This window comes from Allobosea minatitlanensis, assembly GCF_964020775.1.
This window is the reverse complement of sequence record NZ_OZ224509.1, coordinates 3,124,049-3,173,882: the sequence shown is the minus strand read 5'-3', so window position 1 is coordinate 3,173,882 and position 49,834 is coordinate 3,124,049. Positions and strand designations below refer to the sequence as shown.

Below are 49,834 nucleotides of genomic sequence, written 5' to 3'. Positions count from 1 at the left end.
GGATTCAACTGCCGGGACTGAGACTTTTGGCTAAATCCGGCTGCAATGCCCGACATAGCGGCGGGTTTGCCCTCCGCCCCGGCGGCTCCGGCCGCCGCCGGCGGTGCCGTGGGCGGGATGGGGAAGGGGGCGGCCGGCGAAGCGGGGTACACAGCCTTCGGTTCCGCCTGCTATCAGGATTCGACGGCGGCCAGGCCCGGGCGCCAGGCTGGAGAGGCGGCCGGAAGCGGCGCATCCCGAGGGAGAGGCGGATGGATCAGGACAAGCTCGACAGGCTGCGTGCCCGCTATGCCGGCGCCGGCGGCGGCGATATCCACGACCCGCGCTTCGCCAAGGTCGCGGCCGGCCAGTTCCAGGGCGACAGGCGCAAATGGCCCTTCGCCAACGTCGCGACCTTCATCGGCGCGCCCTATCGGCCCGACGCCCTGGCGAAGGCCGATCTCGGCGGGCTCGACGTGGCGATCATCGGCCTGCCGATGGATCTGGGCGTGACCAACCGCGCCGGCACGCGGCTCGGGCCGCGCGCCGTGCGGCAGGTCGAGCGCATCGGGCCGATGGACCATGTCCTCGGCACCGCCCCCTTCGGCCTGGTCGAGGCCGCCGATATCGGCGACGTGCCCTTCCGCTCGCGCTATTCGCTGGAAAGCTGCCATGAGGATATCGAGGCGACCTTCCGCGCCATCGTCGAGGCCGGCGTCTCGACGCTCGCAGTCGGCGGCGACCATTCGATCACCTATCCGATCCTGAAGGCGGTCGGGGCGAAGCGCCCGGTCGGCATGGTCCATATCGACGCCCATTGCGACACCTCCGGCCCCTATGAGGGCTCGAAGTTCCACCATGGCGGCCCGTTCCGGCAGGCCGTGCTCGACGGCGTGCTCGACCCCGAGCGCGTGATCCAGATCGGCATCCGCGGCGGCGCCGAATATCTCTGGGAGTTCTCCACCGAATCCGGCATGACCGTGATCCACGCGAACGAGGTCGACGATCTCGGCCTCGACGCCGTGATCGCCAGGGCGCTTTCGGTGATCGGGGACGGGCCGACCTATGTCTCCTTCGACGTCGATTCGCTCGACCCGGCCTATGCCCCCGGCACCGGCACGCCGGAGGTCGGCGGGCTGACGCCGCGCGAGGCGCTGGCGATCCTGCGCGGGCTGAAGGGGCGGAACATCGTCGCGGCCGATGTCGTCGAGGTTGCGCCGCAATACGATGCCACGAGCAATACGGCGCATTGCGCGGCACAGGTGCTCTTCACCGAGCTCTGCCTGATCGCCGAGGCCCGCGCCGCAGGAAAAGGAAGACCATGATGATGCGACGTTCGATGGCCCGGCTCGCCGTGCTCGGGGGGGCGTGCCTGCTGGGCCTGGCGGCGCGGGCCGAGGTGCCCGCCAACGGCTCGGCCTATATCGACGCCTCGGTCGCGGCGGTCGAGAGCATGATCAGCGTCCAGCGCGGCCAGGCCAGGCTGCCGCGCCTGGCCGACCCGGTCGAGGGCAAGGTGCTGGAGGACGTCTGGAACGAGCCCGCGATCCTCGGCGCGGCGCCCTATTCGGCCGACGACATCCCGGCGCTCCTCAACATCGTGCAGAAGCAGACCCGCATCCTCCAGATCTACACGCTCTATTCGCCCGATGGCGGCAAGACGCCGCCCGACACCGCCCGCAACACGGCGGAATACCAGGACGAGCTCGCCCGGTCGCACGCCTTTCTGCTCAAGGTCGTGGCGGCCTCGCTGGTGGCGATCAACGATTTCGGCGCCCATCTCTCGAAGGACGAGAAGACGGAGACCCGCTTCGACGGCATTCGCCAGATGCGGCTCGGCCTCCAGGAGATCGTCACCGGCGTGGCGCTGGCTCTGCGCAACCCGGCCCTGCGCGAGGCCAACCAGACCCTGCTCGCCCGCGGGCTTGCGGAGAACGCCGCCGCGATCGTGGCGGGCATCGCCCCGGCCGACCGCGCGGCCCTGGCCGCGGCGTTGCGGGCGGCGCAGCCGGCGCTGAAGCCGGAGGCCAAAAAGGCGGTCGAGCAGTTCGTCGGCGTCGCCGAGAAGGCTCCCTGCGACGGGCTTTGCCGTTTGCCGTGAAAGGGCCGCGGCGCGCCTCAGCGCGTCGCGAGCCAGATCACATGGCGGGCGCCGCGGCCGCCGCTTCTGGCCCGCACCGTGGTCTCCTCGGCCGCGAAGCCGGCATCGCGCAGGCGGCGGGTGAAGCCGCGGTCCGGCCCCGACGACCAGACCGCCAGCACGCCGCCGGGCCGGAGCGCCGTCCGGGCCGCGCCGAGCCCGGCCGGGCCGTAGAGGCGGTCATTGGCCGCGACGGTGAGCCCCTCCGGGCCGTTGTCGACGTCGAGCAGGATGCCGTCATAGCGCGCCGTCCCGGCGGCGATCACGGCGCCGACATCGCCGAGCCTGAGCCGGACCCGGGGATCGTCGAGACAGCCTGAGAAGACCGGCGCCATCGGCCCCCGCGCCCAGGCGGCGACCGCCGGGATCAATTCGGCGACCTCGACCGTCGCCTCGCCCGGCAATGCGGCCAGCGCCGCGCGCAGGGTGAAGCCCATGCCGAGGCCGCCGATGAGCAGGGCCGGGCGCGGGCGCTGCCCCAGCCGCGCGCAGGTCAATCGCGCCAGCGCCTCTTCCGACCCGCTGAGGCGGCTGTTCATCAGCTCGTTGCTGCCGAGCATGATCGAGAATTCGCCGCCGCGCTGCTTCAGGCGCAAGGTGCCGCTGCCATCGGGCAGGTCGGCGGTGTCGAGCACGGTCCAGGGCAGCATCGGGGTCTCGCGTCGGCTGGGCGCGGGCGGGCGGCGATCCGCACGCGCCGAAGGGGAGGCTGAGGAGGTTTCGGCCAAGGCCTTATACTGCGCCTGGTGCGGCAAGCGAGCCGTTGAATGCGATATGCGCTGGAATCATGGCTCCCGGCGGCATCCGCAGTTGCTGTAGCGCTATCGTCATGCGTATCTGATGTTGCAGCGCAGCATCGCGCGCATCTTCTGCCGAAAGCCGCCTTCCATGTCCCTCGCCGCGAATGATCGCAGCCTGAACGCGTCCGTGCCTGCCGCCGGGACCGCCCCGGTCGGGCTGGTGCTGTTCGCGCTCGCCATGGGTGGCTTCGCCATCGGCACCACCGAATTCGCCTCGATGAGCCTGCTGCCCTATTTCGCGGCCGGGCTCGGCATCGACGAGCCGACGGCCGGGCACGTCATCAGCATCTACGCGCTCGGCGTGGTGGTGGGCGCGCCGCTGATCGCCGTGCTGGCGGCCCGGGTGCCGCGCCGCACGCTGCTGATCGGGCTGATGAGTGTCTTTGCGCTCGGCAATCTCCTGAGCGCGCTGGCGCCGAGCTATCCCTGGATGCTGGCCTTCCGCTTCCTCAGCGGCCTGCCGCATGGCGCCTATTTCGGCGTCGCGGCGCTGGTCGCGGCCTCGCTCTCGGCGCCCAATCGTCGGGCGCAGTCGGTGGCGCGGGTCATGCTCGGCCTCACCGTCGCGACGATCTTCGGCGTGCCGGCGGCGAGTTGGATGGGGCAGGCGTTGGGCTGGCGCGCCGGCTTCGGCATCGTGGCGGCGCTCGCGCTTCTCACCGCGCTGCTGGTCGGGCTGTTCGCGCCGCGCGACGCGGTGCAGCCGGGCGCGAGCCCGCTGCGCGAGCTGGGCGCGCTGAAGCGCCGTCAGGTCTGGCTGACGCTTGCCACCGGGGCGATCGGTTTCGGCGGCCTGTTCGCGGTCTATGCCTATCTCGCCTCGACCCTGATGGAGGTGACCGGCGTCGCGCCGGCGGCGGTGCCGCTGGTGCTGGTCGCCTTCGGGCTCGGGCTGACCTTCGGCACACTCTTCGCCGGCTGGGCCGCCGACCGGGCGCTGATCCCGGCCACGGCCGGCCTGCTGCTCTGGAGCGCGTTCTGGCTCGCGGCCTTTCCCTTCGCGGCGGGCAATATCTGGGCGGTCTCGCTGGTGGTCTTCATGATCGGCAGCGGCGGCGGCCTCGGCGCCATGCTGCAGACGCGGCTGATGGACGTCGCCGAGGACGCGCAGACCCTGGCCGCGGCGCTCAACCACAGCGCCTTCAACACCGCCAATGCGCTCGGCCCCTGGCTTGGCGGCATGGCGATCGCCGCGGGCTTCGGCTGGACCTCGACGGGCTGGGTCGGCGCGGCGCTGGCGCTGGGCGGCCTCGCCGTCTGGATCGTCGCCGTTCTGGACGCCCGTTCGCGCCGGTCCCGACCCCGACTTTCGCCGTAGAGCCCGCGCCCGGCGACTTTTGGCCAATCGGATCAGCCGCTTACCCTGCAACCGATTTCAGCAGCTCCGCCTGGAAAAGCTGCGCATGCCCTCTTGCGGGCGGCGCGGAACTGCGCCCAATCTGTGCGCACAGGGCTTCGCCACGAAGATCAGAACAGCGTGGCGGCGCTTTCGACCCTGCGGGAGGCATCATGAAGAGTTTCGTTCGTTTCATCGCCGCGGCTGCGCTGACCGTCGCAGGCGCCACCGGCGCCCTGGCGCAGGCCAAGGAATGGAAGGAGATCCGGATCGGCACCGAGGGCGCCTATCCGCCCTACAACAACCTGAACGCCAAGAAGGAGCTGGAAGGCTTCGAGATCGACTACGCCAACCTGCTCTGCGAGAAGCTGAAGGTGAAGTGCACCTGGGTCGTGCAGGATTGGGACGGCATCATCCCGGCGCTTCAGGCCAACAAATACGACGTCATCTTCGCCGGCATGAACGCCACCGACGAGCGCAAGAAGCAGGTCGACTTCACCGATGTCTACAGCCTGACGCCGATCTGGATGATCGGCCCGAAGAGCACCAAGTCGGACGACATCTCGCCGGCGGCGCTCAAGGGCAAGGTCATCGGCGCGCAGGGCTCGACCATCCACGCCAACTATCTCGAGAAATACTACAAGGATTCCGAGGCGCGCCTCTACCCGACGCAGGAGGAAGCCAATCTCGACCTGCTCAACGGCCGGCTCGACTACATCGTCGCCGACGCGCTGGCGCTGGCGGACTTCCTCAAGGGGCAGGGCAAGGATTGCTGCCGCAAGATCGCCGATGTGACGCGCGACAACGCCATCCACGGGCCGGGCGTCGCCGGCGCGGTCCGCAAGTCGGACGTCGCGCTCAAGGAGATGCTGAACAAGGCCATCGCCGAGAGCAAGGCCGACGGCACGCACAAGAAGATCGAGGAGAAGTGGTTCAAGTTCGACTGACCGCGTCGATCCGAGCCTAGAGCATCGGACCGGGAAGTGGATTCCGCTTTTCGAAAAATCCGATGCACCAGCAATGAGATGGATCATCGTTACCGCGTCCGGAAGGACGCGCGACGATCCAGCCCGCCGTCCCGGCCGGGACGGCGGGGACCACGACCTCCCGCACCGGCACCGCCATGTTCGACAAATTCGCCCTGCTCGGCTTCGGCCCCGGCGGCTGGGGCTGGGCCCTGCTGCAGGGCGCCGGCGTCACCATCTCGATCGCGCTCGCCACGCTGCCCTTCGGCCTGGCGCTCGGGCTGCTGGTGGCGCTCGGCAAGCGCTCCGAGAGCGCGCTGCTGCGCGGCCTCGCCACGCTCTACACCACGATCTTCCGCGGCGTGCCCGAGCTGCTGACGCTCTACATCATCTATTTCGGCGTCCAGATCCTGCTCCAGCATCTGTGGGTCAAGCTCGACCTGCCGGGCTCCTTCAGCATGCCGCCCTTCGTCGCCGGCATGGTCGCGCTCGGCGTCGTGCTCTCGGCCTTCTCCAGCGAGGTCTGGGTCGGGGCGCTGAACTCCATCCAGAAGGGGCAGCGCGAGGCCGCCGCGGCGCTCGGATTGAGCAAGGCGCAGGCCTTCCGCCTGGTGGTGCTGCCGCAACTCCTCCGCGTCGCGCTGCCGGGGCTCGGCAACAACTGGATGGTGCTGCTCAAGGAGACCTCGCTGGTCTCGGTCATCACCCTGCCGGACATCATGTTCATCACCACCCGCGCCAATGTGGTGACCAAGGAGCCGTTCCTGTTCTTCGGCGCGGCGATGCTGATCTATCTGGTGTTCTCGCTGGTCTCGGCCAGGGCCATCGACCGGATGGAGCGGCGCGCCAATCGCGGCTTCGCCGCCTTCGGGGGCGCGACGCGATGAGCTGGTGCGAATATCCCGGCTGGGCGCTCGGCAGCGAGGTCTTGCAGAACTATGGCTGCCGCATGGCGTCCGGCTTCTGGGTCACCATCGAGCTGGTGCTGATCTCGGTGCTGATCGGCTTCGGGATGGCGCTCGGCCTCGCTGTCGCCCGGCTCTACGGGCCGCGCTGGGCGCGCGCCGCCGTCAACGGCTACACCACCTTCTTCCGCGGCACGCCGCTGCTCTGCCAGCTCTTCCTGGTCTATTACGGCCTCGGCCAGTTCCGCGTCTTCTGGCAGGATACGGGGCTGTGGTGGTTCTTCCGCGACCCGTTCTACTGCGCCGCCCTGACCTTCACGGTGAACACGGCCGCCTATCAGGCCGAGATCCTGCGCGGCGCCATCCAGGCGATCCCGCGCGGCCAGTTCGAGGGCGCCGCCTCGCTCGGCCTGCACCGCTGGGCGACCCTGCGCCTCGTCGTGCTGCCGCAGGCGATGATCCTGGCGCTGCGCCCGCTCGGCAACGAGCTGATCGTGATGATCAAGTCCAGCGCCATCGCCTCGCTGGTGACGCTGTTCGACCTGATGGGCGCGACGCGGCTCGCCTTCGCGCGTTCCTTCGACCTGTCGATCTATCTCTATGCGGCGCTGGTCTACCTGGTGCTGGTCGAGATCATCCGCCGCCTCTGGGACCGGATCGAGCTCCGGCTCAGCCGGCATCTGGCGTTGCGGTGAGCCGGCTGCGGGCCGGCCCCGGCCTCAGCCCGGCAGGGTCAGCACGACCGCGCCGCGCGGGGTGGCGACGACGGTGTGCTCGTACTGGACGGTGGGCGCGCAGGGTTCGCTGTAGAGCGTCCAGCGGTCGCTGTCGCCCTGCTCGGCCCAGTCGGCGCCCAGCGACAGGAACGGCTCGACGGTGAAGACGAGGCCGTTCGTCATGGTCCGCCGCTCGCGCTTGTCGGGCCAGGTCGCGATCTCGGTCGGCTCCTCGTGGAGCGAGCGGCCGACGCCGTGGCTCGCGAGATTGCGCACCAGCGTATAGCCGTTCTTGTCGGCGAAGCGTCCGACCGCCTGGCCGATGCCGGCGAGCGGCTTGCCGGCGCCGACCTGCCCGATCCCGGCCCAGAGCGCGCGCCGGCCGTCGCGGCACAGCCGTTCCAGCCGCGGCTTGACCGGCGGAACCGCGAAGGAGGCGCCGGTGTCGCCATAAAAGCCGTCCTTCTCCGCCGAGACGTCGATATTGACGAGGTCGCCGGCGAGGATGCGCCGCTCGCCGGGAATGCCGTGGGCGATCTCCTCGTTGACGCTGATGCAGGTCGCGCCCGGGAAGTCATAGGCGAGTTCCGGGGCGGGGCGGGCGCCGTGCCGCTCGAGATAGGCGCGGCCGATCCCGTCGAGCTCGGCGGTGGTGATGCCGGGCTCGAGCGCCTTGCCCATCGCGGCGAGCGCGCGGGCGACGATGGCGCCGATTTCCTTGAGCGCCTGAAGTTCGTCGTCGTTGGAGATGGTCATGGAGGTCGAGCTAAGCCGTCGGCGCCCGGGCCGCAACGGAAAACCGCATGGGCGGCGGGCGCGCATCCGCCTTTCCGCCCCGGCGGCGGCGGGCTACACCGGGTCGGTCTTCAAAAACGGGAGTTGTTCATGGCCAAAGTCGCGTTCATCGGTCTCGGCGTGATGGGGTATCCCATGGCCGGGCATCTCAAGGCCAAGGGCCATGAGGTCACGGTGTACAACCGCAACCCGCAGAAGGCGCAGGGCTGGGTATCCGAGCATGGCGGGCTTTCGGCGCCGACCCCGGCCGATGCGGCGAAAGGCCAGGAGATCGTCTTCGCCTGCGTCGGCAATGACGACGATCTGCGCTCGGTCACGACCGGCGAGAACGGCGCCTTCGCCAGCATGGCGAAGGGTGCGGTGTTCGTCGACCACACCACGGCCTCGGCCAATGTGGCGCGCGAGCTCGACGCGGCGGCGCGGCAGGGTGGCTTCGGCTTCGTCGACGCGCCGGTCTCGGGCGGCCAGGCCGGGGCGGAGAACGGCGTGCTGACCGTGATGTGCGGCGGCGAGGCGGAAACCTATGCCCGCGTCGAGCCGGTGATCGCGGCTTACGCGCGCATGTGCAAGCTGATGGGTCCGGCGGGCTCCGGCCAGCTCACCAAGATGGTCAACCAGATCTGCATCGCCGGCCTGGTCCAGGCGCTGTCCGAGGGCATCCACTTCGCCAAGCGGGCCGGGCTCGACGTCGAGGCCATGCTCGAGGTGATCGCCAAGGGCGCCGCCGGCTCCTGGCAGATGGAGAACCGCGGCAAGACGATGAACCAGGACAAGTTCGATTTCGGCTTCGCCGTCGACTGGATGCGCAAGGACCTCGGCATCGTCCTCGACGAGGGCCGGCGCAACGGCGCGCAGCTTCCCGTCACCGCGCTGGTCGACCAGTTCTACGCCGACGTCCAGAAGATGGGCGGCAATCGCTGGGACACCTCGAGCCTCATCGCGAGGCTGCAGCGCTGATCCGCTGCCCGGCCTGATGGCGCGCTGACGACGGGCCCTCGCGGGCCCGTCTTCACTTACGCGTCGAAGCGGGCGAGCGAGAAGGGCGTGAGGTCGAAGGGCGACTGCCCCACGGTCGAGAGGTCGGCCAGGATCTCGCCGATCGCGCTGGCGAATTTGAAGCCGTGCCCCGAGCAGGCCGAGGCGAAGACCGCCTGGGGCACGCCCGGCACCGCGTCGATGATGAAATCCTCGTCGGGCGAGACCGTGTAGACGCAGCCCTTGACCGTCAGCGGTTCGCCCGCGGCATCGGGAATGTAGCGCGCCAGGCATGCGCGGATCATCGCGACCTGGTTCGGGCTCGGCGTCCGGTCCGGCTCGCGCGGGTCCATCGGCTCGCGGCCGAAATGCGGCCCGCCGAGCTTGAAGCCGGGATGCTCGTAGAGCGGGAAGCCGTAGAAATTGCCCTCGTCGACATGCAGGATGAAGACCGGGAAGGCGCCTTCGCGGAAGAGTTCCGGCCGGCGCGTGGTGAACCAGCCGATCGCCTGCTTCACCGTGCTCACGCGCCGGTTCAGCGCCGGCACCGCGTCGGCGATCCAGCCGCCCGAGGTGATGACGAGGCGCCCGGCCGAATAGGTGCCGCGCTCGGTGCGGACCACCACGCCGCCCTGCGCCGTCGGCGTCCAGTCGAGCAGGGGTTCGTTGGTGCGGATCTCGGCGCCATGCGCCTGCGCCAGCCCGACATGGGCGTAGATCGCCTTTTCGGAGGCGACGAAGCCGCCATCCGGCTGCCACAGCCCGAGATGGCCGGCGGGGAGCTGGAAGCCGGGGAAGCGGCGCACCACCTCGGCGGCGTCGATCACCTCATGGGGCAGCCCGTGGTCGAGGCAGGATTGCAGCGAGGATTCGACCGGGCCGCCGCCTTCCGGCGCGAGGTCGAGCGAGCCGGTGACGTGCAGCAGCTTCAGCCCGGCCTGCTCGCCCGTCTCGCGCCAGAGCTCGTGGGCGCGGCGCACGATCGGCACATAGTGCGAGCCCTCGAAATAGGCGAGGCGGATGATCCGGGTGAGGCCGTGCGAGGAGCCCATCGCGTGGCCGAGGTCGAAGCGCTCGAGGCCGAGCACCTTCAGGCCGCGGCGGGCGAGGTGCCAGCATGCGGCCGAGCCCATGGCGCCGACGCCGGCGACGATGACGTCATAGCTGTGCTGGCTCATGACCCTGCTCTCGGAAGCGCGGAAAGCCAAGCCATACAGCGCCCTGCGGGGCGGGTCCAATGTGCCGCGGTCAGGGTCGCCTGACGGAAGCCTTTGTTAACGCAGCGCCGCAATAAGCTGGGGACATGACGTTGCGTGAGATCGAGGGGCGCATGACGGGCAGGTTTCGGCGCTGGTTCGGCCGCGGGAAAAGCGCCGGAGACGATGTGCCGGCCGCCGCGCCGCCGGAGGCCGTCCCGCAGCCCGGCGCGGAACGCCCGGCTCCCGACGGCGCATGCGTTTCCGCCGCCGTCGACGACATCGAGGCCGAGATCCTCGCGGCGATGCGCAAGCTCGCCCGCGAGCTCGACGAGGCCGGCGCGCTTTCCGCCGGTTTCGAGCGCGATTCCCGGACGATCAGCGAGAGCGCCGGGGGCATGCGCGTCGCCGTCGTCTCCGCCAACGAGAACGCCTCGGCCCTGGCCGCGGCGAGCCAGCAGGTCTCGGACGTCGCCGAGAAGGTCGACCTCTCGCTCGCCAGCCTGCGCGGCAAGCTCGACGCCGCCATCGCGCGCGCCGGCGAGGCGACGGCGATGCTCGACGGCCTGGCCGCCGCCACCGGCGAGATCCGCGGCATCGTCGATTCGATCGCCGATATCGCCCGGCAGACCAATCTGCTGGCGCTGAATGCCGCCATCGAGGCGGCGCGGGCGGGGGAGGCCGGGCGCGGTTTCGGCGTCGTCGCCCATGAGGTGAAGACCCTCTCGGTCGAGGTCCGCGAGGCGGCCGAGCATATCAGGGCCCGCGTCGACCGCCTGACCGTGGCGGCGCAGGGCTCGACCGAGATCGTCAATGACGCGCTCCAGATCGTGCGCGAGGTCAACCCGATCATGGGGCTGATCGGCAACGCCTCCCAGGAGCAGGCTGCCACCACCGCCGAACTCTCCCGCAACGCCCGCGAGACCGCGGATTTCGTCAGCGGCGTCGCCAGGCGGGCCGACGAGATCGACCGCATCGCCCAGGCGACGATGCTCGAGAGCGGCCAGGTGCGCCGCGCGACCGAGACGGGCGGGCGCCTGGTCGGCAACATGCTGCGGCGCTTCAAGCCGACGCTCAGGCACGCCCCTTTCGCCGACCGGCGCCGCTACGACCGCTTCCCGGCGGCGCGGCGCGCGCGGCTCTCGCTCGGCGATCTCGACATTGCGGGCGAGGTCATCGACCTCGGCCGGGGCGGAGCGCTCCTGGCCGATGCGCCCGAGGCGCGGCGCTGGTCCGGCGCGGACGGCCAGGTGACGATCGACGGCCTGCCGACCTTGCCCTGCCGGATGACGGCTGTGAGCGAGAGCGGCCTGCATATCGCCTTCGCGCCGGAGGCCGCGGCCGGCAGCGACGCGCTGGCGCGGGCGATCGAGGAGATCGAGCGGGCCTATCGGCCGCTGATCGAGCGCGCGCAGGATTTCGCCCGGCAGGTCGCGCTGGCGATGGAGGGGGCTCTCGACCGGGGCCTGACCAGCGAGAGCGAGTTGTTTCGCGTCAGCTATACAGCGATCGCGGAGAGCGAGCCGCGGCAATATCTGAGCCCGAGCCTGCCGGCCCTGGAGGCGGTGCTGCCGCCGGTCCTGGCCGAGATGCTCGCCAGCGATCCGCGGCTGGCCTTCGCCGTGGCCGGGGACCGCAACGGCTATGTGCCGGTCCACAATTGCGCTTTCTCGCTGCCCTCGCGCCGCGGCGAGCCGGACTGGAACGCGGCCCATGTCCGGAACCGGCGGATCTTCGACGATCGCGTCGGCATCGGCTTCGGCCGCTCGGTCCGCCCCTTCCTCGTCCAGCGCTCGCAGCAGGATCTCGGCCGCGGGCCGGAGGTCTTCAGCGAGATCGGCGCACCCGTCAGGGTTCGCGGCCGCCATTGGGGCGGGGTCAGGACGGCCTACCGGCTCTGAGCGCCGGCAGGCTTACAGCCTGTCCCAGCTCACCGAAACGTTCATCTTGCGGAAGGCCTGTTGCCAGAGCGTGGCCGCCTGTTCGAGGCGCTGCGGCTCGTAGAGGCCCTGCACCTGATGCACGCTGAGCGCCCAGCTCGCGGCGCCCGAGCTCTGCCAGACCTTCGCCAGCAATTGCCACAGCTTCTCGGGATCGCGCGCCCCGGCGCCGTTGCCGAAGACGGTGTACTGGCTCGAATTCTGCAGCATGTCGGAGACGAGCAGGAGCTTGCGGTCGCCGGTCTCGACCCGGTTCTCCCGCCGGGCCACGACATCGCCGATGGCCTCGACGATCGGCGACTGATTGCCCTTGCCCGGCTGGGTCAGAATCTTCAAGGCGTCGTCGAGCGGGCGGCCGAACTTCTCGACCCATTTGACGTATTCGCGGCGCGGGTTGCCGATGAACTCGCTCGCGGTCTTGCCGGGATTGCACAGCGAGATCAGCGCCGGGAAGCCGGGCTCGAACACGTCGTTGAAGACGTAGATCGAGAGCATCCGGTCGGCGGGCAAATCGTCGCCGATCTGCTTGACCAGCGCCTTGAGGCGCCCGGCCTGGACCTCGCTCCATGGGTCGCTCTTGTCGACCAGGATCAGCGTCTGCCCGACCGGGCCGGTCTTGGGGCAGAGCGTCTCCTGGTCGCGCGGCGGCCCGCGCAGCAGGGACGGGGCGACGAAGAAGCCGACGAGGGCGACGCCGGCGAGCAGGGAGGCGACGATCGCCCAGTTCTCGGTCTTCATGGGGTGAATCTAGCCTGCCTTGTGCGGACGCGGAACCACGGCCGTCATTCCGGGGCATTGCGCAGCAATGAGCCCGGAACCCATGAACATCGTCGTGGCAGAAGGATAAAAGCCGCATCCATGCGTCGCCTCCTTCGGAGGCCTCGTGTTCATGGGTTCCGGGCGCGGCCCTGCGGGCCGCCCCGGAATGACGGCCGTGGTTCCAGCGAGAGGTGCAAAACTTAGCGCGGCGCGGCGGCGAATTCCTCCGCCGCCTGCTTCTGCGCCGCCTCGTCGCGCTCGAAGGCCTCGCGCCCGGCCTGCGCCGCGCGCAGCTTGACCTGCTCGACCTCGCCGGCGAGGTCGATGCCGCGCAAGAGCACGAGCCGGTCTTTCAGCGTCGCCTCGACCAGTGCCGGCATGGTGCCGAGCTGCTGCTCGAAATCCTCGATCTGCCGGCGCGCGGCGACATATTCGGGCAGTTCGCCGGGCTGGTCGATCTCGGCGAGGTTGAGCGACTGGGCGAAATAGGCCGGCGGCAGATCGGTGCGGACGCGCAGATTGGCCTCGCGATACTGCATCATCGCCGCATCCTTGGCGGCGCGAAGCTGCCCGAGGCGGGAAAAATAGAGGTCGCGCGCCTTCTCGGCCCTGGCCTTCAGCCCCTGCAGCCTGCCGAGTTCGTCGCGGCAATCCTCGCGAAAGCCGTCGATCTGCGTCCTGAGCGCCTCCAGCTCCGGCAGCAATTCGCCGTCGAGCCGGCGCCGCTCCTCTTCGACCGCGCCCCAGCGCTGGCGCCAGCGCTTATAGGCGGCGGCGTGGCCGGGATAGCTGCCGAAGGCCGAATAGCCCTTGGTCGCCGAGACGAAGGCGACGATGCAGCCGATGATGACGAGCGCGACCGATTTCAGGTCGTAGATCGCGAAGGGGTTCTCCAGCATGCGCGGCATCACCTGGAAGGAGCGCGCATCGGGATTGGCGATCAGCATCTCGCGGTAATGGCCGACGGCGAGGTTGAACAGCACGACGAGCGCGATCATCCCGGCATAGGCCGGCAGCGCCCAGAACAGATGCGAGCTCTTCACATGCTGGCAGTAGCGCGCCGGCCCGACCCCCATGAAGAAGCCGAGCGAGATGTTGAGCGCCGAGATGATGACGGCCGTCGCCGCGCCGCCGACCAGGCCGAAATCGCTGGCCTCGGCGAAGAAATTGCCGTTGAGCAGGCTCTCGATCACCAGCGGCACGACCAGGAAGAACAGGATGAACTGCCATTTGTCGAGCTTGGGGTCGGCCCGGCGCCTGTTCTCGTAGTTGAAGAAGGCATATTCGCGCTTGGCCCGCAGCGCATCGTAGACGCGCTGCTCCAGCTCTCCGCCATGCTTGTTGAGCGCGGCCCGCATCGTCGCTTCGACGCCGCGCACGCGCCCCTCGAAGCGCTGCTGCGTGAACAATTCGCGCCGGCCGGCGATTTCGGCCTGGAGGGCGTTGAGGCTCGCCGCCGCCTCCTGCCGGATCGCGGCGAAATGCTCGCGGGCCCGCGCGATCAGCGTCTGCTCGGTCTGGGAAAGCATCGTCGCATGGGCGGCCGGCTGGTTCTCGAGCGCGTCGCCGGCGCCGTGATGCCCGGCCTTCACCGATTCGGCGAGATGATGCGCCGTGACGGCGGCGGTGGCGCCGCGCCGCTGCGGCTCGGCGCTGCCGTTCTCATTCGCCATGGGCGGACCGCATCAGGAAGTGGCGGGCGTCGACGACGTCGACCCAGAAATCGCGGAAGCCGGGATAGGCCGGCCGCAGATAGGCGCGCTCGAACCAGGCCGTCAGCATGACGAGTCCGGCCGTCCCCAGCACGGGCAGGGCCGCGCCGGCGAGCGCCGCGGGGCCCGTTTCCCAGAGCCGCCACCCCGTCCCGAGCAGGGCCAGGACACTGGCGATGACGAGCAAGGCGAGCACGCGATGCCGCCCGGTGTCGTAGGCGAGCCTGAGGCCGGCCGTCATCAGCGTCACGGCGAAGGCGGCGGCGAGCTCGAGCACCGCGACCCCCGCGATCAGCCCGGCGATCGTCGCACCGATCCCGGTCGGCGACGCCGGCAGCAGCGCACCATGCACGCCGCGGCCGGCCGACCAGGCGAGAGACAGGCAGGCGATCAGGGTCGCGGCGACGAGGATCGCGACGAGCGGCGTCCCGGAGCGAAGCCGTGCCGCGACGATGGCGAGCCGGGCGGCATGGGTCTGCCGCGCGGCTTCATAGAGCGCGCTGCCGGCCTCCCGCAGCCGGCGTGCCGCAACCTGAACCGTGGAACGCAACCGACCCGCCATGGCGGCGACGGTTACCGCTTTCGCGCGGCCGGTCAAGGGAAGGCGGGGAGGCGTCGCGCTCAGCCGCCGGTGACGCTCATATGCCGGCCGACGGCGGGACGGGAATGGCGGCGGTCGATGACGAAGTCGTGGCCCTTGGGCTTGCGCGCGATGGCCTCATCCATGGCGCGGAAGAGCAGGGCGTCGTCCTTCGAGGCGCGCACGGCGGCGCGCAGATCGGCGGCGTCCTCCTGCCCGAGGCACATATAGAGCGTGCCGGTGCAGGTCAGGCGCACGCGGTTGCAGCTCTCGCAGAAATTATGGGTCAGCGGCGTGATGAAGCCCAAAAGCCCGCCGGTCTCCTTGACGCGGACATAGCGCGCCGGCCCGCCCGTCCGGTACGGGTCGTCGACCAGCGAATACTTCTCCGCCAGATTTCCGCGCACCACCGAGAGCGGCAGGTACTGGTCGATGCGCCCGACCTCGATCTCGCCCATCGGCATGACCTCGATCAGGGTGAGGTCCATGCCGAGGCCGTGCGACCAGAGCATCAGTTGCTCGATCTCGTCGTCGTTGACGCCCTTCAGCGCCACGGCGTTGATCTTGACCCGGATGCCGGCCTTGCGCGCCGCCTCGATGCCGCCGAGCACGACGCCGAGGTCGCCGCGGCGGGTGATCTCGCGGAACTTGCCGGGGTCGAGCGTGTCGAGCGAGACGTTGACGCGGCGCACGCCGTAGCCGGCGAGCTCGGCGGCATAGCGGGAGAGCAGCGAGCCGTTGGTGGTCAGCGTCAGTTCGTCGAGCGCCCCGGAGGTGAGGTGGCGCGAGAGCGAGCGGAACAGGCTCATGATGTCGCGCCGCACCAGCGGCTCGCCGCCGGTGAGGCGCAGCTTGCGCGTGCCGCGCGCGACGAAGGCGCTGGCGATGCGGTCCAGCTCCTCCAGCGTCAGCAATTCCTTCCGCGGCAGGAACTGCATGGTCTCGGCCATGCAGTAGACGCAGCGGAAATCGCAGCGATCCGTCACCGAGATGCGCAGATAGGAGATCGCGCGGCCGAAAGGATCGACCAGCGGCGCCCGCGTCAGCGGCTTCATGTCGTCGAGCAGCACGTCTGCCTCAACTCCGGATGCGGCGCCCGCTCCGCGCTGGATGCGGGCGCTCCTTCGCATTGCTATAGCAGGACATTGGCACCGATGCGGCTGAGGTCAAGCGCATGGCTGCCGCGCGTCAGGAAAAGGAGGTGCACGATCATGTCATCCTGGCCGACAGAGCTTCGTCTCGCCAAGGACCGCCGCACGCTCCATGTCACCTTCGAGGACGGGGCGAGCTTCGCGCTTCCCGCCGAGCTCCTGCGGGTCGAAAGCCCGTCCGCGGAGGTGCAGGGCCACCATCCGACCCAGAAGACCATCGTGCCCGGCAAGGCTGGGGTCGAGATCCTCAGGGTCGAGCCGGTCGGGCATTATGCGGTCCGGCTCGGCTTCGACGACATGCATGACACCGGCATCTATGCCTGGGACTATCTGCGCGAGCTCGGCGAGCAGATGGAGGAGAAGATGCGCGCCTACGAGGCCGCCCTGGCCGAGAAGGGGCTCTCGCGGGAGAGGCGGCGATAGGCTGGTCGTGCGGGCGCCTTGGCGCTGCGGAAAAGAGAGGCGCTTGGGGTAGCAGTCCGATGTCGAAAACACCGTTGAGCCTTCAACTGCGCGAGATCACGAAAGATACGGTGCGCGAAGTGTGCGCGCTGGAAGTTCGGAGCGAGCAGAAAGGCTATGTCGCCGGGAACGCGCTTTCCATCGCTCAGGCGCATTTCGAGCCCTCCGCCGTTTTCCGCGCTATCTGCCTTGGCGACCAGCCTATCGGATTTATTCAATGGCGAAATGCAGAGGCGCCCGGCACGGTCATCCTCTGGCGGTTCATGATCGATCGGGCGCATCAGGCGGCGGGGCACGGCCGCAAGGCTCTGACGCTCGCTCTGGAGATGATGAGGTCCAGCGGTTTCGAGCATGTGGAGACGAGCGTCGTCCCGGGCCCTGCAAGCCCTCTCGGTTTCTATCTTTCGCAAGGCTTCGTCGAGGTTGGGCAAACGACGCCGCACGGCGAACGAATATTGAGGCGATCCCTTTAGAGCATCGGACTGAATATCGTACGCGGCCCGGCAACCGCCATTCCGGTTCCGTACGGAACCACCACCACCGTCATTCCGGCATTCTGGATTCTCATCTTCTGACAGGAGACGGATGGCGGATCCGGTCGAGGAGCCGTTCCGGGTTGGATCTCAAGACAAAAGCCGGCGTCGCCGCCGGCTTTCTTAAGCTGGGAGGGAGCGCCGCGGCTCAGCGCGCCACGACGACCCGCGTGCCGACCTTGGCCCGCTCGTAGAGGTCGATGACGTCCTCGTTCAGCATGCGGATGCAGCCCGAGGAGACGGCCTGGCCGATCGTTTCCGGCTCGTTCGAGCCGTGGATGCGGTAGAGCGTCGAGCCGAGATAGAGCGCGCGGGCGCCGAGCGGGTTGTCCGGCCCGCCGGCCATGTGGCGCGGCAGGTCGGGGCGGCGCTTCAGCATCGAGGCCGGCGGCGTCCAGCCGGGCCATTCGGCCTTGCGGGTGATCGCATGGGCGCCGGCCCAGTCGAAGCCGGGGCGGCCGACGCCGACGCCGTAGCGCACGGCCTTGCCGTCCGGCAGCACGAAATAGAGGCGCCGCTCGGTGGTGTTGACGACGATGGTGCCCGGGCGCTGCCGGGTCGGATAGTCGACGATCTCGCGCGGCACGGCGGTCGCCTGGGCCTTGGCGGGGTCGACATAGGTGACCAGCGGCTGGCGCGTCAGCGGGTCGATTTCGGCGCGGGCGGCGGTGCCCAGGGCAAGCAGGCCAAGGCCGGCGAGAACGGCCAGACGGGTGGAGCGAAGCATCGGAAGGACCTCGGGCGATCGGTGGCGCTGGCACGAAGTTGACACGGAAAGGTCAACGTCTCCTCAATGTCCTGTCAGACTCATTTGGGCCGTGCAATTGCGCCGCCATCACATCGATGAGAGCGGAGGAGCTTTGCTTTGCCGCGTTGCGCGCTTGCAACATGGCCCTTAACGCACCGGCCCGAAAAGCGGAGCGCGGCTTTCGGTAAAAGACGATGCAAAATCAATTCGATGAAGTATCGAGCTGAGTATGATGCTCAGTCCGATCCTCTCGCCGAAAGGCTGAGCCTCAGCTTCTCAGGACGACGCAGGCGCCCCGGTCCGCCTGGATGCGCCGGCACAGCGCGGCGGCCTCGGCCCGCGTCGCGGCCGGCAGGCGCACCCGGTAGAAGGCGCGCGTCCCGCGGCTGCGCAGCCGCGTGCCGATCACCATCGGCTGGAGGTCTCCGATGATGCTGCGGTGCCGCGCCCCGGCGCGCTGGAAGGAGGCCAGCGCCCGCGCCTTCGAGAAATTGCCGGCGAGCTGCACGCCCCAGGGCGCGAAGGGCGCCTGCGCGATCGCGGGCAGGGCGGGGCGCCCGCGCCGGATCGCGGCCAGCGTCGGTGCGCAGCCGGCCTGCGCCTCCTGCGCCATGGCGAGCGGCGGCGGCGAGCGCCCGTCGCCATGGGCGGTGTTCTCGGCATCCTCGGCCCAGTCCTCGGCGGTGTGGCCGGTGACCGAGAGGACGTAGTTCTCCGTCTCATAGGGCAGGAAGCGGCTCTGCTTCGCCTTGCGGGCGGCGAGCCAGGCGGCGACGCGGTTCGGCCCGCCATTATAGGCCGCGGCTGCCAGCCCCCAATTGCCGAAGCGGTCGCGCAGCTCGGCCAGGAAATGCGCGGCCTTGGGGACGGCCTGCTCGGGGTCGAAGGGGTCGATGAGCCCGCGCTCGCGCGCCGTGCCGGGCATGAACTGCGCGACGCCCTGCGCCCCGGCCGGGCTGGTGACGCCGGGGCGGAAGCTCGATTCCTGGAAGATCAGCCGCGTCAGGAAGGCGGCGGGCACGGAATGCGTGCGCGCCGCGTCGTCGATCAGCCGGCAGAGCGCGTCCTCGATGCCGGAGGAGGGCGTCGCGGCCTCCTCGGCGCCGGCGGGCATGGCGGCGAGCGCCACCGCCGCCGACAGCAGCAGCGGAACGAGGCGGCGCCGGCGGGGCGGGGAACGGAAAAGGTCCCGGAGCATCGCCGGCTTCTCGCATGTTCGGGACGCCGCAGCCAGCGCCCGCGCTTGCCGATTGTTCTGGTGGCCTCGTTCGTGCGAAGACGCGCCCCAGCAGCGGCGGATGCAGCGCCGCATCCTGCGGAGCGAAATGCCGAGATGGCGAAAGCCTGGATTGCCTGGTCGCGATGGTTCCTGCTGGCGGCGCTCGCCTGCGCCGGCCTGCTGCTGGGCTTCGTCGCCGCGCTCGATCCCTTCGGCATGCGCGTCCATGCCGGGCAGGCCGCCCGGCCGATCATGGACATCAACCAGCGCTACATGTACCCGCAGCTCGTGCGTTCCGGGGCCTTCGACGCGGCGGTCGTCGGCACCTCGACGATGCGCCTGATCGACCCGCAGGCCCTGTCGCGCGATCTCGGCGCCCGCTTCGTCAACCTGGCGATGAACGCCGCGACCCCCTGGGAGCAGACGCAGGCGGCGCGGCTCTTCCGCGAGCACGCCGCCGCGCCGCGCTGGCTGATCTGGGGGCTCGACGCGACCTGGTGCGAGGCCGACGCGACCGATCCGGCCAAGCGCCTGACGCCGCGGCCCGTTCCGGCCTGGTTCACGCGCGAGGTGCGCTGGTTCGACTGGCTGAAGCTGATGAACCTGACCAATCTCGAGATCGCCGGCCGGCTCTTCGCGCATCGCCTCGGCCTCGGCCCGGAGCGGATCCGCGGCGACGGCTACGCGGTCTTCACCCCGCCCGAGGGAAGCTACGATCTCGCCCGCGCCCGCGGCCACATCTACGGGGCGGCCGGCGGCACCCCGGCGGAGCTGGCGCCCCTGCCGCCGGAGCCGGTGCCGGCGGCCGAAAGGGCGGGCTGGCGCTTCCCGGCCCTGGACTGGCTGGAGGAGGTTCTCGCATCCTATCCGAAATCCACCCGCCTGATGCTGGTCCTGCCGCCTTCCCATGTCGCCGCCTTCCCGCGCGAGGGCAGCGTCGCCGGCCAGCGCCACGACGCCTGCAAGGCCGCGATCGTCGCGCTGGCCCGGCGCCACGGCGCCATGGTGGTGGACTACGCCCACGCCTCGCCGGTGACGACGCAGGATGCCAATTACTGGGATAATCTCCACTTCCGCCTACCGATCGCGCAGCGGGTCGAGGCGGAACTGGCAAGGATCGCCAAAGGCGGCCCGCCGCTGCCGGACGCCGCCGCGCGCGTCTCGCGATAGGCGGCTGCCAGAGCATCGGAGGGGAAAGCGGAATCCGCTTCTCGGAAAGATCCGATGCGCCGGCAATGCGATGGGTCAGGCTGCCCTGTGGGCCTGCTCGCGGCATGACCGCGTGGTTCCGCGACGGCGAAGCGGCTCAGAGCTGCTCGATCGAGGACAGCGAGAAATCCTCGCCGGCGGGGTTCTCGCCGACCACCAGCATCGTGTCGCCGGTGTAGTGATGGGGCGGGACGGGAAGATTGTAGGGAGCGGGAACGCCGCGGAAGACGCGCCCCGCCAGGTCGTATTTCGAGCCGTGGCACGGGCAGAAATAGCCGCCGGGCCAGGCGGCGTCGACGCTGGTGTCGCCGCTGTCGGGCCGGATCGTGGGGATGCAGCCGAGATGGGTGCAGATGGCGATGACGACCAGGAATTCCGGCCTGCTCGACCGGCACCAGTTCCGGGCATAGTCCGGCTGCTGGACGACCGTGGAATCGGGGTCGCCCAGCCTCGCCAGCAGGGCCGGGTTCTTCAGCTCGGCGAGAGCCGGCGCGGTGCGGTGCAGGACGAAGATCGGCTTGCCCTGCCAGAAGAGGGAAATCTGCTGGCCGGGCTGGAGATGCGAAAGGTCGATGGAGACCGGCTCGCCCGCCGCCCTGACGTCGACCGAGGGCTTCATCGAGGTGATGACGGGCCAGGCCACGGCGCCCGCGCCGACGGCGCCGAAGGCGGCCGTGGTCAGGAAGAGGAAGTCCCGTCGGGTGGGTGGATGTCGAGGGAATCGGGTTTCGGTCCGCGCGTGCATCGGCGCACCTCATCGCATCCGGCGGCATCGCCTGATGGCTGAAAACCGGCGTTGCGCCGCCTTCCTCAAGGTGGTGCGGCAGGGGCCGAAAACAAGGGCGGCGGGCAGCGTCCCGCCACGGCCCGCGCGGCGGTCGCACCCGTGCTTCGCGTGGAGCGCCTGGGGATGCGGGCGGGGGAGATCCGGAAGAAATGGTGGGCGATACAGGGATCGAACCTGTGACCCCTCCCGTGTGAAGGGAGTATGCTCATCTATCCAACCTCCTGCTGGAATGGTGGAATTTCCGTATTGGCGTCATCGCTCCCCCAGCAATCCCCCAGCGAGGGTAGGGCAGCGATCGAAGGCGCGTGGTTCGATACGTTCACATGGGTGTAGCGCTGGACCATGCTGATCTGCTTCCAGCCCCCCAGTTCCATGAGTTGCCGGATGTCGCGGTGAGCGGCGTAGTGCCATGTCGCCCATGTGTGGCGGCAGGTGTGCGGCGTCACATCGGTGGTCCACTGCAGTACCGGCTTCCCGTCCTTGTCTTTCTTCTTCGTGTCGACCCATTTGCCGAGGCCAGCGCGGCGCGTGGCGCCTTGGAACGCCGTCTTGATTTGGCCGCCCTCTCCGGCCTTCTCCTCGTAGGGGACTCCCTTGTGGCTTAGGAAAACCGGCCCCTCGCGCCGATTGGATCGCGAGAGGGCTGCGATCAAGGCGGGGTGCAGAGGAACACCGCGGTCCTCTCCGTTCTTCGTGTCGAGATAGACGACACTTCCGGCTGCCAGGTTGACCTGAGCCCAGTCGAGATAGAGCGCTTCCGAGACGCGCGCGCCGGTATAGAGCATCAGCAGGACGACAGGCCGGAGATGATCCGAGCACGCGGCCACGAGGCGACCGGCCTCTTCAACCGTGAGCCAGCGCGTCTTGCCCTTCGGCGGGCTCGGGCGTTCAATGGTGATCGGCGTGCACATCCCGCGCGCGGCGGCGTGCTGCATAACGGCCGACACCGGCGTGTAGACCTGACGGATGAGCGTGCTGCTCTTCCCCTTCGGGTAAAGGGCCTTCGCACAGGTGTCGATTGCGACCTGGTCGATCTTCGACAGCTTCGCCTGTCCGAAATGGCGAAGGATCGGCGTCATGAATCGTCCCTCGCCACCAAACTCAAGGTAGCTCGCGCAGGCGTGGGCGAACGTGGCGACAGCGGCACGACCGTGGATCGCTTCGTCGAGGAGCTCGGCTTCCCGGCGCGCGCGGAACTCTTCGGCCTTGTCGCGCTTGCGAGTGCCAGTGCTTTCTTCAATGCGGCGTCCGCGGACAGTCCCCCGGACGTACCAGAGACCGTCATCCGGGTTCTTGCGGTCTCGGACGAGTTTGAGCGGCATTTCAAAGCTTCTTTGATCGCATCGACATCCTGCGTCAGGAAACGCCATTCGCGACCGATTTTGTAGCCATAATCTTGATGGCTCGACAGCCAGCCTTGCAGCCAGCGGCGAGAGCAGCCGAGTGCATCGGCCGCGCCGTCGAGCGTCAATGGCTTCTCCATCTCGCGCGCCATGGCTCTATGCCCTCCTCAGCGCGTTGCCGGAGGAGACCATGCGGAAGCCGTCTTCGAACTCGAGGCCGACGCTGTTCATGGTGCCGCGCGCGAAGACGCGGCAGCGCTGGCCCTTCCTGCCGCAGCGGTCCCAGCGATAAATGTACGGGAAGTCAGCCATGGCGGCCCTCCGCCTTCTGGATCGCGGCATCAAGCGCCCCGAGCACATTGCCGGGCCGGACGCTCTCGCCTTGGGCCTTGAGCGTGACGAGAGCGCGCTTGGCGGCTTTCAGGAGATCGGGAGCCGCGACGATGACGTGAGCATTCGCCTCGTGCTCGCCGGACACCCCGCCCATGCGCCGCATCTCGCCATTGACGACGGCGGCGATGGCAAGCTCCTCGTGCTGAGGCTGGATGGTATAGTCGCCGAAATCGTCGAGCGTCATCCGCCAAGGGCCGGGAGTGTGGTTCGTCATTGCCGTGCCCCGGTCTCAGCGACACGACCCTCAGCACGCGCCAGCCATTCCCGCACCGCGACGAGCATGTCAGGCCGATCGGCATTGCTGACGTAGTTGACCCGGCCGCCCTCGACCTTACCGAACTCGAAGACGAAGAGAGCGAAGCCGAATTGCTTCGGCCGTTGCTCGCCGTTGAGGATGCCGTCGATGGTCCGCGCCATCTCCTGGTAAGGGATTTCGCTCATGCCGCTTCTCCGATGCCGATGGAGCCGGGGTTTTCGAACCGCACCGGCCGGGCATCATCGGGAACGCGATGCCTCCCGCGAGCCATAGGATGTTTTGGCGTGCCGTCGCCGTTCAGGCCGAGGCAGTAGAGATCGAGCGTGCGGATACGAGCCCCATCAGGGTCGTTGATGGTGTTGAACGCGTTTTCGAGGATGACGTCGAACTCGTAGCCGTCGATGGGCATCCGGCGCGACAGGCTGTTGCCCCACGCCGCCATGGCGAAGTCATGGACCGCGAGCTCTTCGGCCATCACGCTCCAGTTCTCCCAGAGCGCGTCCCGCCGATCCCAGCGCTGGCCGGCTTCGAAGTCGAGCCAGTCGATGACCCGCTTCGGATCAGGTTCGATGCACGGGATCGGGTTGAGCAGCAGGGCGCCACCGAATCCCCAGCGGTAGGAGAACGCGATGATGCGGCGCGCGGTCGGGTCCGTCTCAGAACGAGTTCCGGCATGGGACGGATTCAGCATGATCCACGGCAGGACCGGCACCGTGACATCCCAGAGATAGGTCAGGGCGAAGCGGCACTCATCGTTGGCACGAACGAGCGACTTCACGAACGGCGGCGAGCCAGGGCGGTTCTGGACGATCACAGCGCGCCTCCGTTCGCTTCATAGGCGAGCATGCGGGCCTGATGGCCGAGCTCGATGGAGGCCTGCGCGGCGAGCGAGGGCAGGGCGGCGCGGATCGTTTCCATCTCGACCGCGAGCGCGTGAAGCTTGGCGTCGCGCTCGTGCTCGGCATCGGCGCGGAACTCAGCCGCGACCTGATCCTTGATCCGCTTAGCTGCTTCGGCGGCCAAAGGCGGGATGTTCTGGTTCCAGTAGCTACCGGTCTCGACGCGGATGGCGACCTTGTCGATGTCGTAGCCGACGCGGTCAGGAATGCCACGGGCAGATTTGACGTCGCTATGGATCGCCTCGATCCGCTTCGCAGCGGCGAGGAACTGGTCAAGCGCGGTCTTGGGCTGGTCGGTCATAGCGCGCCTCAGAACGGGATTTCGTCGTCTTTCTCGGCTTTCGCCAAGACATCAGGCGGGACGAGGGCCTTCCATCGGGTGATGTCGGCGCTGGCCTTGCCGAGATCGCGCTCCAGCTCGCGGATGCGCTGCTGGGCAAGCGAAAGCTCTCTGCGCGCTTCATCACGATCCTGGTTCTGCCTGATCCGCTGCTCGCGCTCGTCGAGCAGGCGCTCCATGACGTTGTCGAAGGCATCTCGTCCGTCGATGTCGCTCATGGCTTGCTCCTCTTGCGATTAGGGAAGGGGCGGGTTGGCCACTGGCGCTTCCGCTTCGATGGTGGGGGTTCGTCGCCTCGCTTGATCGCGAGGATACGGCGCCTGAACGCCTCGCCGCCGGCGGGGTCTTTCTCGATCCGCTTGACCTTCGCGGCGCTGCCAACATCGCTGCCGGCGGTGGTCGCGCCGGCGCCGCGCGTCTTCAAGGCATGCTCGGCCTTACGCAGCGGGCGGAGATACCGAGGATCGTTCGGGTGCGGCGTCAGTTCGCCAGTCTCTGGATCGACGATGCGGAGCGCCAGAGCCGGCTGGTGGTCCCATTCAAGGCCGCCGGCGATCTCCTCATCCGAAAAACCGAGCAGCAGCAGGGTCGCATGCAGCTTCACGCCGACGGGGATGTGCTTGCGGTGGTCAGAGGCGCGCATCACCAACGGCCCTCCGCCTTGGCGCGCTGCTCAGCCTTGTAGTCCTCGACGTCGAGCCCGAACTCGCCGTAGATGCGGTCGAATGCCTTGGTGCAGAACGGCGGGAAATCGTCGTCGTCCATCTCGGCAATGGACTGCGGGAAGATCTGCATGGAACCATCCATGAGCCGGAAACTATCGACGTAGCCGAGCTCGCAGAGCAGGGCGTTTGAAAGGGCGCGCGAGTTTCCGAACTCGTCGCGGTTCTCTACGACCCAGCCAAGGAAGCCCCAGTACAGGCGGAGCATGTCGTTGCTCTTGGCTCGGTCGATCGTAGCGGTGACCTCGGCGCCCATCGGCAGGCCAGCATGAAACTCCGCGTCGATGGCGGCGACGGGCTCGTACCCGCCTCGCACCACGCGGAGGATCGTCACCGGCTTGCTGCTGGGGCGCTTGGCCATGGCTCAGCCCTGACCTTCGGCGGCGCGCAGTTCCTCCATGCGCGCCTTCCACAGCGAGCGGAGAGCCTGCCGGGTCTTGTCGTCGAGGACCTCGCGATGCTCGTCGTCCATGTACCAGCGGCGCTTCAGCGCCTCGGCGTCGGTCATGGTCTCGATGTACCCGCGGATGTGCGCCTCGATCTCGGCGGCATCCATCTTCTCAGGCTTCTTTTCGGCAGGCGGAAGCTTCGACGGCTGGTCGCCAGGGAAGTCATTCTCGTCTTGCTGCTGATCGCGAGCCGTTTCCTCCGGCTGATCCTGCTGCTCGCCAGCCTCTTCAGCGGCATCGGCAGCCTGGATGCGCGCCTTTGCCTGCTGGTAGCGATGGTTCGCGTCTTCCTGATCCGAGCGCTTCAGGCTGTTGTAGATCGCGAGGCCGCGTCCCTTTCCGCCGGTGTAGGCATCCAGCGCCTCGACGCTGTCGATCTGGTCGAACATGGCCTGCAGTTCGGCGAGGAGCGCCTGGCCGTCGTATGCGTCCTCCTGCTGGGCCTGCGCGGGCTCGTCCTTGGCCTTCGTCTGCTGGCGACCGCTCGTGACCTTGGTCTCGGCAGGCTTCGGCGGCTGGCGGACAGGCTTGGCCTCTTCCGCCTTCTGCTCGGAAGCCGACTCATTCTGATCGATCTCGCCGGTCTCGGGATCGTGCTCCGCCTCGTCCTGAGGGGCTTCGACATGCGCGATTTGGCGGGCGGCAGGCGGGGAAGGCGGCAGGCGGGCCGGTGTGACGGCGCGTACGGCAGCTTCGATAACGCCTTCGGCCTGATCTTCGAGGCGCAGCGCATCAGCGAGCTCGGGCGTCCGACCGCGCGACCCGCTCGATACCTTGACCGGCTCGGATGGTGGTGGCTCCGCCTCACGGCCCGCAGCAGCGGCCTGCTCTGCCTCGCGGCGCTGGCGATCTGCTTCTTCCTGCCGGATACGATCCTGCTCGATCTGGTACGGATTGATGACGCGCGATTTGATCGTCTTCGCGGCGGCCTCCAGCCCATCGCGCGTCGGGAAGAACTTGTTGTCGACCTCGCGGCCTCCATCGAGCCAAGGCTGTTTCTCGACCTTGTGAGCCGCGATGATCTTGCTCTTGGTCTCGGTCAGCGTCTTCGCGAGGTTCGACGCGATATCGGCATCTTCCTCGGTTTTCGCTGCACCGGATTTCACCAGATTGCGCGCGGATTCCAGATGGCCAGCGGCCTCGGCCAGGAGCGCTTCGACGCTCCCCTCGGGCGGCGCGTTGTCGCCCATGACGCCGCGCTGGTCCTTCTTGAGCGGCGTGCCGTCGGGCCAGACGCCCTTGTCGAGCGCGGCGATATAGGCCTCGTGCTCGACCGCGACCAGTTTCGGCCAGGTGCGAGCCATGAACTCCGACCATTCGGAGCCGCAATCCTTGTCGATGGGGTCGCCGCCATTGATCGAGGCGAGCCAGTAGCCATCGTCGTTCCAGGTCGCGACGGGCAGGGCGGTGCCGGCGATGCCGTTCGGCAGGCGCCAGAACCCGGCTGCGATGTCGCTGTCCGGTTTCGGCGAACCCTTCTTTTCAACCAAGGACTGCCACAAGGACCAGTCGTTCACGGCTTCGGTAACATCGCTCATGGCGGTTCTTTCGGTTCGGGCTAGGGGAGCGCCGCAACGCTCCCCGCTCTGTTCAAGGCGGTTCGCTGACCAGTCCCCTTGACTGGGGCGAGCCGGTGAGAGGGGGATCCGGGCCATTGCGGTGGCCCCCGTGAGGGCTGGCGACCGGTCGGGTTCAAAAGACCGGGGCTCGCCAGCGGAATGCTCGCCACAAGGGCGATGACCAGGATCGCCAGAGCGATCATCAGAACGTGTCGTCGTCGAGATCGACATCGAGCGGGTCGATCCGGTCGACCAGCCATGCGAAGGCGTAGGAGAGGGCTGCCGCGCCGGCGACGGCGAGCAGAACCCATCCGGCGTCGAAAACCTCGAAGAGAGGATCAGGCCGCATGGCGACCCTCTGAGATCGTCTCGCCGGAGACGCGGGCCAACCTGGCCTCGGCTGGGGGGATGGGGGCGATCAGCGCCGCATCTCCGGCAAGGGCGGAGCCGAGGGAGCGCGCCGCACAATTGCGGCTCCGAACTCCGGTCTGCGCGCCCGGTCGAACACGCGGCGCTCCCTCGGCAACTGAGAGGAGACGGCGAGCCTCAGCCCGAGCATCGTCTCCGAATTCGCTGATGCAGATCTCGGCGATCCGCTGCATGCGCCAGCGGTCCACGCACTCACCGATACGGTCAGGCTCGACCGCCGGATGCAGGACAAGACACTCGGCCATCATGCGAATGACCACGTCGTAGGCTTGTTGGTAGGGCGAGAGGGTCATGAGCGGACCCCGTCTAGGTCGATGTGCTCGCGCACCTCCGGCATGGCCTTGGTCGGCATCAGTGCGCCAACCCCCTCGCCAAAGATGAAGGGCATCGGGCTCATCACATCGACCGGCCGGCCAGCCTTGGCGCCCAGCCAGCGAAGGAGATGGAGATACCTGAGATTGAAGACCGACCCCTGGAACGAGGCCGTGGTGATCAGCATCACCAACACCGGAGAACCGGTATCCCACGGATCCGCAACGTCCTCCTGTGCGAACCGCAACGGCGGTAGATCAGGGATTGCCCGGTCACAGTTCCCGCCGAAAGTCAGTTTGCTCAGGATTTGCTCGGCCTCAGGAGCGTCAGCGTTCTCCTGCACATCGATGCGAGCAGGCACGCGGACCATGATCCGGCCATCAGTGGCGTAGGTGAATCTACCGCGCGTCCACGGCTGTTGGAGGTGAGGACGGTCTTCTTCGAGGCAGACGAAGTGCGAGAGGTCGATCATCACCGCATCTCCATCGCCGCATCACGCGCCTCGTCGGGATCAGGCTTGCGATCCTGGATCGCGAACCCGACGAGCTCGTTGTGGAAGTCCTCGCTGGCGCTCATCACGACCAGCATCCAAGCTGGGCATTCGTGGCGGCCACGACCGGCAGTCGCGTAGGCCGAAACGATCTCTGCGCAAGGCGGGCAGGGCGGATCGATACGGCCGCCCTTGTAGCCGGGGTCGAAGTCGAACGTGACCTCGACGGGGACGGTCGTGCCGGCCAGTTCCATCTCGGTGTCGTAGGTATGGCGGGTCACTGGCGGCCCTCCGCCAGATCGATGGCGGCGGCCAAGGCGACGCTTGCCTCGTCTTCCAGATTCTGCCACCGGGTATAACCGACGCGGCTGTTGAGAGCCTTGTGAGCGGCCATCTGCATTTTGGCTGCTGCCAGCAGAGCGTCCCGCTGCGCCTCAAGCTTCTCGATGACAGCGCCGCGCCGATCCATCTCGGCTGCGATCTCGTCGGGGCTGGCTGGTCGGGTGGTCTCTGTGACCGGCATTGGAAACCTCTGGATTCGTGCTAGCGTCAGCGCCGGGGAAAAGGGGTCTGACATGTCCGAGAACGAAGAACTGAGCGCCGAAGTCAGGCGCCTTGCTGATGCGGTTCAGCGCGAGGCTCGGGAGCGGAAGGCGCTTGAGGATCGGCTCCGGGCTGTTGAGCGCGCCTTGGAACAGATGCTGAAGGCGCAGCGGCCTCTTCGCGGATGACGAACCAGACAAAACCAAGCCACGACGTGTAGGCCACCGGGCCAGCCGCGAACGTGGAGATGTGGGCGGCGTAGGCTTCGGCGCGCCGGTAAAGGTCTTCATAGACCTCGCCAGCCACGCCCTCTCGCTTTTCGATCAACGCGACCAGCATGCCGAGGCGACGCGCCTCCGGAGACTGCTCGACCGCAGAACGGAGCAAAGGATCGCTGCGCAACTCCTGCTGCCCTGGGTAGCGGTCGGCGACATGCGCCTTGTTGTTTTCCGTGACCGGCATCTCGCTCTCCGTTCGGGAGGTGTGATGATGGCTTATAGAGATAAACATAATTCATGTCAACACGAGTTGTGTTGACTCTCAAAAATGTTTGCCCTACCTCTATGCCGTCGCCCCTCGCCGCGAGCGCTGGGTGAACACGAATCGTCGTCGGTACGACACACAGCGGGGCGATTCGTTGATGGCCTACCGTGGGGGCTCCCCAAGGCCGAGCCTGGTCCGAAAGATCCGAGGGCGGGGAGCGAGTGCACGAGAGCGCTCGAAAGTAGGGATCGAGGTGCGCCGCTCGCTTCGAGCGCATCGCCATTGAGAACCCCGGCTCCACGCCGTCCAGGTCTCATGGGTCGGGACAACCTTGCCTCAGCTCTTGGAGCGGGCAGGGGTGTCTCGTCCTATGCCAAATCCTCCCCCTCTCCATCCGTCCAGCACGGGCTCTTCAACAGGATCTCATCCCTATTCTGAACGGTAGAAGGGAGGTTGAGGTGAGCGACAGGCATCGCGCGAGTTTGATCTCACGCATGGGGGCGTTTGGGGTCAAAACCCGTCTCATCACGACAGATCAGGAAATGGTATCGGTCGCCAGCGCGATGTTTGGCGTCGAGGGAAAGACGATCGACGAGGTCTGGCAGGCGTCAATCGCTCTTGGCAAGAAAGAGCGCGGACGCCGGGCTCGATCATCGCGAGCGCGAGAACCGCTAGCCCGCTATTTCAGTCATGTAAACTGGCAGTCGTTCGCTTCGGAGAACGAGGTGCTCGATGCCGAACGTGAAGAGCGAATCATGATCGCGAAGGCACGATCGAGTGTCATGCGCTTGGCTCCGAACGACCCGAAGAGACTGGCCGTCGAGGACTTCTTGCGCCGACGGCATTGGGCGTCAGCCTAGCGAAGGATTCCATCGAACGTGGCGTGAACCGCGCCATTCGTTCCGATCAGGCAAGTGAAAGAGAAAGTCGCCTTCTGCGCCGCGGCCATGACATCGAGATCTACAGCCATCGATTCCGAGATTGCTGAAGCGAGCGCAACCGCAGGATCAGGCAGGCTGTAGGAGGTCGGCATGCCAGACGATGCTGCCGTAAGTTTGTCGGCCGCGCCAAGCTTGGCGGCTACCGATTTCAGATCGCCCGAAGCCGCGAGCTTCGCGACGGTCTGGACCTTGTCGATCCTCTTGGCTGAGCTGGCTGCGATACGGGCATCCGGAAGCGACGGCAGGCGTCGCGCTGACTCGAAGATGCAAATCTTCTGGTTGATCGATTGAGCCAAAGCCGGGACCGCGAGCAACGGCAGGGCGACAAGAGCGAGCGTCAGGCAGCGCATGCTTCGATCCTCGACCACGCCTGCTCCTCGCTGGTGAGTGCTCGCGTCCCGATAGCGACAGTCGAGCGGTTTTCGCCGGTCTTCTTCACCGTCACTTCGATCTGGCGGACGGTGAGGACGCCCATCGGCCCATTCGTCGTCACCTCCATGAAAATGCGGATGGTTTCCGTGCCGCGGAGATCAACCAGACGAATCTGGTTAGGCCAGATGCGATCCATCGCGTCGAAAGCGCACGCGCCGAACTTCGCGTAGTCGACGCCGACCGTCTTCACGAGACTAGGAGCGCCTTCCGGCACCGTCGAGCATCCCGCAAGAACCAAAGTGCCGAGAAACGCCGCGCCCCGAAGCATTATCATCTCCCATGCCGAAGCGGCTTCACCCTCTTGCGCACCAGATCGGCGCGGATAACGTGCGCGACTCTGGAGGCCCATACAACCTCAGCATCTCTGATCGGCCGCGCGTTGTGGCTAATCAGATCGTATAGGCCTGGCTTCGACCCCTCCTCGACGATCTTCAGATAGCGTGCATCGTCGCGGGTCCTGACAGCCGCTTCTCGGGAGACGATATTGTCGATCTCCACGCCTCGCGCTGAGACGATCACGATATCGCCGTCGTCATACCTCGGGACCATGCTCTCGCCCATCACCTCGTAGGCGATCGGGTCATCGATCAGCAGACCGGACACGCGGATTTCATAGAGTGGATCATCGACGCCAATTTGCTCGGTCGAGGTATCGATCGAACCGCCGGCACCAATGCGTCCGATGACCTTGACGGTTTGCTCCTCGGCCTGCCTCCCGCGCCCTGTCAGCAGCCATGCGTCATCCACATCGAAGGCGGAGGCGTACTTCTCGGCCTCTTCAGGGCTGAAGTTATTCTGCCCGTTCTCGTGCGCGCCATAGGTCGAGGTCGGCCATCCGAATGCAATCGCGGCCTTTCGGGCTGAATCATAGCCCGCGTTCACTCTTGCCAGTTTCAGGCGGTCGCCCATGGTTTCGTTATCTGTAGCCATAGGCAGACGCTCACACATCGTGTGAACAGAAATCATGTTGACGACATGAACACGATTCGTGTAAATGACGTCCATGGATACCGTCTCGGACATCTTTGATGCGCTCGGTGGCCCCGCCGCGCTCGCTCGAGCCCTAGGGGTGAACCCTTCGACCGCTTCCGAAATGAAGCGCCGCGGTGCGATCCCTAGCGAATATTGGGTGCAACTCGTCGAGCACGCCCGGGCCATTGATCGCAGCGACATCGATTACGAGGCGGTCGCCCGCATTCATGCGAAGGCGAAAGGGCGCCTTCCTGCCCCCCTTGCCGAGGCCTACTGACATGGCGAGCGAACTCACCATCGGCCAGCAGATGGTCGCGCGTCGCGGCAAAGAACGCCCCGGCATCGTGTTTTTCATCCAGGAGTCGATGACGATCTGCCAGCGTCACGCGCCTGACGTACTTGAGGGCCTCGGCGCGGCGCGAATGGCCGACGCCGATGTGCCGGGGGCAGGGCTGCCGGCCAGCGATGCAATTATCGCTAATACGGTAGACCGTCGTCTTCATCTACGCCCGCGTGACGTCGCAGCCGCCGAAGCATTGCTGAGGTACGAGCTTTGAGCCCGTCTTCTGCCATCTCAGCGCGGCTGATGACCGTTTCGACCTCTTCGATGGTCATCACGTCCTTGTCGATTAGCCGCGCCGCGAGCGCTTCCCATAGATGCAGCGCCAATTCGGCTTTGTCTCCCGCCATCTCCATCCCCCTGATCGTTCCCGCGATCCGAGATTGGAGCGGCGTCTTCATTGAGTCGAGGCCCTGACCGTCATGGTGGCCCTCGCGCTTTCTTCTTCATCGCCATCGTCTCCTCTGAATTCCGGTGGGGCGCGAGCTGCAACTCGCCATCCCCGGAAGGCTGATCCCGCGTGCACTCCGAAGCGCTCAGCAGTTCCGTCCTCTCTCTGTGACCCCGTTGTCGCAGAGGAGCGTTTTCAGGTGCGCGAAAAGTTTTTGCAGCCGGTGCAAAAACCGCCGGTCGATCAGGCTGCGGACTGGGCGAACGAAATGGTTCTGCGCGAGACGCGCGGTCCCGGTGATCTGCCTAACGCCATGGAGCGCCTAGAGCGCCGCCATGACCTCCCCGCAAAGACGCTTTGGAGCCTGCGGTATCGCCGGCCCAAGGACATCTTCGCCTCCCTCTATTTCAAGCTCGGGCAGGCCTATCAGGCCGAGTGCGAGCGCCAGATGCGGCGGCTTTCCCATGAACTTGAAATCACCAGGGCCATCGCCGGCTCTGCACATCCTGCTGTGGCATCGGCTGAAGCTCTGGTGGGCGCGGGTCACGAGTAGGAGCGCTCCATGAGCGAGACAAGCCCTTGGCAGGAAGAAGCCCGTCGCCTGATCGACAGCGGGATGCCGGTAATCGAGGCGGCGCGAGCCGTCGGTCAATCCGAATACACGGTTCGCTACGTCCTCGATATCAACGGCAGGCGAGCCAAGGTCGATGCGTGGAAGGCTGCGAAGCGCGTTCGTAACGCCAAGCGAACCGAGTCAAAGACTTCGGTTCGCGCCTATGCGGAGCCTGCTGCGAACCGGCCGCTGACGCTCCCGAGGATCAGCATGCAGGCGCTGCCCGACGAGGACAAGCGCGAGATCAGGATCGCGCCTCGGACGCGCGTTGCTCAGTCCTCAGGCGGAGCAGATCGCATCCGCGAAATCCATCGCCGGATGATCCGCGAGGGCCGCATCCGCGAGCCCGGCCTTCCCGACCAAATCCACTGAACCGAAACCCATAGGAGCCGCACATGGCCCGACCACGCATGTCGCCTGAAGCCAAAACTGCCAAGAAGGAACGCGCCGCTGCCGACAAGGCCGCCGTGCTCGCGCAGAACGCCCTGGCGAAGCTGCCCGCCGAGAAAGAGAAGCGCGACGAGCTCTGGCAGGAACTCGAAGCCCTGAAGAGCGAGGCATCCGGCGTGTCCGGTTCGATCTCCGCTCAGAAGAAGCGGATGACCGAGGTCTTCGGCATCACCAAGGCTGCGATGCAGATCCGCTCGATCCTGAATAAGTGCCGCGCGGGCGAATACGAGGCGACGGTCGAGCAGGTCCAGCTTTTCATGCAGGACACCAATCGCCCCATCCAACTTTCGATGAAGCTCGAGCCGGGAAAGGGCGTTGCCAGCGACGAAGGCTCCGTCTTCGACAAGACGAACGCCGGAGAGCATGTCGAGGCCGAGCGCGGCGATGATCCGGGCCGGGCTCGCAAGCGCACCGCCGCGCCGCCGGCGCCTCCCGCGGCCGCCACGCCGAACGTCGGCGTCGAAGGTCTCGCTGCTGGCATCAAGCCGCTCGACGAGAAGAAGTCCGCTCGCAAGGGGCCGCCGGCGCCCACCTCCGCCAAGCCTGCCGGGGACTTCGAAGACGGCAAGGATGTCCGGCCGCGCCATCTGCAAGAGGCCGAAGCCGAACGCGCCAAGGAGGAAGCGGAGCGCAAGGCCGCCGAGACCGAAGCCGCGATGAAGGACATGACGCCGAGCCAGAAGCGCGCCTATGCGAAGAAGATCGCGGAGGAGGCGTTTACGAAGCGCGGCGACTCCGGCCTCGGCTCCGGCGGCTTCCACTGAGGCGCGACCGTCGTGACCGCGACCATGATCCTCGCGATTGATGGGGCGACCGCCTCGGGATGGGCGCTTGGTAAGCCGGGCACCACTCCGCGCGTCGGCCTTCAGCGCCTCAAGAAGCCGAGCGAGGACACATGGCTCGTGGCCGACGGCGCGGCGCGTTTCGTCCGCGACATTTGCTTCATGGACGACACGCGCCCCGATCTGATCGCGATCGAAGCCCTCATGCCGAATTTCAACAGCGGCGACGATCGAGAGCGTCATATCCAGCGCAGCGCGGCGTCGATGCTGGTCCCGCCGCTTATCATGGGCGCGGTTCGTGGAATCGCAGCCTGCTACGGCATCCAGGTCGTGCAGGTCTATCCCGCGACTTGGCGCAAGCACTACCTCGGCAGGTCGAATTTCGGCAGCCGAGACGAGACCAAGCGCCAGACGATCGCGCGCGGCGTGATGCTCGGCTACCTCCCCGCCGGCTGCAAGGACGACAATATGGCCGATGCGGCGGGCATCTTCTCATGGGCTGAGTGCGTCTACGGGCGCACCGTCCAGCCCCTGCATCTCTTCGACGAAGGGCGCCTCCGCCATGGCTAGAGGTCCGACCTTCGACACCTACGATCCGGCGAAGATCGACGCGATGCGCGAGGCTCAGAGGCCCGCCGCGCGCGGCGACCACAAGACGGCTCCCGGCCCGCAAGTCGAGCCGTGCTGCGAATGCGGCGACGTCATCGGCCCGTGGTGGGGCGAGAACGGAGAGACGTTCTGTCGGCGCCACGCTCCCCACCATCTCAAGCACCCAGGAGCCGCGCCCGATGCGCCCTGACGACTTTTCCATGGCGATGCGCAGCGATCTCGTCCTCATCCTGAAGGGCTTGGTCGGCATGGCGGCAAACGCCACCGATCTCATCGCGCGGATCGAGGCGACGCTCCCCGGTGCCGTCACAGAATTACCCCAGCCCGCTTCCTTTCCGGCAGTCCAGAGCGAAGGAGCCGGTGAACAAGGCGAGGATCAGTGTGCGCAAAAATCGGATGCGCCTAGGAACGCTTCCGAGGCTGGGGCCGCGCAAGCGGACATCGTAGGCGCAGATCCTCGCAATTCGTCACGGGAGGCGGGGGAGGTTGCTTCGGCGCCTCTTCCCGCTGACCGGACGCCGGATTCCAATCAGCCAGCCGACGTTGCTCCTCCCAGCGTCGTCTTGGCTGAGCCTCCTGCGGCGCCATCCCCCCAGCCCAGCGCGCCGCAGGAGGCGCCAAAACCCATCCTGATCACCAAGGGTCAGGCGAAGAGGCCATCGTCGAAGCCTCTTGATCCTCGGCCAGGTCGCGCCGTTGGCGTTGTCAGGACGCACGAAGGCTCAGTCGTTTCGGTCGATGTCATCAACAGCGTCGTCATCTGCCCGAAAGGCGATTGGGGAACGTCTCGCCCGGTCGTCGCGATCATGGAGCGCATGCGGAACGGCGAGACCTTCGGCGACAACGTCCTCGCCGAGATCGGCAGCATGGGCGAGGAGTCATTCCGCGAGAGCCGCAGACGCTGGGCCGAGGAACTCGCCAGACTCGGCGTCACCTTCATCCATACCAAGGGCGTCGGCTGCCGGATCGAGGTGGCGAAATGAGCGCGCCCCGCATCCCCTGCTGCGTCCCGTTTTGCACGGGCTCTCGCGGCGACCGGAAGAACGATCCGATCCGCTTAGGCATGGAGTGGATATGCTCCAAGCACTGGCGGCTCGTCAGCCCGAAGACGAAGCGGCTCCGCTCCGCTGCCCGCCGCCGGTTCAAAGCCCAGCCCGACGTTGCTCGCCGAGCCGACTGGCGCATCTGGTCCCGCTGCAAGCGCGAGGCCATCGAACGCGCCATGGGGGTGTCATGAGCGCTCAGTTCGAACTCACCTCGCCGAAGGCGCCGCGCGCCCGTGTCCGCCGCGGCGGCTGGTCCTGGGGGCCGGTCGAGGGCGCGAAGCTACGCGTGCTGTCGCTCGGCGCGGGCGTGCAGTCGACGACGCTGGCGCTCATGGCGGCTCATGGCGAGATCGGCCCGATGCCAGATCATGCGATCTTCGCCGACACCGGTGCCGAGCCGGCGGCCGTCTATGAGCAGGTCAAATGGCTGGCGAGCGGGAATGTCCTGCCGTTCCCGGTTCACGGCGTCAGCGCTGGCAGCCTGCAGGCTGATGTTGAGGGGGCTGCCGCCGGCATCGGCGGGATCTGGTCCCGGCCGCCGTTCTTCGTGAAATCGGCGAAAAACCGCCTCGGTCAGGTCAACCGCCAGTGCACGCAGGACTACAAGATCGAGCCGATCCGGAAGGAGCATCGCAGGCTTCTTGGGTTCAAGCCACGGCAGCGCATCCCCGATGCGCAGGTCGAGGTCTGGATCGGCATCAGCACGGACGAGACGGTGCGCGCCGGTGCGTCATATGAGAATTGGTCGGTCAACCGCTTCCCTTTGCTCGAAAGGGGTATGTCGCGAAAGGACTGTGAAGCCTGGCTGATCCGCAACGGCTATCCAGTCCCTATCAAGAGCGCCTGCACGTTCTGCCCGTACCGGACAGACGCGGAATGGCGCTGGATGCGCGACAACGATCCGGCCTCATGGGCGGTCGCTGTCGAGATCGACCGGCGCATCCGGACCATGCACGAGCACGGCAAGATTCGCGGCGAGCTCTTCATCCATCGCAGCGGGGTTCCGCTCGATCAGGTCGACCTGTCGACCGCCGAAGAGCGGGGTCAGGGCATGCTCATGGTCTGCGAAGCGGGGTGCGGGCTGTGACGCTCCTTTTACTTGACGCCAACGGCCTCGCGCACAGGGCCTTTCACTCCACAGCCTCGAACAGGTCGTATCGCGAGGACGGCTTCCCGACTTTCGCCATCGGTCGGTTCCTCGATCTGGTCTACAAGGCGTTGATTGATGTCGGCCGGCCGCAGTGCGCGACGCATGCCGCGGCGATCTTCGACCCTCGCGGCAAGAACTGGCGGCATGATCTCGCCCCAGATTACAAGTCTGGCCGCAGCCACGATCCCGACCTTCGTCCGCAGCTTCGCCTCTGCCGCGAACTGGTGAAGGGGCTCGGCATCGCCTCGGTCCAGATGGTCGGCTACGAAGCCGACGACCTGATCGCCACATACGCGCGCCATGCCGAAGAGGCTGGGATGGGCGCCGTCATCTGCTCGATTGACAAGGACCTGTTGCAGCTTCTGCGCCCCGCCGTCGCCGTCTACAACCCGATGAAGCGCTCCATGGTGAGCGAGGATGATGTTCTGAATCGCTTCGGCGTGATGCCGCCGGCGATCCCATGCTTCCAGGCTCTCGTTGGCGATACGACTGACGGATATGCCGGTATCCCTGGTGTGGGCCCCAAGGCCGCCGCAGAGCTTCTCGTCGAGTACGGCGACCTCGAGACGTTGATCGCGAATGCCGCGTCGATCACCAAGCCGGCCCTCCGCGCCAAGATCATCGCTGGCGCCGATCAGGCCCGTCTCTGCCGCCGTCTTGCTGTGCTCGACGACGCGGTGCCAGTCCGCCGCGATCTCGACGATCTGGAACTGCGCGGCGCCGATCCAGACCTCCTCATCGGCGGCTTGAAAGCCCTCGGCCTGATCCACTGGCCCGGCGTCTTCGCTGAGCGCTTGCAGGTCGATCCGCGCTCCATCCCGCCGCATCCCGGCATAACCGAACTCTCCGATGAGATCATGGAGATGGTATCAGCATGAGACAGCGCCTCATCCCTTATGCAGGCGCAGAGCGCCCGCATATCGAACCGCTCCGCAAGGTTCTGTCCGAAGGCTACTACGCGCAGGTCCTCTCGCTCTGGAAGCGAGGCAGGGACACCCGGTCTATCGCGACCGCTCTGCATTGCACTGAAGCCGCTGCAGCGAACGCTCTGGCTCGTGCTCGGGACATCGTCCATGAGAACATCGCGAGGCGCGCATGAACCGACGCCTCGCCAAGAAGCGCTACGCGGAAGATCGCTTCCTGCCGCGCGAAGAGCAGATCGCGCGATCCCTTTGCGAAAAGCTGAATGACAGCGGCTGCACCTGCCGCAAGTTCCACGCGCCCGGCACCTGCGCTCGTATGGTCTTCGTCGCCAAGCATGCCATCCGGCTCGTTCAGGAGACCGCGGCATGACCGACGTCATCGACAACCGCCGCGCCCGCGCTTCACACATCTGGGACCGCGACGAGCACGAGCACTACGTGGAAAGCGCCTGGGTAGGGCGCCGCCTCTTTCAGGTCGAACGCTTCGAGGGAGAGGTCTGTGATCCCTGCTGCGGCTTTGGCAACATGATGGAAGGCGCGCGGGCGGCCGGGCTGGAGATCTGTCCTTTCGATATCGTCGATCGGGGGTACGAGCATCAGATCGGCACCAGGGACTTCCTTGCGAGTCGCGGACAATTCGCCAATTTCGCGACGAACCCACCATTCGACCGGATCCAGGAGTTCACCGAGCACGCCGTTCGGCTCGCTGAGCGCAAGGTGGCCGTCGTCTTCCCGACCCGTCGGCTGAATGCGGCCGGTGCATGGCTGCAGCTGCTCCCGCTCGCCCGCGTCTATTTCCTGACGCCGAGGCCCAGCATGCCGCCCGGGCACATCTATCGCGAGACGATCGCCAAGGGGCGCGAGCCCTCGGGCGACACCAAGGACTACGCGATCGCCGTCTTCATCAAGAACTTCGAAGGCGAACCGGTGATGCGTTGGCTCCATCGCGACGGTGGGGCAGCCTGATGGGCGCAGTCATGAAGATGGATGGCACACCGCTCGACCAGCGCAAGCTGCCTCACAACATCGACGCCGAGCAAATGCTGCTTGGCGCCTTCCTGAAGGAAAACGACTGGTTCGCCAAGGCCGGCCAGCATCTCAAGCCAGAGGATTTCTACGACCCGGTCCACTCGACGATCTTCGACCTGATGTCGGGGCTGATCGAGGCAGGCCATGCAGTCTCGCCGATCTCCATGAAGCCCTATGTCGATGAGATTAAGATCGGGGACTTGGGCGGCTTTGAATACCTGATGAGGCTGTTCGATGCCGCGCCGAAGGGCAGCAGCGCGCTCGCCAACGCTATGGAGTGCGCCAAGATCGTCAAGGACGCTGCGATCCAGCGTTCGATCTACGTCATCTTTGAGGAAGAGATGGCGGACATCCTCTCCGGCAAGCCTGTGGCGGCGACGAAGCGTCTGGACCGGGTCGAGACGCTGATCAACGACCTTCGACCACCGCTGACCTCGCAGAGCGGGTTCGAGCGGTTCGACAAGGCCGCGGCGCGCGCGGTGGACATCGCCGCTAGAGCGTATTCGCGGGGAGGTGTGCTGGCTGGCCTCTCTACGGGCATCCAGCGGCTCGACGCCGTTCTGGGCGGCTTACATCGGGGCGACCTGGTCATAGTCGCCGGCGCCACATCGATGGGTAAGACGGCCCTCGGATTGAATATCGCTTACGCAGTTTCACAAGGGCTGCTCGAGCGCCAGCAGAACGGCGAGAAGACAGGCGTCGTCGCGATCAACTCGCTCGAGATGCCGGGCGACCAGATCGCGCAGCGCATCCTAGCCGAGCATACCCGCATCCCCGGTTGGCGTCTCAGGCAAGGCAGGGTCAGCGAGAACGAATTCGGCGCATTCTCTGATGCCGCGTCGTCGCTTCGCTCGCTGCCTATCGAGATCGACGCAACCGGGTCGCTGACAATCGCACAGCTCATGATGCGGGTGAGGGCGCTTAATAAGAGCCGCGGCGTAGAGCTGCTGGTGGTCGACTACCTCCAGCTTCTGAAAGGCTTGGAGCGCCGCCGCGACAGCAAGCGCCATGAGGAGGTCGCGGAGATCACCGGCGGCTTGAAGGCGCTGGCGAAGGAGATCGACGCGCCAATCATCGCGCTCTCGCAGATATCGCGCGACATCGACAAGCGCGACGACAAGCGGCCCAAGCTCTCGGACCTGCGCGAGTCCGGCTCGATTGAGATGGACGCCGACGTGGTGATGTTCGTCTATCGCGAGGAATATTACCTCAAGCGCTCCGAGCCAAAGCCAGGAACTGAGGCGCATGTAGAATGGGACGCAGCCATGGAGCGCGCCCATGGCCGAGCGGACATCATCCTCGGAAAGAATCGGCACGGTCCGGTTGAGACCATTCCAGTCGGGTTCGATGCACTGCTCACTCGCTTCAATGATGATTTGCCGGACGATACTCCACCACCATCTCGCGAGAAGCGCGAGCGCCAGAAGAAGCTCACGCTGATCAAGGAAGCCACGGTCGCGCTCGGCATCCTGAAGACGCTGACGATCACGAGCTCGATTGAGAATGACGGCCATGTCGACAAGGCCAGGAAAGGCACCAAGCTCGTGCCGTACCTGCTTTGGCGCGAGAAATGTGCCGAGGAGCTGCTCGATACCGACAGAGGCGAGAGCGCCGCCGCCAGCCTCATGGAGAAGGTGGTCAAGGATCTGCGCGCGCCGGCAAGCGGGCACCCATCGCTGATCGGTCGCGGCGGATCGAAGGAAGAGCCCTTTGTCTGGGCCATCTCGGAGAAAGACTGATGATCCAGGCAGAAACTAAAGCCGATCCGGCTCCGATCCCGCATCGCTTCTGGGCCGTGGCCGATGAACACAGGCGAGGCTTCGTCGGCATGTACTCAGCGCCCGGCGCTGGCTCATGCCATGTCCGCGACAAGGACGGGTTGATCCGGTTCTTCGCCAGCGAGGAACGCGCGCTGCTCGCCGCCAGCCGTGCCATGTGCGCTGCGCTCGATGCTGGCCGCGCTGATCGGTCGTCGCTCCATAGGGTGTTCAGGACCATGGGCCAGGGCCGCAACCGCCGTGCTGTGGAGGTCGCCTGAGCCATGCGCCGCTCCAAGGAAGAGATCGCCGCCGAAAAAAAAATGAAGGCGGAGCGCCGTGAGCATCGCCATGCCGCCATGCTGGCGAGCTGCGCGGATCGGTTCGGTTCGCCATGCGGCGCCAGATGTGAGCGCGGTTGCGCTCGTGCCAAGGCAGAGCGCGAGAAGTCCGCCGCCCGCATTGCGGAGAGGAAGGCCGCCGAGCGCGCGGCGAAGGAGGCATCAGACCAGCGGGTGAAGGACCGTCTCGCGCCGGCGCCCCTCAAACGCTCCAAGGATCTCACGCCGCATGAGCGTGCCCTGCTGCGCATCGCCAAGCTTGAGAAGGAGAAGGGCAAGAACCTGAAGCTGGCCGGGATCGAGTATGACCCGCGCACCGCCGCCGGCCAGCGGGAATATGACGTGGCCAGCATGGGCGGCACGAAGAGAGCTCGAGTTGATCGGCACAGCGCCTTGTTCCGCAACCGAGGCGAGGCGACGAAGGTCCGCATCCTGGCATGCGAGAAGTTCGACGAAATGCGCCATGCTGCGGAAGGCGGGCTCTACCCATCGCAGAAGTACGAGCCCGGCGTGGATGTCTCAGGGTTCTCAACAGCCATTGAGGACCGGGCAGCGGGGCTCCAGGCTCAATCCCACCTCAAGGCGGCCATGGGCGATCATCTCTTCGCCATCATGGATGCGCGGATCTATGAGAGCATGAACTACATGGCGATGGAGCGAGCGGGCCTCGGCGATCGGCGCGACCTGCCGGTGCTGTTCGTCGCTGCCGTAGATGCAGTGGCGAGGTATTTCCGGATTGGCGCCGAACCGAAGAAGCCTTCTGCTTCACTCCCAGTCGCGCGGCTTTTCCCAATCTCGGGGTGAATCGGCTCGGTCGTAGGCGCGGTAGGTGTTCCGCTCGACCGAGTTGAAACGCCAGCATCCGCGCTGATGCTTCTCGGCCGTCGTGATGGCTTCTGCGCAGGCAGCCAGAGCGGCACGGCGCGGCGCCGCCTCGGAAGGTGAGGGCGCCACCATCGCCAGCCCAGCGACGGCCACGAGCCCATAGAGCGGCATAGCGAACCAGCGCACCCAGAGGCGGTTCAACCAGGTCGCCTTGCCGTTCTCCTCAATGTAGCGGGTCCAATGCGACCGCCAGTGCGCTCCTTCAGCCTCCCGGCCGGCCTTCGTCAGCATGTCGGCGCGTCGGAGCGCATTGACGCCGCGAACAGCGATGTCGGCGCAGTCTTTGCCGTATTCAGCGATCCAGCGGCCTGCGTTCGCATGAAGGAACTCGTCCCGCGCCGTTTCCCAATGGCGGCCGCGCGAAACGTGCTTCTCGACATAGGCGCGGGCTTCTTCGATCAGCACCAGCGCGGCGCGGTCGGTCATCGACGTCGGGAGCTTCATGCGGTCTCCTTTCAATCTGAATCCTCAGGATCGGCGCTGCGCAGATCATGGACGCGAGACCCCATGGCGCGCTCGACCATCTCGGCACCACCAGGCATCGACGCCATGGCCAGCCAGCCAATGACCGCTGGCGGTATGTCCTCGCGGTCGTCAGCCCATTTCAGAACGCGCGGGCGCGGCACGCCATAGAACTTCGCGAACCAGCCATAGGTTTTGCCCAGGTCGCGCAACGCGGCTTTCAACTGCTGACCGGTGATCCGGTCATATTCATATCGCTTCGACACTGGCGCCACGGCTAAGAGCAATCGGGTCTCCATCTAAGCGGGCGGGACGGGGCAGGGGAAGCCATCAGCGCGGCTCTCCCTGTTTCGGCTTCGGTATGCACGCCGCCAGATGCGCGTCAGCGGCTTCCAAGGCCGCCTCGACCATGGGCCGGACGAAGTTGCGGATATCGCGCCGCCATTCTTCGCTGGACTGCTCCCAGTGGAATTGCCGCTTCTCGCGGGCGTTTTCGTGGAAGGCGCGCGCAGCGGCTTCTATGGCGGCTTCGGTGCGTGGATCGGGCATGTCATGGTCCCTGTGGCTCTTCCTCAATGAAGTCCGGAGCGTTGTGGCGCGCAACCGGCTGCGCCTCATCTCCGGTCGCAAAAATTATCGTGTCGCCTTGCGCGATCTCCCGGCGCGCCCGCTGATCCCAGCGAGGATGCACGAAATCTGGCCTGCCGAACACGCGCACCGCGTTCCACCATCGGTCGTCGCGGAAGGCCACAAAGTGCAGGCATGGCCGGAATTTATCCACGGGCGGGCAACAGAACGATCGCGAGGCCGCGAGCCCTCCGCCAGCACTCGCCGAGCCAGCGCTTCAGCCGGAACCCGAGATACAGGCCATGCAGGTCGTTGTTGATGGAGCGGCGGAGCGCGCCGTCTTCCATCGGCAGCCAGCCTGGCCCGTAGCAGGCGATGCACTCCAGCCGGCTCCAGTCCGCGGTCTCCGGGACGCCGCCGGCCGGCGGCTTGGCGTCGAGCAGGTCGATATGTTCGATCCGGCCGCAGCAGTCGCAGGCGGCGTGATCGCGGTTGCTGCGCTCGTGATCGGCGCCCGGCGCGTCCTCGTCTTCTTCCTCGTCGGAATCGAAGGGGCTGATCGACGCTCCGCAGGCCGGACAGTCGTCATCGCATGCGCACGACCAGCGGTCTGACCATTCCTCGTCGCATGCGTCGCAGCGGTAGTGGTTCAGGAAGCGGCACGGCTCGCCGCTGGTATCGGTCGGGAGATAGGAGAGGTCACCCACGGGCGCCGCCCTCCGCGTCCAGGCTAGCGAGCAGCGCCTTCGCGGCGTCCACGGCAGCGACGGCCTTGTTGGCGTCCTCGCGAGCGTCGGCGGCCGTCGCGCTGCTTTCTGCCTCGGCCTCCTCGGCGATCTCGATCATGTCCTCTGCCCGGCTCTCGGCATAGGGCAGGATGGCGCGGAGAGAGGCGAGCAGGTCGGGCGCCGCGGCCAAAGTATCGGCGTGCGCCCGGTCAACGATCACGGGATAGGGCCGATTGAATATCTCAGCGACGACAACCCCGCGAGCGTCACGGATGCGGAACCCGATCAGTATCGGCTCGGCGGGATTCGGTTCCACGTGAACGGTCCATGGCGCGTGCAATTTCGTCGTTTCGACAGACGTTGTCATCGGTTCAACCTCCGAGAATGACGAATAGAAGAGCAGGGAAGCCGGCGCCGAAGGCTGCCAGGCTCGCGAGACAGGCGGAGCCGAGAACGGCGCCACGGATGACGGAAAGCGCGGAATCGCGGGGCGCGCCGGCGTGCGGGATGTAGGGGCGGCCGGTCATCACCAGCGCTCCCGTTCCAGCGGCAGGCCGATGCTCCGCGCATGAGCAAGCAGCGCCTGCATGTGCGAGCTGGAGCACGCCTTCTCGGCATCGCATTCAGTCCGCGACCCGTCCGACCACTCGACATAGAGCTTGCGCTGGCCGTTGTCGGAATAGGTTCGCAGGTAGGTGCGGGAGATGGTTCGGGGCGCTCTCATCGCGGCGCCTCCAGATCCCCGAATATCGAGGCGTCCCAGCCTTCGGTATAGAGACGCTCGAACCGACGCGCGCCGGCTTCGCTGACCGTGTACCCGCCAGAGCGGTTCACCCATCTCCCGAAGGTGCCAGCCAGGCGCGCGGCGCGGCCCTTGAAGCCGGAACCGTCACGCGTCGGAACGATCACCATCTTGCCCTTGGCGTAGCGGGCCGGAACGATCGAATAGGCGGCGGCAGGGGTGAGGGCGGGCGCGGTCATGAGAGCACCTCCTCGACCTGCAAGGCGGATACGACACGGGAGACAGCGTGGCGGCCCCCATTGTTCAGGTGCCTCTGCCATGCGCCCTCGGACGGCGCCCAACGAAAGCCCTCGCGCTTCAGCAAGTCGCGCGTGCTGGCCGCTGGCTTCCCATCAAAAAACAGTTGAATGCGGGCCGCTTCGCCATTCTCGACCACGCGGAGCGCGCCAGCCGTGGTGTTGTGGGTGCGCTCGACCGTGCCGCGCTCGCGGTTCCGCTCGATGTTGGCGAGCCGGATTTCCAGCCGCTTGATTTCGGCCAGTTGCCCGGAAAGCTGGTAGGCTGCGAAACCTTGCCCCATCCAGGATTGCGCCGGGTAGATGCACGTCCGCGCTGTGGTCTCCCGCCAGCCTGTGGCGTCAACCAGCGCTTGCACGCGGGCTTCCGGCTCCTGCCCCTTCGTTGCCCGGATAACGGCGTTCGCCGCCTTCATTTGAGCATGCACCGCCTTGTGCTTCTCGATCTCCGCGCGGATCAGGGCCGGCGCGTCAGGGTTGCTGGCGCGGATCGGACCGCCGGGCGCACCGTGCGGGAAGGCGATGCGCTCGACAGCGGCGCGAGCCGCCTTTGCGTGATCACCGACGACGCGGAAGGCATTCTCCGCCCATTCCATCCGCTTCCGATTTCTGTCGACAGGGAAGCGCGCCGGGCCGACGACAAACCACGACATGCAGCGGGAATCCATCGCCCATGCCCGGAGCGTCAGCGACACATGGCGGGAGGCGAAGCGTTCCAGCTCTGCCGGCTGGTCCAGCGCGCCGCCCTTGGCGACGATGGCTGCGACATGACCGGCGAAGCCGTTCAGCCTCACAGCGAGGTCGTGCAGCTCGATCCGGGCGCGTCGGTCGGGGAAATGGGAGAGGGCGTCCCAAGTCCGTTCGATTTGCTTGACGGTCAGCGCCAGCGAGAAAGAACCGGCAGTGACCGCGAGCGCGTCGTTTTCGAAGGTGGCAATCGTCATCGGACATAGCTCCAGGGTTCGCGCTCCAGCCCAAGGCGAGCGCGTTACGGTTGGTGATGAGGGTGAGAGGCGCGGGCGGCTGGCGTCCGCGCTGTGGGGATCAGGTCTCGACCGGGAGCCCGGTAAGGCCACTAAGCAGCTTCGCCGCCGCATCAGCATCGTGCCGCGTCCCGTGGTCCGTCAGGACATAAGCCGGGCCGTCTGTGGTGCGGGCGCGCACGCTGAACAGGGTTGCAGGGACGCCCTGCGGTGGCGGAACAATCCCTTCGCTGGTCTCGCCGTGCTCGGTAACGAAGAGCGAGACGAACTTCTCGCCGGAGTAGTTGGGGAGGTCCACGCTCATCGGCTCAAATCCCCTTCCAGCGCCTCTAGCAGCGCCTCTAGCTCGCCCGGCGCCAGCGGCTTGTGCGGTTTGGCTTTCGCGACCCGGTAGCCAGCGGCGCGGAGCTGCGCCACGATCTCGGCCCGCTGCGGTGCGAGGAACTTGCACGTTCCTTCGCTATGCTTCGCCAGTTCCCGGCAAGCTTCTTCACCCGCCTGAGTGTCCGCATAGAAGGCGACGAATAGGCCTTCTTCGGAGTAGGTGAGATCGGGCTTGCTCATTGCCGCGCCTCGCTGGCACGGTCCCACCAGCCGAAGGCCATATGCGCCGGGCGCGTCTCTCGCTGGCCGTCGCCGTTCACTCGGCGGCCGTCAGGGTGCTCCCATCCGTGATACCACCAGCCAGTTTTGCCCTTGGTGATGACTTCGACGGCGAAGCACGCGCGGCATTCGTAAAGTCGCCGTTCCTGCCGATCTTCCAGCAGATGACCGGTTTCCGATTTGCAGAACGGACACCGCCGCAGTTGTGTGGTCGCGGTCATCCTCACGCCTCCCGCTCAGCAGCGCGCAACCAGTTCAGGATGCGCAGGCACAGGCCAGCGCGCTGGCGGTCGTGCATGCGGTTAGCCACCGCCAGAGCCTCGCGGATGCTGGCTATGCACCGCTGCATGTAATCGGCGCGGTTGCTACCCATGGGCTCCTTGAAGCACCACAGCCAGAAATGGGCGGCGGCGATATGGGCATGGAAGAGGTCAGCCACCGCTCAGCCCTCCAGCCAAGAGGACTTGGCGGCGCGAACTTGCCGGCGCACACGCCGACGGTCGCGGCCCTCAGAGCGCTCCGCATAGTCGCCTGCGCCCGGCGTCAGCACGGTATGCGCCGGCATCGGCCAGCCGTTCAGCACAGCGCCAGCGGAGAGAGACACTCCATTCCGAACAATCTTGCTCATGATCCTATTCCCATAGGTGGCGGCCACGATCGGCCAGGTTCGAAGCGATGGCGCTTCCCATTGCCCGACGCGCGCCGGGCAAGGCGGAAGCGTCAGGCGATATCAAAAACCACGTTCACCTGCTCAGCCTCGGAGGCGGGCCGCCCGCTGAAGAACCGCTTGCGGACGAAGAGCTGCGACACGCCACGCTCTCGAGCAATACGAACCGCCGCTTGCCCAAGGTCGCGGGCCATCACGACTTGGTCACCGCTGGCAACCGTGCCGCGCTGCCCAATGTACGCGAAGAGCAGATGGAAGCGCCGCACCTCTCCGGCATCTGCAGCCTCATACCCAACAACCTGATGCGAGAAGGCGCAGCTCGTGAAATCGGCAACGGTGGGGACAGTCATGATCGGCATTCCCTTGAAGGCGGCCACAATCGGCCCGTGTCGTGATGGCGATACGAGAATGAGAGCGGCGAATGCGGATGTCAACAGAGGAAACGAAGAAAAGTGAAAATAATTCGCAAGTCTCGACCGCAGATCAGAACGCGCCCGCATGACGCAAGGGGCGTGCCAAAGCAGACCGGGTAGGGGTGCCGCGTTAAGAAATGGCGCGAAGACTACGGGACCGACCGGGGTAGTCAAAGTTGCCGCCCGCCAGCGCAAAAATATTCTGACAATTACTTTGATCGCCACCCAGCGCCTCGCAACAGGGGCCCGCCCGGAATTCGTTGCGGCTGAGCCGGCCAGTACAGAAACGGAGGCCGTTTTCGCCCAGGTGGGGCCGGCCTCTTTACTTTCACGATTACTTGCAGCACGGTCTCCGGGCTCAAAGCCGCGATTGTGCGGGCCACTCATGGAGACCGAGAGCATGACCACGAAGAACGAACTCATTTCCGCTGTCGCCGATCAGGCTGGCTCGACGAAGGGCGCTGCCGAGAAGTTTCTCGATGCGCTGGGCGTCGTCGTGACGACCGAACTGAAGCGTGGCGGCGAGATCACGCTACCCGGCGTCGGCAAGCTGACCGTCGGCAGGCGCGAGGCGCGCGAGGGCCGCAATCTCCACACCGGCGAGAAGATCCAGATCGCGGCGCGCAACGTCGCCAAGTTCAAGGCGTCGAAACCACTGTCCGACGCCATCGCCTGATCGGCGGGAATCGCTGGGAGAGTAGTGGCCAGTACCGATTGAGGTGCTGGCCATCCACGCGGATTGCTGGCGCGGAGATCGAGCCATGACTGTCGTTGCTATCGTCTTGACGCTCTTTTTTGTTGTTTACGGTACGGTTGTTGCGTTCAGTGGGCATGATTATCGGGTCCGAAAGGAAGTGGTGCCGTTCTCGGGCCCGCCGAGATATCGTTTCGCTGTCTATGGCAAATGGCCCAACAATCTCATTTGCTATGGCTTCTTCTTGAGCCAGGAGGAGGCCGAGGAATGGGCCGTAAAGGCGAGCGCACGATGACGATGGACCTCCGAGCGCTCATAGACGCTTGCCGCGCCGAGTTCTATGGCGACGATGAGTTCGCCTTGCTGAGCTATTGCGACGGCTGGGCCGCCCACATGGGCTCGCGGAACAGCGCTGTCCACGTCGCCGAAACGGGCGGGCGCTTTGTTGGCGAGGGCAGGACGCCCGAGGACGCGGTGTCGAACCTACTCGCCGTTATCCGTGGAGGATCGCCGAATGACGATGATTGAGCGCGTCGCGCGGGCGCTGGCCGCCATGGAGTACGGCGAAGACGTTGACGACGTTTGGGAGACGCACATCCCTCATGCCCGCGCCGCTATCGCCGCAATGCGCGAGCCAACGGGGGGGATGGGTGAGGCAGCGGAGCGCTGGGCCGACAAGTCTAGCTATTATCTAGAAATGGACCCGGCCGATGTTTGGCGCGCCATGATCGACGTCGCCTTGGAGGAAAAGCCGTGAAAGAGATGACGGGCTCCCAGCGCGAGCTGCTGACCGAATTGCTGCCGCTGGCGCGCCAGCGCGCCGCCGCTATCGGGCCGCAACACGCTTGGTGGGATCTGATCTCTGATGCAGAGGCGCTGCTTGCCGGCAGGCAGACCTATCTAAGCCTTCCGCCTTCCGATGTCGCAGCGAAGATCATTGCCTCATGGGAGCAGGGGCTTGCGGGTTCGAAATGAGCCACTGCTGACTGCGGCAGTGGCGCGCGCACTTCTCGACTACGAGCCATTGACCGGCCGCTTCACCTGGCGGTCGAGGGCGCTGGCGCATGATGGCGACCGCCGCACCGAGAAGTGGAACGAGATGCATGCCGGTGACGAAGCCGGGCATGTCGACGATCTCGGTGTTCGTCGCATCGTGATCTTCAGCCGGCCGTATCTCGCGAACCGTCTCGCGTGGCTAATCGTGCGGGGGAGATGGCCGAAGCGCCCGCTGAGATTTCGCGACGGAGACCCATCAAACCTGCAGATCAGCAATTTATGGATGCCGAAACCGTCCCGACCATGGAAGCGCGTTCGTCGCAGAGTGGCATAGAAATGAAATCATAATGCCATATGGCAAATGAATCTCTTTGAGCTTTTGCCGCAGAAAATGCATCACATCCGGCAAGCCGAGAGGTGCGCCACAGAGCGATTCGGGCCTTGCCGCAGTTCTTCCGAGCCCATCGCCGCCAGCCGCGCCAGATCGCAGTCAAGCCGGCGCCGCGGACATCGCCCCGAGAGCGAGGCTACGACGCGAAGTGGGATCGGTTCTCAGCGGCGTATCGGAGAAACAACCCGTTCTGCGCCGAGTGCCAGAGGATAGGCCGGCTCCGGTTCGGTGGTGTGGTCGACCACAAGGTTCCGGTGGCCGACGGCGGCGCGGTCCATTGTGGCGAGGATGGGGTCTGGAATCTCTGCGCTTCGCACCACGGCTGGAAAGGGCGCCTTGAGGCCTACGCTCGCTCCCGCGGCCTGATGAGCCAGATCCGCATGTGGTGCGACGAGCCTGAGACCCGGCCGCTGGTGCGATAATCGAGTTCCAATAGGGGTGTAGGCCCGCCGGATCAGATGCCGGCAGCTTTCTTGGCACAAGGGCAGGATAACCGAACCCCGAAC

74 protein-coding genes are annotated in these 49,834 nt (G+C 66.6%); 32 read left to right on the top strand and 42 right to left on the bottom strand.

Translation table 11 applies throughout. The features are described 5' to 3' along the window. The first annotated feature begins 251 nt into the window (after positions 1–251). Positions 252–1,304: an agmatinase gene (speB, locus tag ACWH43_RS15765; protein WP_448153541.1), complete on the top strand. Its 1,053-nt coding sequence runs from the start codon at positions 252–254 to the stop codon at positions 1,302–1,304. Beyond that, positions 1,304–2,080, top strand: a complete 777-nt coding sequence (locus ACWH43_RS15760; protein WP_158444605.1) for a hypothetical protein — start codon at positions 1,304–1,306, stop codon at positions 2,078–2,080. The genes speB and ACWH43_RS15760 overlap by 1 nt, the downstream gene beginning before the upstream one ends. Positions 2,081–2,097: 17 nt before the next feature. Here the strand turns inward: ACWH43_RS15760 and ACWH43_RS15755 are convergent, their stop codons facing one another. Continuing rightward, complete coding sequence (locus ACWH43_RS15755) at positions 2,098–2,769, bottom strand: spermidine synthase (RefSeq protein ID WP_158444604.1); 672 nt, start codon at positions 2,767–2,769, stop codon at positions 2,098–2,100. Between the two features lie 328 nt (positions 2,770–3,097). On the opposite strand from ACWH43_RS15755, the gene ACWH43_RS15750 reads away from it, so the two are divergent. From ACWH43_RS15750 to ACWH43_RS15735, 4 genes are all read left to right on the top strand, one after another. Further along, positions 3,098–4,237 (top strand): MFS transporter, encoded by a 1,140-nt coding sequence (locus tag ACWH43_RS15750; RefSeq protein WP_375796996.1) that lies wholly within the window; start codon positions 3,098–3,100, stop codon positions 4,235–4,237. Positions 4,238–4,428: 191 nt separating this feature from the next. Further along, the gene (locus ACWH43_RS15745; RefSeq protein WP_158444602.1) at positions 4,429–5,202 is read left to right on the top strand and encodes a transporter substrate-binding domain-containing protein; all 774 of its coding nucleotides are present in this window, start codon (positions 4,429–4,431) and stop codon (positions 5,200–5,202) included. A gap of 176 nt (positions 5,203–5,378) precedes the next feature. Then, positions 5,379–6,107, top strand: a complete 729-nt coding sequence (locus tag ACWH43_RS15740; protein WP_158444601.1) for an ABC transporter permease — start codon at positions 5,379–5,381, stop codon at positions 6,105–6,107. After that, the gene (locus ACWH43_RS15735; protein WP_158444600.1) at positions 6,104–6,820 is read left to right on the top strand and encodes an ABC transporter permease; all 717 of its coding nucleotides are present in this window, start codon (positions 6,104–6,106) and stop codon (positions 6,818–6,820) included. Before ACWH43_RS15740 ends, ACWH43_RS15735 begins: the two co-directional genes overlap by 4 nt. A 24-nt stretch (positions 6,821–6,844) precedes the next feature. On the opposite strand, the gene map is transcribed toward ACWH43_RS15735, so the two are convergent. Then, a complete protein-coding gene (map, locus tag ACWH43_RS15730; RefSeq protein WP_158444599.1) occupies positions 6,845–7,597 on the bottom strand; it encodes a type I methionyl aminopeptidase in 753 nt (250 codons plus the stop codon). A 129-nt stretch (positions 7,598–7,726) separates the two neighbouring features. Between map and ACWH43_RS15725 the strand changes: the two genes are divergently transcribed. Next, a complete protein-coding gene (locus tag ACWH43_RS15725) occupies positions 7,727–8,593 on the top strand; it encodes an NAD(P)-dependent oxidoreductase (RefSeq protein ID WP_158444598.1) in 867 nt (288 codons plus the stop codon). A 56-nt stretch (positions 8,594–8,649) separates the two neighbouring features. Here the strand turns inward: ACWH43_RS15725 and solA are convergent, their stop codons facing one another. Further along, positions 8,650–9,789: an N-methyl-L-tryptophan oxidase gene (gene solA, locus ACWH43_RS15720; RefSeq protein WP_158444597.1), complete on the bottom strand. Its 1,140-nt coding sequence runs from the start codon at positions 9,787–9,789 to the stop codon at positions 8,650–8,652. A 152-nt stretch (positions 9,790–9,941) separates the two neighbouring features. Between solA and ACWH43_RS15715 the strand changes: the two genes are divergently transcribed. After that, complete coding sequence (locus ACWH43_RS15715; RefSeq protein WP_260348012.1) at positions 9,942–11,708, top strand: methyl-accepting chemotaxis protein; 1,767 nt, start codon at positions 9,942–9,944, stop codon at positions 11,706–11,708. Between the two features lie 12 nt (positions 11,709–11,720). Here the strand turns inward: ACWH43_RS15715 and ACWH43_RS15710 are convergent, their stop codons facing one another. The 4 genes from ACWH43_RS15710 to moaA form a co-directional block, all read right to left on the bottom strand. Further along, positions 11,721–12,485 (bottom strand): hypothetical protein, encoded by a 765-nt coding sequence (locus ACWH43_RS15710; protein ID WP_260348011.1) that lies wholly within the window; start codon positions 12,483–12,485, stop codon positions 11,721–11,723. A gap of 221 nt (positions 12,486–12,706) precedes the next feature. Continuing rightward, positions 12,707–14,179, bottom strand: a complete 1,473-nt coding sequence (locus ACWH43_RS15705) for a hypothetical protein (protein ID WP_260348010.1) — start codon at positions 14,177–14,179, stop codon at positions 12,707–12,709. Further along, the gene (locus tag ACWH43_RS15700; RefSeq protein WP_260348009.1) at positions 14,169–14,768 is read right to left on the bottom strand and encodes a hypothetical protein; all 600 of its coding nucleotides are present in this window, start codon (positions 14,766–14,768) and stop codon (positions 14,169–14,171) included. Before ACWH43_RS15700 ends, ACWH43_RS15705 begins: the two co-directional genes overlap by 11 nt. A gap of 71 nt (positions 14,769–14,839) precedes the next feature. After that, the gene (gene moaA, locus ACWH43_RS15695) at positions 14,840–15,853 is read right to left on the bottom strand and encodes a GTP 3',8-cyclase MoaA (protein WP_260348060.1); all 1,014 of its coding nucleotides are present in this window, start codon (positions 15,851–15,853) and stop codon (positions 14,840–14,842) included. A gap of 153 nt (positions 15,854–16,006) precedes the next feature. Here moaA and ACWH43_RS15690 point away from each other — a divergent pair, with 153 nt between their 5' ends. Beyond that, entirely contained in the window at positions 16,007–16,372 is a 366-nt protein-coding gene (locus ACWH43_RS15690) for a DUF971 domain-containing protein (protein WP_260348059.1), read from the top strand. A gap of 59 nt (positions 16,373–16,431) precedes the next feature. Continuing rightward, the gene (locus ACWH43_RS15685) at positions 16,432–16,884 is read left to right on the top strand and encodes a GNAT family N-acetyltransferase (RefSeq protein WP_158444591.1); all 453 of its coding nucleotides are present in this window, start codon (positions 16,432–16,434) and stop codon (positions 16,882–16,884) included. Between the two features lie 208 nt (positions 16,885–17,092). Here the strand turns inward: ACWH43_RS15685 and ACWH43_RS15680 are convergent, their stop codons facing one another. Further along, a complete protein-coding gene (locus tag ACWH43_RS15680) occupies positions 17,093–17,671 on the bottom strand; it encodes a L,D-transpeptidase (protein ID WP_158444590.1) in 579 nt (192 codons plus the stop codon). A gap of 289 nt (positions 17,672–17,960) precedes the next feature. Next, positions 17,961–18,890, bottom strand: coding sequence for a lytic transglycosylase domain-containing protein (locus ACWH43_RS15675; RefSeq protein ID WP_158444589.1), 930 nt, complete (start codon positions 18,888–18,890; stop codon positions 17,961–17,963). Between the two features lie 135 nt (positions 18,891–19,025). On the opposite strand from ACWH43_RS15675, the gene ACWH43_RS15670 reads away from it, so the two are divergent. Continuing rightward, positions 19,026–20,081, top strand: coding sequence for a hypothetical protein (locus ACWH43_RS15670; protein WP_158444588.1), 1,056 nt, complete (start codon positions 19,026–19,028; stop codon positions 20,079–20,081). 136 nt (positions 20,082–20,217) lie between these two features. Here the strand turns inward: ACWH43_RS15670 and petA are convergent, their stop codons facing one another. The 17 genes from petA to ACWH43_RS15585 form a co-directional block, all read right to left on the bottom strand. Continuing rightward, entirely contained in the window at positions 20,218–20,865 is a 648-nt protein-coding gene (gene petA / locus ACWH43_RS15665) for a ubiquinol-cytochrome c reductase iron-sulfur subunit (protein WP_158444587.1), read from the bottom strand. A gap of 251 nt (positions 20,866–21,116) precedes the next feature. Further along, positions 21,117–22,229, bottom strand: coding sequence for a tyrosine-type recombinase/integrase (locus ACWH43_RS15660; RefSeq protein WP_260348008.1), 1,113 nt, complete (start codon positions 22,227–22,229; stop codon positions 21,117–21,119). A gap of 177 nt (positions 22,230–22,406) precedes the next feature. Next, positions 22,407–22,562 (bottom strand): hypothetical protein, encoded by a 156-nt coding sequence (locus tag ACWH43_RS15655; protein WP_260348007.1) that lies wholly within the window; start codon positions 22,560–22,562, stop codon positions 22,407–22,409. Beyond that, on the bottom strand, positions 22,555–22,857 hold the full coding sequence (locus tag ACWH43_RS15650; protein WP_260348006.1) for a hypothetical protein: 303 nt from the start codon (positions 22,855–22,857) through the stop codon (positions 22,555–22,557). Before ACWH43_RS15650 ends, ACWH43_RS15655 begins: the two co-directional genes overlap by 8 nt. Next, on the bottom strand, positions 22,854–23,084 hold the full coding sequence (locus ACWH43_RS15645) for a hypothetical protein (protein WP_260348005.1): 231 nt from the start codon (positions 23,082–23,084) through the stop codon (positions 22,854–22,856). The genes ACWH43_RS15650 and ACWH43_RS15645 overlap by 4 nt, the downstream gene beginning before the upstream one ends. Continuing rightward, complete coding sequence (locus ACWH43_RS15640; protein WP_260348004.1) at positions 23,081–23,713, bottom strand: DUF1643 domain-containing protein; 633 nt, start codon at positions 23,711–23,713, stop codon at positions 23,081–23,083. Before ACWH43_RS15640 ends, ACWH43_RS15645 begins: the two co-directional genes overlap by 4 nt. Beyond that, positions 23,710–24,099 carry a hypothetical protein gene (locus ACWH43_RS15635; RefSeq protein ID WP_260348003.1) on the bottom strand — a complete coding sequence of 130 codons (390 nt, stop codon included), beginning with the start codon at positions 24,097–24,099 and terminating at the stop codon, positions 23,710–23,712. The genes ACWH43_RS15640 and ACWH43_RS15635 overlap by 4 nt, the downstream gene beginning before the upstream one ends. An 8-nt stretch (positions 24,100–24,107) precedes the next feature. After that, positions 24,108–24,356: a hypothetical protein gene (locus ACWH43_RS15630; protein WP_260348002.1), complete on the bottom strand. Its 249-nt coding sequence runs from the start codon at positions 24,354–24,356 to the stop codon at positions 24,108–24,110. After that, a complete protein-coding gene (locus ACWH43_RS15625; RefSeq protein WP_260348001.1) occupies positions 24,353–24,781 on the bottom strand; it encodes a hypothetical protein in 429 nt (142 codons plus the stop codon). The genes ACWH43_RS15630 and ACWH43_RS15625 overlap by 4 nt, the downstream gene beginning before the upstream one ends. Then, positions 24,781–25,221 (bottom strand): hypothetical protein, encoded by a 441-nt coding sequence (locus tag ACWH43_RS15620; protein ID WP_260348000.1) that lies wholly within the window; start codon positions 25,219–25,221, stop codon positions 24,781–24,783. The genes ACWH43_RS15625 and ACWH43_RS15620 overlap by 1 nt, the downstream gene beginning before the upstream one ends. A gap of 3 nt (positions 25,222–25,224) precedes the next feature. Beyond that, positions 25,225–26,847, bottom strand: a complete 1,623-nt coding sequence (locus ACWH43_RS15615; RefSeq protein ID WP_260347999.1) for a hypothetical protein — start codon at positions 26,845–26,847, stop codon at positions 25,225–25,227. Positions 26,848–27,070: 223 nt separating this feature from the next. Continuing rightward, positions 27,071–27,217, bottom strand: coding sequence for a hypothetical protein (locus ACWH43_RS15610; protein ID WP_260347998.1), 147 nt, complete (start codon positions 27,215–27,217; stop codon positions 27,071–27,073). Next, positions 27,207–27,590 carry a hypothetical protein gene (locus ACWH43_RS15605; RefSeq protein ID WP_260347997.1) on the bottom strand — a complete coding sequence of 128 codons (384 nt, stop codon included), beginning with the start codon at positions 27,588–27,590 and terminating at the stop codon, positions 27,207–27,209. The genes ACWH43_RS15610 and ACWH43_RS15605 overlap by 11 nt, the downstream gene beginning before the upstream one ends. Next, the gene (locus ACWH43_RS15600) at positions 27,587–28,081 is read right to left on the bottom strand and encodes a hypothetical protein (protein ID WP_448153540.1); all 495 of its coding nucleotides are present in this window, start codon (positions 28,079–28,081) and stop codon (positions 27,587–27,589) included. The genes ACWH43_RS15605 and ACWH43_RS15600 overlap by 4 nt, the downstream gene beginning before the upstream one ends. Beyond that, complete coding sequence (locus ACWH43_RS15595) at positions 28,081–28,380, bottom strand: hypothetical protein (RefSeq protein ID WP_260347995.1); 300 nt, start codon at positions 28,378–28,380, stop codon at positions 28,081–28,083. Before ACWH43_RS15595 ends, ACWH43_RS15600 begins: the two co-directional genes overlap by 1 nt. After that, a complete protein-coding gene (locus ACWH43_RS15590) occupies positions 28,377–28,622 on the bottom strand; it encodes a hypothetical protein (protein ID WP_260347994.1) in 246 nt (81 codons plus the stop codon). The genes ACWH43_RS15595 and ACWH43_RS15590 overlap by 4 nt, the downstream gene beginning before the upstream one ends. An 83-nt stretch (positions 28,623–28,705) precedes the next feature. Further along, positions 28,706–29,104 (bottom strand): hypothetical protein, encoded by a 399-nt coding sequence (locus tag ACWH43_RS15585; protein ID WP_260347993.1) that lies wholly within the window; start codon positions 29,102–29,104, stop codon positions 28,706–28,708. A gap of 479 nt (positions 29,105–29,583) precedes the next feature. On the opposite strand from ACWH43_RS15585, the gene ACWH43_RS15580 reads away from it, so the two are divergent. After that, a complete protein-coding gene (locus tag ACWH43_RS15580; protein WP_260347992.1) occupies positions 29,584–29,985 on the top strand; it encodes a hypothetical protein in 402 nt (133 codons plus the stop codon). On the opposite strand, the gene ACWH43_RS15575 is transcribed toward ACWH43_RS15580, so the two are convergent. The 3 genes from ACWH43_RS15575 to ACWH43_RS15565 are packed head-to-tail and all read right to left on the bottom strand — an operon-like array spanning position 29,982 to position 31,503. Continuing rightward, positions 29,982–30,416 carry a hypothetical protein gene (locus tag ACWH43_RS15575; RefSeq protein ID WP_260347991.1) on the bottom strand — a complete coding sequence of 145 codons (435 nt, stop codon included), beginning with the start codon at positions 30,414–30,416 and terminating at the stop codon, positions 29,982–29,984. The two genes, ACWH43_RS15580 and ACWH43_RS15575, sit on opposite strands and share 4 nt — an antisense overlap. Continuing rightward, positions 30,404–30,766 carry a hypothetical protein gene (locus ACWH43_RS15570; protein ID WP_260347990.1) on the bottom strand — a complete coding sequence of 121 codons (363 nt, stop codon included), beginning with the start codon at positions 30,764–30,766 and terminating at the stop codon, positions 30,404–30,406. Before ACWH43_RS15570 ends, ACWH43_RS15575 begins: the two co-directional genes overlap by 13 nt. 2 nt (positions 30,767–30,768) lie before the next feature. Then, complete coding sequence (locus ACWH43_RS15565) at positions 30,769–31,503, bottom strand: XRE family transcriptional regulator (protein ID WP_260347989.1); 735 nt, start codon at positions 31,501–31,503, stop codon at positions 30,769–30,771. On the opposite strand from ACWH43_RS15565, the gene ACWH43_RS15560 reads away from it, so the two are divergent. The 15 genes from ACWH43_RS15560 to ACWH43_RS15490 all read left to right on the top strand — a co-directional run bounded on the left by ACWH43_RS15560 (position 31,502) and on the right by ACWH43_RS15490 (position 41,705). Then, on the top strand, positions 31,502–31,747 hold the full coding sequence (locus ACWH43_RS15560; RefSeq protein WP_260347988.1) for a helix-turn-helix domain-containing protein: 246 nt from the start codon (positions 31,502–31,504) through the stop codon (positions 31,745–31,747). The two genes, ACWH43_RS15565 and ACWH43_RS15560, sit on opposite strands and share 2 nt — an antisense overlap. Before the next feature lies 1 nt (position 31,748). Next, positions 31,749–32,027 (top strand): hypothetical protein, encoded by a 279-nt coding sequence (locus ACWH43_RS15555; protein WP_260347987.1) that lies wholly within the window; start codon positions 31,749–31,751, stop codon positions 32,025–32,027. A 373-nt stretch (positions 32,028–32,400) separates the two neighbouring features. Next, positions 32,401–32,754, top strand: coding sequence for a hypothetical protein (locus ACWH43_RS15550; RefSeq protein ID WP_260347986.1), 354 nt, complete (start codon positions 32,401–32,403; stop codon positions 32,752–32,754). 9 nt (positions 32,755–32,763) lie between these two features. Next, positions 32,764–33,186 carry a hypothetical protein gene (locus ACWH43_RS15545; protein ID WP_260347985.1) on the top strand — a complete coding sequence of 141 codons (423 nt, stop codon included), beginning with the start codon at positions 32,764–32,766 and terminating at the stop codon, positions 33,184–33,186. A gap of 23 nt (positions 33,187–33,209) precedes the next feature. Further along, positions 33,210–34,028 (top strand): hypothetical protein, encoded by an 819-nt coding sequence (locus ACWH43_RS15540; protein WP_260347984.1) that lies wholly within the window; start codon positions 33,210–33,212, stop codon positions 34,026–34,028. A 12-nt stretch (positions 34,029–34,040) separates the two neighbouring features. Further along, a complete protein-coding gene (locus ACWH43_RS15535; RefSeq protein WP_260347983.1) occupies positions 34,041–34,616 on the top strand; it encodes a hypothetical protein in 576 nt (191 codons plus the stop codon). Further along, entirely contained in the window at positions 34,609–34,845 is a 237-nt protein-coding gene (locus ACWH43_RS15530; protein WP_260347982.1) for a hypothetical protein, read from the top strand. The genes ACWH43_RS15535 and ACWH43_RS15530 overlap by 8 nt, the downstream gene beginning before the upstream one ends. Then, positions 34,835–35,638, top strand: a complete 804-nt coding sequence (locus tag ACWH43_RS15525; protein WP_260347981.1) for a hypothetical protein — start codon at positions 34,835–34,837, stop codon at positions 35,636–35,638. Before ACWH43_RS15530 ends, ACWH43_RS15525 begins: the two co-directional genes overlap by 11 nt. Before the next feature lie 250 nt (positions 35,639–35,888). Continuing rightward, positions 35,889–36,788 carry a hypothetical protein gene (locus tag ACWH43_RS15520; RefSeq protein ID WP_260347980.1) on the top strand — a complete coding sequence of 300 codons (900 nt, stop codon included), beginning with the start codon at positions 35,889–35,891 and terminating at the stop codon, positions 36,786–36,788. After that, the gene (locus tag ACWH43_RS15515) at positions 36,785–37,729 is read left to right on the top strand and encodes a 5'-3' exonuclease (RefSeq protein ID WP_260347979.1); all 945 of its coding nucleotides are present in this window, start codon (positions 36,785–36,787) and stop codon (positions 37,727–37,729) included. Before ACWH43_RS15520 ends, ACWH43_RS15515 begins: the two co-directional genes overlap by 4 nt. Before the next feature lie 217 nt (positions 37,730–37,946). Continuing rightward, entirely contained in the window at positions 37,947–38,144 is a 198-nt protein-coding gene (locus ACWH43_RS15510) for a hypothetical protein (protein WP_260347978.1), read from the top strand. Beyond that, positions 38,141–38,740, top strand: a complete 600-nt coding sequence (locus ACWH43_RS15505) for a gamma-glutamylcyclotransferase (protein WP_260347977.1) — start codon at positions 38,141–38,143, stop codon at positions 38,738–38,740. The genes ACWH43_RS15510 and ACWH43_RS15505 overlap by 4 nt, the downstream gene beginning before the upstream one ends. Continuing rightward, a complete protein-coding gene (dnaB, locus tag ACWH43_RS15500; RefSeq protein ID WP_260347976.1) occupies positions 38,740–40,542 on the top strand; it encodes a replicative DNA helicase in 1,803 nt (600 codons plus the stop codon). Before ACWH43_RS15505 ends, dnaB begins: the two co-directional genes overlap by 1 nt. Next, positions 40,542–40,841, top strand: coding sequence for a hypothetical protein (locus ACWH43_RS15495; protein WP_260347975.1), 300 nt, complete (start codon positions 40,542–40,544; stop codon positions 40,839–40,841). The genes dnaB and ACWH43_RS15495 overlap by 1 nt, the downstream gene beginning before the upstream one ends. 3 nt (positions 40,842–40,844) lie before the next feature. Next, positions 40,845–41,705: a hypothetical protein gene (locus ACWH43_RS15490; protein WP_260347974.1), complete on the top strand. Its 861-nt coding sequence runs from the start codon at positions 40,845–40,847 to the stop codon at positions 41,703–41,705. Here the strand turns inward: ACWH43_RS15490 and ACWH43_RS15485 are convergent. The 13 genes from ACWH43_RS15485 to ACWH43_RS15425 form a co-directional block, all read right to left on the bottom strand. Beyond that, positions 41,667–42,230 (bottom strand): hypothetical protein, encoded by a 564-nt coding sequence (locus ACWH43_RS15485; RefSeq protein ID WP_260347973.1) that lies wholly within the window; start codon positions 42,228–42,230, stop codon positions 41,667–41,669. The genes ACWH43_RS15490 and ACWH43_RS15485 overlap by 39 nt on opposite strands. An 11-nt stretch (positions 42,231–42,241) precedes the next feature. Next, positions 42,242–42,535 carry a hypothetical protein gene (locus ACWH43_RS15480; protein WP_260347972.1) on the bottom strand — a complete coding sequence of 98 codons (294 nt, stop codon included), beginning with the start codon at positions 42,533–42,535 and terminating at the stop codon, positions 42,242–42,244. A gap of 43 nt (positions 42,536–42,578) precedes the next feature. After that, complete coding sequence (locus ACWH43_RS15475) at positions 42,579–42,797, bottom strand: hypothetical protein (protein WP_260347971.1); 219 nt, start codon at positions 42,795–42,797, stop codon at positions 42,579–42,581. Positions 42,798–43,021: 224 nt separating this feature from the next. Next, entirely contained in the window at positions 43,022–43,522 is a 501-nt protein-coding gene (locus ACWH43_RS15470; RefSeq protein ID WP_260347970.1) for a hypothetical protein, read from the bottom strand. Further along, the gene (locus ACWH43_RS15465; protein WP_260347969.1) at positions 43,515–43,910 is read right to left on the bottom strand and encodes a hypothetical protein; all 396 of its coding nucleotides are present in this window, start codon (positions 43,908–43,910) and stop codon (positions 43,515–43,517) included. The genes ACWH43_RS15470 and ACWH43_RS15465 overlap by 8 nt, the downstream gene beginning before the upstream one ends. A gap of 159 nt (positions 43,911–44,069) precedes the next feature. Further along, the gene (locus ACWH43_RS15460) at positions 44,070–44,267 is read right to left on the bottom strand and encodes a hypothetical protein (RefSeq protein ID WP_260347968.1); all 198 of its coding nucleotides are present in this window, start codon (positions 44,265–44,267) and stop codon (positions 44,070–44,072) included. After that, positions 44,264–44,524 (bottom strand): hypothetical protein, encoded by a 261-nt coding sequence (locus ACWH43_RS15455; protein WP_260347967.1) that lies wholly within the window; start codon positions 44,522–44,524, stop codon positions 44,264–44,266. Before ACWH43_RS15455 ends, ACWH43_RS15460 begins: the two co-directional genes overlap by 4 nt. Beyond that, positions 44,521–45,525 (bottom strand): hypothetical protein, encoded by a 1,005-nt coding sequence (locus tag ACWH43_RS15450; protein ID WP_260347966.1) that lies wholly within the window; start codon positions 45,523–45,525, stop codon positions 44,521–44,523. Before ACWH43_RS15450 ends, ACWH43_RS15455 begins: the two co-directional genes overlap by 4 nt. A gap of 100 nt (positions 45,526–45,625) precedes the next feature. Next, positions 45,626–45,868, bottom strand: coding sequence for a hypothetical protein (locus ACWH43_RS15445; protein ID WP_260347965.1), 243 nt, complete (start codon positions 45,866–45,868; stop codon positions 45,626–45,628). Continuing rightward, the gene (locus ACWH43_RS15440; RefSeq protein ID WP_260347964.1) at positions 45,865–46,128 is read right to left on the bottom strand and encodes a hypothetical protein; all 264 of its coding nucleotides are present in this window, start codon (positions 46,126–46,128) and stop codon (positions 45,865–45,867) included. The genes ACWH43_RS15445 and ACWH43_RS15440 overlap by 4 nt, the downstream gene beginning before the upstream one ends. After that, a complete protein-coding gene (locus ACWH43_RS15435; RefSeq protein ID WP_260347963.1) occupies positions 46,125–46,388 on the bottom strand; it encodes a hypothetical protein in 264 nt (87 codons plus the stop codon). Before ACWH43_RS15435 ends, ACWH43_RS15440 begins: the two co-directional genes overlap by 4 nt. Before the next feature lie 2 nt (positions 46,389–46,390). Beyond that, complete coding sequence (locus ACWH43_RS15430) at positions 46,391–46,606, bottom strand: hypothetical protein (protein ID WP_260347962.1); 216 nt, start codon at positions 46,604–46,606, stop codon at positions 46,391–46,393. A 281-nt stretch (positions 46,607–46,887) separates the two neighbouring features. Beyond that, positions 46,888–47,184, bottom strand: a complete 297-nt coding sequence (locus ACWH43_RS15425; protein ID WP_260347961.1) for a hypothetical protein — start codon at positions 47,182–47,184, stop codon at positions 46,888–46,890. A gap of 463 nt (positions 47,185–47,647) precedes the next feature. Here ACWH43_RS15425 and ACWH43_RS15420 point away from each other — a divergent pair, with 463 nt between their 5' ends. The 5 genes from ACWH43_RS15420 to ACWH43_RS15400 all read left to right on the top strand — a co-directional run bounded on the left by ACWH43_RS15420 (position 47,648) and on the right by ACWH43_RS15400 (position 48,916). Then, on the top strand, positions 47,648–47,923 hold the full coding sequence (locus ACWH43_RS15420) for an HU family DNA-binding protein (RefSeq protein ID WP_260347960.1): 276 nt from the start codon (positions 47,648–47,650) through the stop codon (positions 47,921–47,923). 85 nt (positions 47,924–48,008) lie between these two features. Then, positions 48,009–48,236, top strand: coding sequence for a hypothetical protein (locus tag ACWH43_RS15415; RefSeq protein WP_260347959.1), 228 nt, complete (start codon positions 48,009–48,011; stop codon positions 48,234–48,236). Next, positions 48,233–48,469 carry a hypothetical protein gene (locus ACWH43_RS15410; protein WP_260347958.1) on the top strand — a complete coding sequence of 79 codons (237 nt, stop codon included), beginning with the start codon at positions 48,233–48,235 and terminating at the stop codon, positions 48,467–48,469. The genes ACWH43_RS15415 and ACWH43_RS15410 overlap by 4 nt, the downstream gene beginning before the upstream one ends. Further along, positions 48,456–48,698 carry a hypothetical protein gene (locus ACWH43_RS15405; RefSeq protein ID WP_260347957.1) on the top strand — a complete coding sequence of 81 codons (243 nt, stop codon included), beginning with the start codon at positions 48,456–48,458 and terminating at the stop codon, positions 48,696–48,698. Before ACWH43_RS15410 ends, ACWH43_RS15405 begins: the two co-directional genes overlap by 14 nt. Then, entirely contained in the window at positions 48,695–48,916 is a 222-nt protein-coding gene (locus ACWH43_RS15400; RefSeq protein ID WP_260347956.1) for a hypothetical protein, read from the top strand. The genes ACWH43_RS15405 and ACWH43_RS15400 overlap by 4 nt, the downstream gene beginning before the upstream one ends. Positions 48,917–49,834: the final 918 nt, after the last annotated feature.

Excerpts from the sequence above, each read along its gene's own strand:
- speB (WP_448153541.1), top strand. The coding sequence starts at position 252 with ATGGATCAGGACAAGCTCGACAGGCTGCGTGCCCGCTATGCCGGCGCC.
- ACWH43_RS15760 (WP_158444605.1), top strand. The coding sequence starts at position 1,304 with ATGATGCGACGTTCGATGGCCCGGCTCGCCGTGCTCGGGGGGGCGTGC.
- ACWH43_RS15755 (WP_158444604.1), bottom strand. The coding sequence starts at position 2,769 with ATGCTGCCCTGGACCGTGCTCGACACCGCCGACCTGCCCGATGGCAGC.
- ACWH43_RS15750 (WP_375796996.1), top strand. The coding sequence starts at position 3,098 with ATGGGTGGCTTCGCCATCGGCACCACCGAATTCGCCTCGATGAGCCTG.
- ACWH43_RS15745 (WP_158444602.1), top strand. The coding sequence starts at position 4,429 with ATGAAGAGTTTCGTTCGTTTCATCGCCGCGGCTGCGCTGACCGTCGCA.
- ACWH43_RS15740 (WP_158444601.1), top strand. The coding sequence starts at position 5,379 with ATGTTCGACAAATTCGCCCTGCTCGGCTTCGGCCCCGGCGGCTGGGGC.
- ACWH43_RS15735 (WP_158444600.1), top strand. The coding sequence starts at position 6,104 with ATGAGCTGGTGCGAATATCCCGGCTGGGCGCTCGGCAGCGAGGTCTTG.
- map (WP_158444599.1), bottom strand. The coding sequence starts at position 7,597 with ATGACCATCTCCAACGACGACGAACTTCAGGCGCTCAAGGAAATCGGC.
- ACWH43_RS15725 (WP_158444598.1), top strand. The coding sequence starts at position 7,727 with ATGGCCAAAGTCGCGTTCATCGGTCTCGGCGTGATGGGGTATCCCATG.
- solA (WP_158444597.1), bottom strand. The coding sequence starts at position 9,789 with ATGAGCCAGCACAGCTATGACGTCATCGTCGCCGGCGTCGGCGCCATG.
- ACWH43_RS15715 (WP_260348012.1), top strand. The coding sequence starts at position 9,942 with ATGACGGGCAGGTTTCGGCGCTGGTTCGGCCGCGGGAAAAGCGCCGGA.
- ACWH43_RS15710 (WP_260348011.1), bottom strand. The coding sequence starts at position 12,485 with ATGAAGACCGAGAACTGGGCGATCGTCGCCTCCCTGCTCGCCGGCGTC.
- ACWH43_RS15705 (WP_260348010.1), bottom strand. The coding sequence starts at position 14,179 with ATGGCGAATGAGAACGGCAGCGCCGAGCCGCAGCGGCGCGGCGCCACC.
- moaA (WP_260348060.1), bottom strand. The coding sequence starts at position 15,853 with ATGAAGCCGCTGACGCGGGCGCCGCTGGTCGATCCTTTCGGCCGCGCG.
- ACWH43_RS15685 (WP_158444591.1), top strand. The coding sequence starts at position 16,432 with ATGTCGAAAACACCGTTGAGCCTTCAACTGCGCGAGATCACGAAAGAT.
- ACWH43_RS15680 (WP_158444590.1), bottom strand. The coding sequence starts at position 17,671 with ATGCTTCGCTCCACCCGTCTGGCCGTTCTCGCCGGCCTTGGCCTGCTT.
- ACWH43_RS15675 (WP_158444589.1), bottom strand. The coding sequence starts at position 18,890 with ATGCTCCGGGACCTTTTCCGTTCCCCGCCCCGCCGGCGCCGCCTCGTT.
- ACWH43_RS15670 (WP_158444588.1), top strand. The coding sequence starts at position 19,026 with ATGGCGAAAGCCTGGATTGCCTGGTCGCGATGGTTCCTGCTGGCGGCG.
- petA (WP_158444587.1), bottom strand. The coding sequence starts at position 20,865 with ATGCACGCGCGGACCGAAACCCGATTCCCTCGACATCCACCCACCCGA.
- ACWH43_RS15660 (WP_260348008.1), bottom strand. The coding sequence starts at position 22,229 with ATGCCGCTCAAACTCGTCCGAGACCGCAAGAACCCGGATGACGGTCTC.
- ACWH43_RS15655 (WP_260348007.1), bottom strand. The coding sequence starts at position 22,562 with ATGGCTGACTTCCCGTACATTTATCGCTGGGACCGCTGCGGCAGGAAG.
- ACWH43_RS15650 (WP_260348006.1), bottom strand. The coding sequence starts at position 22,857 with ATGACGAACCACACTCCCGGCCCTTGGCGGATGACGCTCGACGATTTC.
- ACWH43_RS15645 (WP_260348005.1), bottom strand. The coding sequence starts at position 23,084 with ATGAGCGAAATCCCTTACCAGGAGATGGCGCGGACCATCGACGGCATC.
- ACWH43_RS15635 (WP_260348003.1), bottom strand. The coding sequence starts at position 24,099 with ATGACCGACCAGCCCAAGACCGCGCTTGACCAGTTCCTCGCCGCTGCG.
- ACWH43_RS15630 (WP_260348002.1), bottom strand. The coding sequence starts at position 24,356 with ATGAGCGACATCGACGGACGAGATGCCTTCGACAACGTCATGGAGCGC.
- ACWH43_RS15625 (WP_260348001.1), bottom strand. The coding sequence starts at position 24,781 with ATGCGCGCCTCTGACCACCGCAAGCACATCCCCGTCGGCGTGAAGCTG.
- ACWH43_RS15620 (WP_260348000.1), bottom strand. The coding sequence starts at position 25,221 with ATGGCCAAGCGCCCCAGCAGCAAGCCGGTGACGATCCTCCGCGTGGTG.
- ACWH43_RS15615 (WP_260347999.1), bottom strand. The coding sequence starts at position 26,847 with ATGAGCGATGTTACCGAAGCCGTGAACGACTGGTCCTTGTGGCAGTCC.
- ACWH43_RS15610 (WP_260347998.1), bottom strand. The coding sequence starts at position 27,217 with ATGCGGCCTGATCCTCTCTTCGAGGTTTTCGACGCCGGATGGGTTCTG.
- ACWH43_RS15605 (WP_260347997.1), bottom strand. The coding sequence starts at position 27,590 with ATGACCCTCTCGCCCTACCAACAAGCCTACGACGTGGTCATTCGCATG.
- ACWH43_RS15600 (WP_448153540.1), bottom strand. The coding sequence starts at position 28,081 with ATGATCGACCTCTCGCACTTCGTCTGCCTCGAAGAAGACCGTCCTCAC.
- ACWH43_RS15590 (WP_260347994.1), bottom strand. The coding sequence starts at position 28,622 with ATGCCGGTCACAGAGACCACCCGACCAGCCAGCCCCGACGAGATCGCA.
- ACWH43_RS15585 (WP_260347993.1), bottom strand. The coding sequence starts at position 29,104 with ATGCCGGTCACGGAAAACAACAAGGCGCATGTCGCCGACCGCTACCCA.
- ACWH43_RS15575 (WP_260347991.1), bottom strand. The coding sequence starts at position 30,416 with ATGCGCTGCCTGACGCTCGCTCTTGTCGCCCTGCCGTTGCTCGCGGTC.
- ACWH43_RS15570 (WP_260347990.1), bottom strand. The coding sequence starts at position 30,766 with ATGCTTCGGGGCGCGGCGTTTCTCGGCACTTTGGTTCTTGCGGGATGC.
- ACWH43_RS15560 (WP_260347988.1), top strand. The coding sequence starts at position 31,502 with ATGGATACCGTCTCGGACATCTTTGATGCGCTCGGTGGCCCCGCCGCG.
- ACWH43_RS15565 (WP_260347989.1), bottom strand. The coding sequence starts at position 31,503 with ATGGACGTCATTTACACGAATCGTGTTCATGTCGTCAACATGATTTCT.
- ACWH43_RS15555 (WP_260347987.1), top strand. The coding sequence starts at position 31,749 with ATGGCGAGCGAACTCACCATCGGCCAGCAGATGGTCGCGCGTCGCGGC.
- ACWH43_RS15545 (WP_260347985.1), top strand. The coding sequence starts at position 32,764 with ATGAGCGAGACAAGCCCTTGGCAGGAAGAAGCCCGTCGCCTGATCGAC.
- ACWH43_RS15540 (WP_260347984.1), top strand. The coding sequence starts at position 33,210 with ATGGCCCGACCACGCATGTCGCCTGAAGCCAAAACTGCCAAGAAGGAA.
- ACWH43_RS15530 (WP_260347982.1), top strand. The coding sequence starts at position 34,609 with ATGGCTAGAGGTCCGACCTTCGACACCTACGATCCGGCGAAGATCGAC.
- ACWH43_RS15525 (WP_260347981.1), top strand. The coding sequence starts at position 34,835 with ATGCGCCCTGACGACTTTTCCATGGCGATGCGCAGCGATCTCGTCCTC.
- ACWH43_RS15520 (WP_260347980.1), top strand. The coding sequence starts at position 35,889 with ATGAGCGCTCAGTTCGAACTCACCTCGCCGAAGGCGCCGCGCGCCCGT.
- ACWH43_RS15510 (WP_260347978.1), top strand. The coding sequence starts at position 37,947 with ATGAACCGACGCCTCGCCAAGAAGCGCTACGCGGAAGATCGCTTCCTG.
- ACWH43_RS15505 (WP_260347977.1), top strand. The coding sequence starts at position 38,141 with ATGACCGACGTCATCGACAACCGCCGCGCCCGCGCTTCACACATCTGG.
- dnaB (WP_260347976.1), top strand. The coding sequence starts at position 38,740 with ATGGGCGCAGTCATGAAGATGGATGGCACACCGCTCGACCAGCGCAAG.
- ACWH43_RS15495 (WP_260347975.1), top strand. The coding sequence starts at position 40,542 with ATGATCCAGGCAGAAACTAAAGCCGATCCGGCTCCGATCCCGCATCGC.
- ACWH43_RS15490 (WP_260347974.1), top strand. The coding sequence starts at position 40,845 with ATGCGCCGCTCCAAGGAAGAGATCGCCGCCGAAAAAAAAATGAAGGCG.
- ACWH43_RS15485 (WP_260347973.1), bottom strand. The coding sequence starts at position 42,230 with ATGAAGCTCCCGACGTCGATGACCGACCGCGCCGCGCTGGTGCTGATC.
- ACWH43_RS15475 (WP_260347971.1), bottom strand. The coding sequence starts at position 42,797 with ATGCCCGATCCACGCACCGAAGCCGCCATAGAAGCCGCTGCGCGCGCC.
- ACWH43_RS15465 (WP_260347969.1), bottom strand. The coding sequence starts at position 43,910 with ATGACAACGTCTGTCGAAACGACGAAATTGCACGCGCCATGGACCGTT.
- ACWH43_RS15460 (WP_260347968.1), bottom strand. The coding sequence starts at position 44,267 with ATGAGAGCGCCCCGAACCATCTCCCGCACCTACCTGCGAACCTATTCC.
- ACWH43_RS15455 (WP_260347967.1), bottom strand. The coding sequence starts at position 44,524 with ATGACCGCGCCCGCCCTCACCCCTGCCGCCGCCTATTCGATCGTTCCG.
- ACWH43_RS15450 (WP_260347966.1), bottom strand. The coding sequence starts at position 45,525 with ATGACGATTGCCACCTTCGAAAACGACGCGCTCGCGGTCACTGCCGGT.
- ACWH43_RS15445 (WP_260347965.1), bottom strand. The coding sequence starts at position 45,868 with ATGAGCGTGGACCTCCCCAACTACTCCGGCGAGAAGTTCGTCTCGCTC.
- ACWH43_RS15440 (WP_260347964.1), bottom strand. The coding sequence starts at position 46,128 with ATGAGCAAGCCCGATCTCACCTACTCCGAAGAAGGCCTATTCGTCGCC.
- ACWH43_RS15435 (WP_260347963.1), bottom strand. The coding sequence starts at position 46,388 with ATGACCGCGACCACACAACTGCGGCGGTGTCCGTTCTGCAAATCGGAA.
- ACWH43_RS15425 (WP_260347961.1), bottom strand. The coding sequence starts at position 47,184 with ATGACTGTCCCCACCGTTGCCGATTTCACGAGCTGCGCCTTCTCGCAT.
- ACWH43_RS15420 (WP_260347960.1), top strand. The coding sequence starts at position 47,648 with ATGACCACGAAGAACGAACTCATTTCCGCTGTCGCCGATCAGGCTGGC.
- ACWH43_RS15415 (WP_260347959.1), top strand. The coding sequence starts at position 48,009 with ATGACTGTCGTTGCTATCGTCTTGACGCTCTTTTTTGTTGTTTACGGT.
- ACWH43_RS15410 (WP_260347958.1), top strand. The coding sequence starts at position 48,233 with ATGACGATGGACCTCCGAGCGCTCATAGACGCTTGCCGCGCCGAGTTC.
- ACWH43_RS15405 (WP_260347957.1), top strand. The coding sequence starts at position 48,456 with ATGACGATGATTGAGCGCGTCGCGCGGGCGCTGGCCGCCATGGAGTAC.